General features: G+C 56.2%; 56 protein-coding genes and 1 pseudogene (2 of these 57 cut by a window edge). 36 read left to right on the top strand and 21 right to left on the bottom strand.

The window, feature by feature from the left end; genetic code table 11:
• The 5 genes from ACN0V1_RS02855 to ACN0V1_RS02835 all read right to left on the bottom strand — a co-directional run.
• Window positions 1–305, bottom strand: partial view of a Na+/H+ antiporter family protein gene (locus tag ACN0V1_RS02855; RefSeq protein ID WP_417543529.1) — the beginning only. Its footprint begins 1018 nt before the window's first position; only the first 305 of its 1323 coding nucleotides appear in the window; the start codon lies at window positions 303–305; its stop codon lies off the left edge, out of view.
• Between the two features lie 115 nt (window positions 306–420).
• Window positions 421–651 (bottom strand): DUF1653 domain-containing protein, encoded by a 231-nt coding sequence (locus ACN0V1_RS02850; protein WP_417543528.1) that lies wholly within the window; start codon window positions 649–651, stop codon window positions 421–423.
• 35 nt (window positions 652–686) lie between these two features.
• Window positions 687–833 (bottom strand): hypothetical protein, encoded by a 147-nt coding sequence (locus ACN0V1_RS02845; RefSeq protein WP_417543527.1) that lies wholly within the window; start codon window positions 831–833, stop codon window positions 687–689.
• Window positions 834–1032: 199 nt separating this feature from the next.
• Window positions 1033–1683 (bottom strand): hypothetical protein, encoded by a 651-nt coding sequence (locus tag ACN0V1_RS02840; RefSeq protein WP_417543526.1) that lies wholly within the window; start codon window positions 1681–1683, stop codon window positions 1033–1035.
• A 188-nt stretch (window positions 1684–1871) separates the two neighbouring features.
• A complete protein-coding gene (locus ACN0V1_RS02835; RefSeq protein ID WP_417543525.1) occupies window positions 1872–3200 on the bottom strand; it encodes an MATE family efflux transporter in 1329 nt (442 codons plus the stop codon).
• A gap of 206 nt (window positions 3201–3406) precedes the next feature.
• On the opposite strand from ACN0V1_RS02835, the gene coxB reads away from it, so the two are divergent.
• Genes coxB through ACN0V1_RS02815 form a run of 4 tightly spaced genes read left to right on the top strand, consistent with a single transcriptional unit; the run spans window position 3407 to window position 7679 of the window.
• Complete coding sequence (coxB, locus tag ACN0V1_RS02830) at window positions 3407–4531, top strand: cytochrome c oxidase subunit II (RefSeq protein ID WP_417543524.1); 1125 nt, start codon at window positions 3407–3409, stop codon at window positions 4529–4531.
• Window positions 4532–4588: 57 nt separating this feature from the next.
• Window positions 4589–6172 carry a cytochrome c oxidase subunit I gene (ctaD, locus tag ACN0V1_RS02825; RefSeq protein WP_417543523.1) on the top strand — a complete coding sequence of 528 codons (1584 nt, stop codon included), beginning with the start codon at window positions 4589–4591 and terminating at the stop codon, window positions 6170–6172.
• Between the two features lie 12 nt (window positions 6173–6184).
• Window positions 6185–6775 carry a cytochrome c oxidase assembly protein gene (locus ACN0V1_RS02820; protein WP_417543522.1) on the top strand — a complete coding sequence of 197 codons (591 nt, stop codon included), beginning with the start codon at window positions 6185–6187 and terminating at the stop codon, window positions 6773–6775.
• A gap of 16 nt (window positions 6776–6791) precedes the next feature.
• A complete protein-coding gene (locus tag ACN0V1_RS02815; RefSeq protein WP_417543521.1) occupies window positions 6792–7679 on the top strand; it encodes a cytochrome c oxidase subunit 3 in 888 nt (295 codons plus the stop codon).
• 18 nt (window positions 7680–7697) lie between these two features.
• Here the strand turns inward: ACN0V1_RS02815 and ACN0V1_RS02810 are convergent, their stop codons facing one another.
• A complete protein-coding gene (locus ACN0V1_RS02810) occupies window positions 7698–7901 on the bottom strand; it encodes a twin transmembrane helix small protein (protein WP_417543520.1) in 204 nt (67 codons plus the stop codon).
• A gap of 53 nt (window positions 7902–7954) precedes the next feature.
• On the opposite strand from ACN0V1_RS02810, the gene ACN0V1_RS02805 reads away from it, so the two are divergent.
• The 6 genes from ACN0V1_RS02805 (at window position 7955) to hrpB (ending at window position 14829) form a co-directional block, all read left to right on the top strand.
• The gene (locus ACN0V1_RS02805; RefSeq protein ID WP_417543519.1) at window positions 7955–8692 is read left to right on the top strand and encodes an SURF1 family protein; all 738 of its coding nucleotides are present in this window, start codon (window positions 7955–7957) and stop codon (window positions 8690–8692) included.
• Entirely contained in the window at window positions 8679–9323 is a 645-nt protein-coding gene (locus ACN0V1_RS02800; RefSeq protein WP_417543645.1) for a hypothetical protein, read from the top strand. The genes ACN0V1_RS02805 and ACN0V1_RS02800 overlap by 14 nt, the downstream gene beginning before the upstream one ends.
• 64 nt (window positions 9324–9387) lie before the next feature.
• A complete protein-coding gene (locus ACN0V1_RS02795) occupies window positions 9388–10482 on the top strand; it encodes a COX15/CtaA family protein (protein ID WP_417543644.1) in 1095 nt (364 codons plus the stop codon).
• Entirely contained in the window at window positions 10479–11399 is a 921-nt protein-coding gene (gene cyoE / locus ACN0V1_RS02790; RefSeq protein ID WP_417543518.1) for a heme o synthase, read from the top strand. The genes ACN0V1_RS02795 and cyoE overlap by 4 nt, the downstream gene beginning before the upstream one ends.
• A gap of 148 nt (window positions 11400–11547) precedes the next feature.
• Window positions 11548–12213 (top strand): SCO family protein, encoded by a 666-nt coding sequence (locus ACN0V1_RS02785; RefSeq protein WP_417543517.1) that lies wholly within the window; start codon window positions 11548–11550, stop codon window positions 12211–12213.
• A 96-nt stretch (window positions 12214–12309) separates the two neighbouring features.
• A complete protein-coding gene (hrpB, locus tag ACN0V1_RS02780; RefSeq protein ID WP_417543516.1) occupies window positions 12310–14829 on the top strand; it encodes an ATP-dependent helicase HrpB in 2520 nt (839 codons plus the stop codon).
• A 9-nt stretch (window positions 14830–14838) separates the two neighbouring features.
• Here hrpB and ACN0V1_RS02775 read toward each other — a convergent pair whose 3' ends face one another.
• Window positions 14839–15207 carry a DUF6746 family protein gene (locus tag ACN0V1_RS02775; protein WP_417543515.1) on the bottom strand — a complete coding sequence of 123 codons (369 nt, stop codon included), beginning with the start codon at window positions 15205–15207 and terminating at the stop codon, window positions 14839–14841.
• Between the two features lie 161 nt (window positions 15208–15368).
• Between ACN0V1_RS02775 and ACN0V1_RS02770 the strand changes: the two genes are divergently transcribed.
• The gene (locus ACN0V1_RS02770; RefSeq protein WP_417543514.1) at window positions 15369–16187 is read left to right on the top strand and encodes an ATP-grasp domain-containing protein; all 819 of its coding nucleotides are present in this window, start codon (window positions 15369–15371) and stop codon (window positions 16185–16187) included.
• A gap of 53 nt (window positions 16188–16240) precedes the next feature.
• Here the strand turns inward: ACN0V1_RS02770 and ACN0V1_RS02765 are convergent.
• Window positions 16241–16402 (bottom strand): annotated as a pseudogene (locus ACN0V1_RS02765) (fatty acid cis/trans isomerase); the annotation flags it as partial.
• 213 nt (window positions 16403–16615) lie between these two features.
• Here ACN0V1_RS02765 and ACN0V1_RS02760 point away from each other — a divergent pair.
• Complete coding sequence (locus ACN0V1_RS02760) at window positions 16616–17791, top strand: type III PLP-dependent enzyme (protein WP_417543513.1); 1176 nt, start codon at window positions 16616–16618, stop codon at window positions 17789–17791.
• Between the two features lie 142 nt (window positions 17792–17933).
• On the opposite strand, the gene ACN0V1_RS02755 is transcribed toward ACN0V1_RS02760, so the two are convergent.
• From ACN0V1_RS02755 to ACN0V1_RS02740, 4 genes are read right to left on the bottom strand one after another with little or no spacing between them, the layout of a single operon-like run.
• Complete coding sequence (locus ACN0V1_RS02755; RefSeq protein WP_417543512.1) at window positions 17934–19136, bottom strand: CynX/NimT family MFS transporter; 1203 nt, start codon at window positions 19134–19136, stop codon at window positions 17934–17936.
• 6 nt (window positions 19137–19142) lie between these two features.
• Window positions 19143–19538 (bottom strand): ectoine synthase, encoded by a 396-nt coding sequence (locus tag ACN0V1_RS02750; RefSeq protein ID WP_291944667.1) that lies wholly within the window; start codon window positions 19536–19538, stop codon window positions 19143–19145.
• 50 nt (window positions 19539–19588) lie between these two features.
• Window positions 19589–21019 carry a GTPase/DUF3482 domain-containing protein gene (locus ACN0V1_RS02745; protein ID WP_417543511.1) on the bottom strand — a complete coding sequence of 477 codons (1431 nt, stop codon included), beginning with the start codon at window positions 21017–21019 and terminating at the stop codon, window positions 19589–19591.
• Window positions 21016–22428: a DUF2868 domain-containing protein gene (locus ACN0V1_RS02740; RefSeq protein ID WP_417543510.1), complete on the bottom strand. Its 1413-nt coding sequence runs from the start codon at window positions 22426–22428 to the stop codon at window positions 21016–21018. Before ACN0V1_RS02740 ends, ACN0V1_RS02745 begins: the two co-directional genes overlap by 4 nt.
• An 87-nt stretch (window positions 22429–22515) precedes the next feature.
• On the opposite strand from ACN0V1_RS02740, the gene ACN0V1_RS02735 reads away from it, so the two are divergent.
• From ACN0V1_RS02735 to ACN0V1_RS02695, 9 genes are all read left to right on the top strand, one after another.
• Entirely contained in the window at window positions 22516–22878 is a 363-nt protein-coding gene (locus ACN0V1_RS02735) for a DUF6164 family protein (RefSeq protein ID WP_417543509.1), read from the top strand.
• A gap of 332 nt (window positions 22879–23210) precedes the next feature.
• Window positions 23211–25328 carry a 3-hydroxybutyrate oligomer hydrolase family protein gene (locus tag ACN0V1_RS02730; protein WP_417543508.1) on the top strand — a complete coding sequence of 706 codons (2118 nt, stop codon included), beginning with the start codon at window positions 23211–23213 and terminating at the stop codon, window positions 25326–25328.
• 138 nt (window positions 25329–25466) lie between these two features.
• Window positions 25467–26879, top strand: a complete 1413-nt coding sequence (locus tag ACN0V1_RS02725) for a sigma-54 interaction domain-containing protein (protein WP_417543643.1) — start codon at window positions 25467–25469, stop codon at window positions 26877–26879.
• A gap of 330 nt (window positions 26880–27209) precedes the next feature.
• On the top strand, window positions 27210–28262 hold the full coding sequence (locus tag ACN0V1_RS02720) for a TRAP transporter substrate-binding protein (RefSeq protein WP_417543507.1): 1053 nt from the start codon (window positions 27210–27212) through the stop codon (window positions 28260–28262).
• A 118-nt stretch (window positions 28263–28380) separates the two neighbouring features.
• Window positions 28381–29019 carry a TRAP transporter small permease subunit gene (locus ACN0V1_RS02715; protein WP_417543506.1) on the top strand — a complete coding sequence of 213 codons (639 nt, stop codon included), beginning with the start codon at window positions 28381–28383 and terminating at the stop codon, window positions 29017–29019.
• Entirely contained in the window at window positions 29019–30383 is a 1365-nt protein-coding gene (locus ACN0V1_RS02710; RefSeq protein ID WP_291944687.1) for a TRAP transporter large permease, read from the top strand. The genes ACN0V1_RS02715 and ACN0V1_RS02710 overlap by 1 nt, the downstream gene beginning before the upstream one ends.
• Before the next feature lie 12 nt (window positions 30384–30395).
• A complete protein-coding gene (locus ACN0V1_RS02705) occupies window positions 30396–31175 on the top strand; it encodes a 3-hydroxybutyrate dehydrogenase (RefSeq protein ID WP_417543505.1) in 780 nt (259 codons plus the stop codon).
• A gap of 16 nt (window positions 31176–31191) precedes the next feature.
• Window positions 31192–33183, top strand: a complete 1992-nt coding sequence (locus ACN0V1_RS02700) for an acetoacetate--CoA ligase (protein WP_417543504.1) — start codon at window positions 31192–31194, stop codon at window positions 33181–33183.
• A gap of 453 nt (window positions 33184–33636) precedes the next feature.
• Window positions 33637–35880, top strand: coding sequence for an NADP-dependent isocitrate dehydrogenase (locus tag ACN0V1_RS02695; RefSeq protein ID WP_417543503.1), 2244 nt, complete (start codon window positions 33637–33639; stop codon window positions 35878–35880).
• Between the two features lie 82 nt (window positions 35881–35962).
• On the opposite strand, the gene ybaK is transcribed toward ACN0V1_RS02695, so the two are convergent.
• The gene (gene ybaK, locus ACN0V1_RS02690) at window positions 35963–36433 is read right to left on the bottom strand and encodes a Cys-tRNA(Pro) deacylase (protein WP_417543502.1); all 471 of its coding nucleotides are present in this window, start codon (window positions 36431–36433) and stop codon (window positions 35963–35965) included.
• 112 nt (window positions 36434–36545) lie between these two features.
• Between ybaK and ACN0V1_RS02685 the strand changes: the two genes are divergently transcribed.
• Window positions 36546–37832, top strand: a complete 1287-nt coding sequence (locus ACN0V1_RS02685; RefSeq protein WP_417543501.1) for a serine hydrolase domain-containing protein — start codon at window positions 36546–36548, stop codon at window positions 37830–37832.
• Between the two features lie 12 nt (window positions 37833–37844).
• Here the strand turns inward: ACN0V1_RS02685 and ACN0V1_RS02680 are convergent, their stop codons facing one another.
• Window positions 37845–38189 (bottom strand): hypothetical protein, encoded by a 345-nt coding sequence (locus tag ACN0V1_RS02680; protein ID WP_291944701.1) that lies wholly within the window; start codon window positions 38187–38189, stop codon window positions 37845–37847.
• Window positions 38190–38384: 195 nt separating this feature from the next.
• On the opposite strand from ACN0V1_RS02680, the gene ACN0V1_RS02675 reads away from it, so the two are divergent.
• Window positions 38385–38642, top strand: coding sequence for a hypothetical protein (locus ACN0V1_RS02675; RefSeq protein ID WP_417543500.1), 258 nt, complete (start codon window positions 38385–38387; stop codon window positions 38640–38642).
• Here ACN0V1_RS02675 and ACN0V1_RS02670 read toward each other — a convergent pair.
• A complete protein-coding gene (locus ACN0V1_RS02670) occupies window positions 38636–38851 on the bottom strand; it encodes a hypothetical protein (protein ID WP_417543499.1) in 216 nt (71 codons plus the stop codon). The genes ACN0V1_RS02675 and ACN0V1_RS02670 overlap by 7 nt on opposite strands.
• A gap of 48 nt (window positions 38852–38899) precedes the next feature.
• On the opposite strand from ACN0V1_RS02670, the gene ACN0V1_RS02665 reads away from it, so the two are divergent.
• From ACN0V1_RS02665 to ACN0V1_RS02650, 4 genes are all read left to right on the top strand, one after another.
• Complete coding sequence (locus tag ACN0V1_RS02665; protein ID WP_417543642.1) at window positions 38900–42382, top strand: response regulator; 3483 nt, start codon at window positions 38900–38902, stop codon at window positions 42380–42382.
• Entirely contained in the window at window positions 42379–42930 is a 552-nt protein-coding gene (locus ACN0V1_RS02660) for a hypothetical protein (RefSeq protein WP_417543498.1), read from the top strand. The genes ACN0V1_RS02665 and ACN0V1_RS02660 overlap by 4 nt, the downstream gene beginning before the upstream one ends.
• Before the next feature lie 42 nt (window positions 42931–42972).
• A complete protein-coding gene (locus ACN0V1_RS02655; protein WP_417543497.1) occupies window positions 42973–43386 on the top strand; it encodes a response regulator in 414 nt (137 codons plus the stop codon).
• Window positions 43387–43527: 141 nt separating this feature from the next.
• Window positions 43528–43788: a hypothetical protein gene (locus tag ACN0V1_RS02650; RefSeq protein ID WP_417543496.1), complete on the top strand. Its 261-nt coding sequence runs from the start codon at window positions 43528–43530 to the stop codon at window positions 43786–43788.
• Here the strand turns inward: ACN0V1_RS02650 and ACN0V1_RS02645 are convergent.
• Complete coding sequence (locus ACN0V1_RS02645; protein ID WP_417543495.1) at window positions 43757–44269, bottom strand: hypothetical protein; 513 nt, start codon at window positions 44267–44269, stop codon at window positions 43757–43759. The two genes, ACN0V1_RS02650 and ACN0V1_RS02645, sit on opposite strands and share 32 nt — an antisense overlap.
• Window positions 44270–44416: 147 nt before the next feature.
• Between ACN0V1_RS02645 and queC the strand changes: the two genes are divergently transcribed.
• Window positions 44417–45082: a 7-cyano-7-deazaguanine synthase QueC gene (queC, locus tag ACN0V1_RS02640; protein ID WP_417543494.1), complete on the top strand. Its 666-nt coding sequence runs from the start codon at window positions 44417–44419 to the stop codon at window positions 45080–45082.
• Window positions 45082–45738 (top strand): 7-carboxy-7-deazaguanine synthase, encoded by a 657-nt coding sequence (queE, locus tag ACN0V1_RS02635; protein WP_417543493.1) that lies wholly within the window; start codon window positions 45082–45084, stop codon window positions 45736–45738. The genes queC and queE overlap by 1 nt, the downstream gene beginning before the upstream one ends.
• A gap of 52 nt (window positions 45739–45790) precedes the next feature.
• On the opposite strand, the gene ACN0V1_RS02630 is transcribed toward queE, so the two are convergent.
• The 3 genes from ACN0V1_RS02630 to ACN0V1_RS02620 form a co-directional block, all read right to left on the bottom strand.
• Window positions 45791–45937, bottom strand: a complete 147-nt coding sequence (locus tag ACN0V1_RS02630; RefSeq protein WP_417543492.1) for a hypothetical protein — start codon at window positions 45935–45937, stop codon at window positions 45791–45793.
• Between the two features lie 70 nt (window positions 45938–46007).
• Window positions 46008–47774, bottom strand: a complete 1767-nt coding sequence (locus tag ACN0V1_RS02625) for an ExeM/NucH family extracellular endonuclease (RefSeq protein WP_417543491.1) — start codon at window positions 47772–47774, stop codon at window positions 46008–46010.
• Window positions 47775–47784: 10 nt separating this feature from the next.
• The gene (locus ACN0V1_RS02620; RefSeq protein ID WP_417543490.1) at window positions 47785–48687 is read right to left on the bottom strand and encodes a WYL domain-containing protein; all 903 of its coding nucleotides are present in this window, start codon (window positions 48685–48687) and stop codon (window positions 47785–47787) included.
• A 220-nt stretch (window positions 48688–48907) separates the two neighbouring features.
• On the opposite strand from ACN0V1_RS02620, the gene ACN0V1_RS02615 reads away from it, so the two are divergent.
• The 7 genes from ACN0V1_RS02615 (at window position 48908) to ACN0V1_RS02585 (ending at window position 55676) form a co-directional block, all read left to right on the top strand.
• The gene (locus ACN0V1_RS02615) at window positions 48908–50194 is read left to right on the top strand and encodes an MFS transporter (RefSeq protein WP_417543489.1); all 1287 of its coding nucleotides are present in this window, start codon (window positions 48908–48910) and stop codon (window positions 50192–50194) included.
• Between the two features lie 171 nt (window positions 50195–50365).
• Window positions 50366–50791 (top strand): MarR family transcriptional regulator, encoded by a 426-nt coding sequence (locus ACN0V1_RS02610; protein ID WP_417543488.1) that lies wholly within the window; start codon window positions 50366–50368, stop codon window positions 50789–50791.
• A 279-nt stretch (window positions 50792–51070) separates the two neighbouring features.
• Complete coding sequence (locus tag ACN0V1_RS02605) at window positions 51071–51640, top strand: TMEM165/GDT1 family protein (RefSeq protein WP_417543487.1); 570 nt, start codon at window positions 51071–51073, stop codon at window positions 51638–51640.
• Between the two features lie 53 nt (window positions 51641–51693).
• Window positions 51694–52743 carry a L,D-transpeptidase family protein gene (locus tag ACN0V1_RS02600; RefSeq protein WP_417543486.1) on the top strand — a complete coding sequence of 350 codons (1050 nt, stop codon included), beginning with the start codon at window positions 51694–51696 and terminating at the stop codon, window positions 52741–52743.
• A gap of 120 nt (window positions 52744–52863) precedes the next feature.
• Complete coding sequence (locus ACN0V1_RS02595) at window positions 52864–53448, top strand: SDR family oxidoreductase (RefSeq protein WP_417543641.1); 585 nt, start codon at window positions 52864–52866, stop codon at window positions 53446–53448.
• A 27-nt stretch (window positions 53449–53475) separates the two neighbouring features.
• Window positions 53476–54894, top strand: a complete 1419-nt coding sequence (locus tag ACN0V1_RS02590; protein ID WP_417543485.1) for an NfeD family protein — start codon at window positions 53476–53478, stop codon at window positions 54892–54894.
• The gene (locus ACN0V1_RS02585) at window positions 54891–55676 is read left to right on the top strand and encodes a slipin family protein (RefSeq protein WP_417543484.1); all 786 of its coding nucleotides are present in this window, start codon (window positions 54891–54893) and stop codon (window positions 55674–55676) included. The genes ACN0V1_RS02590 and ACN0V1_RS02585 overlap by 4 nt, the downstream gene beginning before the upstream one ends.
• A gap of 54 nt (window positions 55677–55730) precedes the next feature.
• On the opposite strand, the gene ACN0V1_RS02580 is transcribed toward ACN0V1_RS02585, so the two are convergent.
• Together ACN0V1_RS02580 and ACN0V1_RS02575 are read right to left on the bottom strand one after the other, a co-directional pair.
• Window positions 55731–56012: an Lpp/OprI family alanine-zipper lipoprotein gene (locus ACN0V1_RS02580; RefSeq protein ID WP_417543483.1), complete on the bottom strand. Its 282-nt coding sequence runs from the start codon at window positions 56010–56012 to the stop codon at window positions 55731–55733.
• A 169-nt stretch (window positions 56013–56181) separates the two neighbouring features.
• Window positions 56182–56226, bottom strand: the 3' end of a protein-coding gene (locus ACN0V1_RS02575; RefSeq protein ID WP_417543482.1) for a L,D-transpeptidase family protein. Its footprint extends 516 nt past the window's final position; 45 of the gene's 561 nt are visible here — the last part of the coding sequence; its start codon lies off the right edge, out of view; it ends in the stop codon at window positions 56182–56184.

The raw sequence follows: 56226 nt of genomic DNA, 5'->3' as shown, positions 1-56226 counted from the left end.
TAGCGCACGCTTTTGGCCGCTGCGCTATTTTCCTGCTGGCCGACCATGGTGAGGGTTTTGTCTGCCAGTGCGTGGGCCAGGCCGGATTTGCCGATAGCAACGGCGAAGGCGCCCAGGGTCGCGTACGAAAGAGCGACGGTAGCGCCGCCGCCGAGGCCATTGTTAAAGGCGGCAATGGTGGCTTCAAGAGACAGTCCGGCGATCAGGCCGCCGGAGACGGCGCCTACGATAAGGGCAACAACAACGTGGATGCGGGCCAAACTCAGCACGAGCATGATCAGCACCGCGGCAACGACGGCATTCATGGGAAAACTCCGGGTATGCGTAGGGGGTTATCCGGCCTTCTTGCGAAGGCGGGCATCATGAAAACGCGGTAATGTGCAGTAATTGGCCGGCTGAGTCAAAGGGCTTGTGTAACGATCAGCCGTTATCAATACGCGCAAAGCGTGGAACCTGTTCTCCTGCAACGTTGACGGTTTCGCGGAACATGGAGAGCGGGCGCACCCAAAGGCTGTAGTCGCCGTACAGGCAGCGGTATACCACAAGCTTTTCTTCGGTTTCGCTGTGGCGGGCAATGTCGATCACTTCGTAATCTTTACCCTTGTAGTGCCGGTAGAGGCCAGGCAGGATTTCAATTTTTTTCTCAGCCATGCTGGTGTCGCGCCTCGTTTCGTTATTCCCGATTTTCAAAGGTGCCGGATATCCGGGTACAGTGGCAGCAGTTGTTTGATCAGCCGGTTCTGCGCTGCTGTTGGTACATGGTTTTTTTCCATACCCTTGAATTGTTCGTTGATGCGCTCGTCGTCCACTATGAGGTATAGCAGGTTTTTCACAATATTGGCGATTCCGCCGGGAGTGTTCGTGCTCGTGCGGAAAATGACTGAACTGCCGCTTAGCCTAGCAATAATGTTCGCCAGCGCCTGATCTATCTCGAAACCGGCACCAGGCAACACGCCAGCAGCAAAACTGTTTTTATCTTCATTATCGCTATGAATCTTTCAATTACGCAGAACCGCCCAAGGCAGGATCACATCAGGGTAGACCAGAGCCCAGTGAAAAGCGGATGTGATTCCGGGTCAGAAGGTGTTCCCAATACTCCCGCATCCAGTTCCACGCATCATTATTCACCTGTTCAACGAAGGGATCGAGATTCAGCTCGTAATAGTCCGGTGTACCTGCAATCTGCAGTACAGTCACGGTTATTGAATCGTCCAGTTCGTTTGCAAAGGGCTCGCCAATAAGTTGGTGAACCAGCAGGTTAGCACGGGTTGCTTCTATATCGACAAGCCCACCGGTCCTTATGGAGTGATTGTTCTCGTGCATTTCCTCCATCAGGCGGTGGCACAGGTAGGCGCGGATCAGCAGTCCATCCAGGCCAACATAGCGCACCAGCAGGGTTGAAGGCTCGGTGAAGTACCCGATTGCCGAGTTAACGAAGGGGTCGAACAGCTGAGCTGTGCCTGCCTCACGCGCGCAGGCATCCACGCACTCGATGAGTCTGGGTGCCATTTCAATGTATTCGATGGCGAACTGGAAAAGGCAGTTGGCAGGCTGGTATCCCTCAATCGTGACAGCAGAAGGCAATGCGGCCGCTTTCTCATGCAACTGCCGCAAAAACGTTCCCGAGCGAGCCTCCTTGCGCCGCGCGTGGTCAATGATCTCTAGGACTGCCTGTGGAGTCATTTGAGGACATGCCGGTGTTTGAACAAGTTGAGGTCGCAAGGCGCCTCCTGTACGGGCAATGAGCAACCGGGCAATTGAGCAGTGACTGGGTACTGCCACAAGGCGCCCGTCTTTTCTGACAAGTGTAGACGAGATTTAGCGAGCTGCGATTTCCCGACTGTCAGATATTGTCAACAATTGCCCATGGGTTAACGGGCGCTGAACCATCGGTCGTTGCGGGTGTGGGACCAGCACAGCCAGCCCATGCTTGCCGCGCGGGCGAGCATAAGGCAGACAAGAGAAAACCAGAGCCCGTGGTTGCCCCAGCCTGTGGTTAGCCACCACACGGGCGCAAAAACGCCCAGCGCAGAAAACAGCATGGTGTTCTGCATATCCCGGGTACGTGTCGCGCCAATGAATATCCCGTCGAACAGAAAGCCCCATACAGAGACGAAAGGCAGCATCCAAAGCCAGGGCAAATACTGCCAGGCTGTGGTGCGGACTTCCTCAATGCCAGTCAACAACGCGATCAGGCCACGGCCACCTGCAACGAACACAATGGTCAGCAACAACGAACCCCAGAGAGACCAGCGCAGCGCGCAGCGAAACACTGCAAAGAAGCGCCTTTTGCTGTTCTGGCCGACCGATTCGCCGATCAGGGCTTCCGCAGCATTGGCAAAGCCGTCCAGAGCATTGGAAATCAGAAGCAGAAAAGTGATCAGCACCGCATTGGCTGCCAGTATGGTGTCGCCTTGGCGAGCCCCCTGAGCGGTAAAAAATGCCAGAACCAGAAGCAGGGCGATGGTGCGAACCATGATGTAGCGGTTTACCTGAAGAATGGCCAGGTAGTCCGAGAGGTGTCCGAACAATTCCCGGGTGAGTCTTTGTCCATCGGGCATACGGCGCAGAACAATGGCAAAGCCGATAATCGCCGCACCGTACTCTGCAATCACCGTGGCGATGGCAACGCCCCGGCTGTTCCAGCCCAGCACTGTGACGAACAGCACATCCAGAACAATATTCAGCCCGTTGGCAACAATAAGCATAATCATAGGGCCGCGTGGGAATTGCGTTCCGATCAGCCAACCCACAAGTGTGTACTGGCAGAGCACCGCCGGGGCACTCCAGATTCTTATGGCGGCGTACTCGGCGGCAAGTTCGGTAACGCCTGCGCTCGGGTTCATAAGTGCCAGGCCTGTCCGGATCAAGGGCTGGTGGCAAAGGATAAGAAGCAGGCCGATACCTACCGCCAGCATCACCGAGCGCAACAGCAGGGCAACCTGGTTGAAACTGTCGCGCTTGCCCCAGGCCTGAGCAGCGAGCCCGGTTGTACCCATGCGCATAAAACCGAACGTCCAGTACAGGATGCTGAACAGGTTGGCGCCAACAGCCACCGCACCAAGGTACTCCGGGCTCTCGAGATGCCCCAGCACGGCGGTATCCACAAGCCCCAGCAAGGGAACGGTGAGGTTGGTTAGCATCAGTGGCCACGCCAGAGCCCATAAGCGCCGGTCTGTGGTCGACAACCTGAAGGCCATATTCTATTTGGCTCCTAAAAATATGTACTTAGCATCTTTGGGTTTATTCAATGTTTTCGTATTTTTTTGATCTGTGTCTATACTCTACCCCGAGGTATCCATAAGCAGGCTTTCACTCTGAGTGGCCCGGTGAATGCGAGAGCACCGGTAAGCGCCAGAGGGGTAATGCAAAATCCGACAATAATAACACTCTGTGGAGACACAGTATGCGCGTGCACGCTCAGCGGGCAGGTGCCCTGGTAGGTGGTCTGTCGTTCCCCGCTCTGTCCCTGGCGGACTGGACGGTGAATATGACACCCGGGGTGACCGGCACCAGTAACGATATATTTGACCTTCACATGACCATTTTCTGGATCTGCGTTGCCATTGGTGTCGTGGTTTTCGGAATCATGTTTTGGTCTATTTTCGCCCACCGTAAGTCTCAGGGCGCAAAACCTGCAAACTTTCATGAGAATACTCTGGTTGAGGTCCTTTGGACGCTCATACCGTTGGTTATTCTTGTGATAATGGCGATTCCCGCCACCGCAACGCTGATAGATATGTACGACAGCACCGAGTCGGACATAGACATCAAGGTAACCGGCTATCAGTGGAAGTGGCAGTACGAATACATCAACGAAGATTTCGGCTACTTCTCAAATCTTACGACACCCGCGGAACAGATCAGTAATCGTCAGACCAAGGGCGAAAACTATTTGCTGGAAGTGGACAACCCGATGGTGATTCCGGTGGGCAAGAAAATTCGCTTCCTGCTGACCGCAAACGACGTTATCCATTCCTGGTGGGTGCCAGATTTTGGCGTAAAGAAGGACGCCATTCCCGGTTTTATCAATGAAGCCTGGACCCGCGTTGACAAGCCAGGCACCTATCGAGGCCAGTGCACCGAGTTGTGTGGCAAGAACCATGGCTTTATGCCAGTGGTGGTAAAGGCCGTGCCGGAAGAGGAGTACAACACCTGGGTTGCCGAGCAAAAAGCGACGGCGGAGAAAGAGCGTGAGCTGACCCAGAAAGACTGGACCATGGAAGAGCTGATGGAGCGAGGCGAAAAAGCTTATGCCACCGCCTGTGCAGCCTGTCACCAGGCTGATGGCAGCGGCGCTCCACCGGCATTCCCTGCACTCAAAGGCAGCGCCATCGCCACGGGAGATATAACCGCACACATCGATATTGTGGTGAACGGTAAACCCGGTACAGCGATGCAGGCCTTTGGCGGCCAACTGAATGAAGCGGATCTTGCGGCCATCATTACCTACGAGCGTAACGCCTGGGGTAACAAGGTCGGTGACATGGTCACGCCAAAAGAAATCTTCGATTACAAGAACGAACAGTAATCAACGCCAGATAACAGATATCACCAGCCACAATAATTGGCGGTAACGGGGGTTTTAATGAGTGCGGTTGCAGATACCCACGCCCAGGATCATCATCACGGCCCAGCCAGCGGCATCAGCCGCTGGCTGCTGACGACTAACCATAAAGACATCGGGACCATGTACCTGATATTCAGTTTCACCATGTTCCTTCTGGGTGGAACCATGGCGATGGTTATTCGGGCAGAGCTTTTCCAGCCGGGACTACAGATTGTCCAGCCGGAATTTTTTAACCAGATGACTACCATGCACGGGCTGATCATGGTCTTCGGTGCGGTTATGCCCGCGTTCGTCGGGTTGGCAAACTGGATGATACCGCTGATGATCGGCGCGCCGGATATGGCCCTGCCACGGATGAACAACTGGAGCTTCTGGCTGTTGCCCTGCGCCTTCCTGATACTGGTTTCAACCCTGTTTATGGAGGGTGGAGCGCCCAACTTCGGCTGGACATTCTATGCACCGCTTTCCACAACCTATGGGCCACCGAGCACAACCTTCTTTATTTTTGCTATCCACATCATGGGTGTGTCCTCAATCATGGGCGCCATTAACGTGATCGCCACGGTGCTGAACATGCGCGCGCCGGGGATGACCTTGATGAAAATGCCCTTGTTTGTATGGACCTGGCTGATCACCGCGTTTCTGCTGATTGCGGTAATGCCGGTGCTGGCAGGCGTGGTAACCATGATGCTGATGGACATTAACTTCGGCACCAGCTTCTTCAACGCCGCTGGCGGTGGTGACCCGGTTCTGTTCCAGCACGTGTTCTGGTTCTTCGGGCACCCCGAGGTGTACATCATGATCCTGCCGGCGTTTGGCGCCATATCGCACATTATCCCGGCATTTTCCCGCAAGAAGCTGTTTGGCTACGCCTCAATGGTTTACGCGGTGGGTGCCATTGCGCTGCTTTCGTTCCTGGTATGGGCGCACCACATGTTCACCGTGGGCGTGCCAGTGGCCGGGCAGTTGTTCTTCATGTACGCCACCTTGCTGATTGCTGTACCCACGGGTGTGAAGGTGTTCAATTGGGTGGCCACCATGTTCCGGGGCTCGCTCACGTTTGAGGCCCCGATGTTGTTTGCTATCGCCTTTGTGATCCTGTTTACCATCGGCGGCTTTTCTGGCCTGATGCTGGCGATTGCCCCGGCGGACTTCCAATACCACGATACCTACTTTGTGGTTGCCCACTTCCATTACGTACTGGTACCCGGTGCCATATTCGGTATCTTCGCCTCCGCATACTTCTGGCTGCCCAAGTGGACCGGCCACATGTATGACGAAACCCTTGCCAAAACCCATTTCTGGCTGTCATTTATCGGGATGAACCTGGCGTTCTTCCCCATGCACTTCCTGGGCCTTGCCGGGATGCCACGCAGAATTCCGGATTACGCGTTGCAGTTTGCCGACTTCAATATGGTTTCGAGCATCGGAGCCTTCATGTTCGGTTCTACCCAGCTGTTGTTCCTTCTGATTGTCGTGAAGTGTGTGAGAGGCGGTGAAAAAGCGTCTGCCAAGGCTTGGGAAGGCGCAGAGGGGCTTGAGTGGACGGTGCCTTCGCCGGCGCCTTACCACACGTTTGCCACTCCGCCGGAAGTCAAATAGGAGGTTGGCAACATGGCTGAGCAACCGGCAAATAAAGCGACCCCGCCGCGCAGCAATGCGCGGGTTATAGGCTGGTGTCTCGCCAGCGTGGTCGGCATGTTTGCCTTCGGTTTTGCAATGGTGCCTTTGTATGACGTTTTCTGTGACATTACGGGCATCAATGGCAAGACCAGTGGTCGGTACGAATCCACAGAGCGCACGACTGCAGACATGACTCGCACTATCAAAGTGCAGTTTCTGGCGCAGAACGGGCCGGAGATGCCCTGGATTTTCCGCCCGGTGGCTCGCAGTGTCGAGGTTCATCCCGGTGAGGCGATTGCCGTAAAGTTTTACGCCGAGAACCCGACAGACCGCGACATGGTGGGGCAGGCGGTTCCTAGCCTGTCGCCATCGGAAGGAACTCTGTATTTCCATAAAACAGAGTGTTTCTGCTTCAATCAGCAGCCACTGGCAGCCGGCGAGAGTACAGAAATGCCTCTGGTTTTTATTGTGGACCGGGATTTGCCCAGCCACATCACCAAACTGACGCTGTCCTATACGCTGTATGACCAGGGTGAATCGCAGGCTGCTGCGTTGAAAACAACAACAATCGATAACGGATAAGCCATCGGAGATTGCTATGGCGGACTTTCAGACCTATTACGTTCCCGAACAAAGTAAGTGGCCCATTATTGCGACGGTGGGTATGGGGGTAATGCTCTTCGGAGCGGCCTCGATTATGGTCAGCAGCAAGCAGGGCCAAAGCACGAGCGGCGACTGGATGATATTCGCCGTCGGCATGCTGATCATGATTTACATGCTGTTTGGATGGTTTGGCAGCGTTATCAAAGAGAGCCGCAGTGGTCTCTACAGCGCGCAGATGGACCGTACTTTCCGTTGGGGTATGAGCTGGTTTATTTTCTCGGAAGTCATGTTTTTTGCGGCGTTTTTCGGCGCCCTCTTTTACGCCCGGGTGTTTGCTGTGCCCTGGCTTGGGGGTGAAGGCGACAGGGGCAGTTCCAACATGCTGTGGGAGGGCTTTCAGGCAACCTGGCCATTGATCAATAACCCGGATCCGGAGGCTTTCCCCGCACCTAAATCGGTGATCGGTGCCTGGGGTTTGCCACTGATAAACACCATTCTTCTGGTCAGTTCGTCATTTACAGTGACGGTCGCTCACCACGCGCTCAAAGCAGACAATCGAAAGAAGCTGAAAATCTGGCTGGGGGCTACGATAGTGTTGGCGCTGGCCTTCCTGTTTCTGCAGGCAGAAGAGTATGTTCATGCCTATCAGGAGCTTAATCTGACGCTCCAGTCCGGTATCTACGGCAGCACCTTCTTCATGCTCACGGGTTTTCATGGCTTTCACGTGATGCTGGGCACGCTGATGCTGATCATTATGCTGATACGCATTCAAAAGGGACATTTCACCTCGGACAACCACTTCGGGTTTGAAGCAACTTCCTGGTATTGGCACTTTGTGGACGTGGTCTGGCTGGGCTTGTTTGTGTTCGTGTATGTCATCTGATGCAACAGTGGCTTGCGGTCAGGGAGTCGGATGCAATGTCAGGCTCCCTTGCCACAGCGAAATCAGAATAACGGCCAGAAGAAGCACGCTCAGGGTTACCCGAATCGCGAGGGAGTTCACTACCCGGTTGGTTTTACCGCCATCTCTGATGAGAAAGTACAACCCGCTGAACAGGCTGACGATGACGGCGAGCATGAGAAAAATGATAAGGGCTTTGAGCATAAAAATTTCTCTGGTTTTTGTTCCTGTTGCTGGCAGACTCACTATAGCAGACCATGACTGAGGCAAAGAAAAGCTCTCGGCAATGGCATATAAACTGGCGGTTAATGGTTTTTACCGGCGCCTTTTTACCGCTACTGGTGAGCCTTGGTATCTGGCAGTTGAATCGGGCGGAAGAAAAACAGGTCATGCTTGAACAGTGGCAGCAAGAGGCACAAGATTTCAACTGGCCGGACCTGGTGGCCAGTGGACTGGAGAATGGCAGACCGGTTACGGTGACCGGGCTCTTCGGTAAGCGTAGCTGGCTGCTGGATAACCGGACCCGTGATGGCATCGCAGGTTACGAAGTGCTGACAGCCTTCTACCCGCTTCAGGGTCCGCCGGTTCTGATTAACAGAGGTTGGGTCGCGGCGCCGAGAACTCGAACTCAACTGCCGGATGTAGCTCCTCCTGACGGTATTTTCAGTGTGACGGGCCGCATAAATCCGTACCCGGAACCGCCGGTTCTATCCGGCAGAACCGTGCAACAGGAAGGCTGGCCCCGTCGGGTGCAAACGCTTCCATGGTCGGTTGCGAGAGCTGAGGTTGCAGAGTTTCCTGGTGCTATTATCCGGCTTCGGGATCGCGATCAGCCCGGAGCTTACCGTGCCGACTGGGAGCCGGATCTTATGGGGCCGCAAACCCATTATGGATATGCGACACAATGGTTTGCGCTGGCCTTGGTGCTGACTATATTGAGTGTATTAGCGAGTTATCGAAAGACAGGATCCAATAATGACAATGATAATGGCTAGCCGTATACCAGAGCAGGATGAGACCGACGGACCTACGCCTGAACAGGTCCGCAGAGGCCGGCGTACGGCGTTTTTGCTGTTTGCTCTTGGCTTTGGGCCAATGATTTTGGCCACGGTAATGTTCTATACCGGCTGGCTGAACCCGGCCGGGCACACCAATCAGGGCGTTTTGATTAGCCCGACAACGCCCGTGGCGGATCTCAGCCTTGAAACACTCTCGGGTGAGCCTCTGGCCAAGCGGTTCAGCGCGGACCAGACAGATCCTCAGTGGCTGCTGCTGGTCGCGGCCGGCGAGTGCGACAGTCGTTGCGAAGAGCTGCTCTACTTGGCCCGACAAGCAAACATAGCGCTGGGAAAAAACGCCAATCGAGTATCAAGAGCCGCTGTGCTGGGCAGTATTACTGGCGATCTGGCGGCACGTTGGCCGACGGAGTATCGCTTAATGGAGCGCTTGGTGCCGGCGGCAGGAACAACGCCAGCCTGGCCTGCCGGAATAAATCCGGAAAAAGAGCCACGCATCATGCTGATCGATCCATTTGGCAACGTGATGATGCACTATGGCCCGGAAAATTCTGGCAAGGATATGCTCAAAGATTTGAAGCATCTGCTCAAACTGTCGCAGGTTGGCTGAGGGCCGGCCCGGAGGAGTCATTTTGAGCTACTCGTACACCGCCCGCCCGCCAAAAGCCCGAGCCATGGTGAATTGGGCAACCTTTTCGGTGCTTCTCGCCGTTGTGGTGATCATGCTGGGCGCATGGACCCGCTTGGTTGATGCCGGGCTTGGTTGCCCCGACTGGCCGGGCTGTTACGGCTTCATAAAGGTGCCCCAGAGCGATTCGCACATCGCTATTGCCAATGCCCGGTTCCCGGATACGCCGGTGGATGTGGCCAAAGGCTGGCCGGAGATGATTCACCGCTACGCTGCCGGAACGCTCGGGCTGGTGGTATTCGGCTTGGCGGCGAGCGCAATTCGCCAGCGCCGGAGTGGCGTGCCCTTCAAACTGCCCTTGTTTATTGCGGCTTTCATTCTGCTGCAAGGGGCCTTCGGTATGTGGACGGTCACCCTGAAGCTCTGGCCCCAGGTTGTTGCCCTCCACCTCCTGGGGGGCTTCACCACGCTGAGTCTGCTTACGCTGCTGGTGCTTCGGCTTCGGAAGTTCTCAGCCGATCAGGCCGTGTCTCCAACAGCAGCACGCGTAACGCCAAACACGCCTGAACAACCTGCGGCCAGTCTGGCGGGTTTCCGCCCCTGGCTCTTCGGTGGCTTGCTACTGATCATTATGCAGATAGCCTTGGGCGCCTGGACGGCTGCAAACTATGCGGCAGTCGCCTGCACTGACCTGCCAACCTGTCAGGGCCAGTGGTGGCCAGATGGAATGGATTTCCAACACGGTTTCGATATTACCCAGCATGTTGGCCCCAACTACCTGGGTGGGCAGCTCACAGCGGATGGCCGGGTGGCGATACACGTAACCCACAGAGTTGGTGCGCTGGTGGTTCTGGGGTACTTTGCAGTTCTGCTGATATTGATCAGGCGTCGGGACCATAATCGTGAGCTGCGCGGCCCGGCAGGGCTGGTTACCGCTGCGCTGGCAGCCCAGATCACCCTTGGGCTTGCCAACGTTATGTTCCACATTCCCCTTCCGATTGCAGTTGCGCATAACGCCATGGGCGCTGGATTGCTGCTGTCGGTGATTTACCTGATCTGGCGGCACTATCAGTTGCCGCTACAGGCACAGGTTGAAACAGCAACACGTACAACAATAATGCATCAGGAGATTACGGCATGAATGAGCAAGTGAACGTACTGCCGGCCGATCGCGTTTCCAGTCGATCAACCCGTACCATTTCATGGAGGGATTATCTGGAATTGACCAAGCCACGGGTCGTAGCGCTGATGATCCTGACATCAGTCATTGGCATGCTGTTGGCGACCCCGGGCGTTCCCGGCTTGAGCGTGTTGATCTATGGCAACCTTGGCATCGCGTTCCTTGCTGGCGCTGCGGCCGTGGTCAACCACGTAGTTGACCAGAAAATCGATACGATGATGGCTCGCACCCGCAAGCGCCCGGTGGCCACAGGCAAAATCTCCCCGGTAGAAGCGATCGTGTTCGCAGCCTTGCTGGCCAGTGTTGGCATGGTGGTATTGATGTGGCAGGTGAACCACCTCACCGCATGGCTCACCCTGGCTTCTCTGGTAGGTTATGCCGGCGTGTACACGCTGTTCCTGAAGCGGGCAACGCCCCAGAACATCACGATTGGTGGTCTTGCTGGCGCCATGCCACCCCTGTTGGGCTGGACGGCGGTAACTGGCCAGGTAGAAGGCCATGCACTGTTGCTGGTTCTGATCATCTTCGCCTGGACTCCGCCGCACTTCTGGGCCCTGGCTATTCACCGCAAAGAAGAGTACGCAAAAGCCGGCATCCCCATGCTGCCCGTCACCCACGGCAACAAATACACCGAACTGCACATTCTGCTTTATACGTTGATGTTGCTGGCAGTCAGCCTGCTACCTTTTGTCACAGGCATGTCCGGCTGGATTTACCTGGCAGGTGCTCTGGCCCTCGGCCTACGCTTCCTCCACTATGCCATACGCCTGCTAAAAGGCGATGATCGCCGGGTCGCACTTAACACCTTCAAATACTCCATCACTTACCTGATGGCCCTGTTTGTGGTACTCCTTGTAGATCACTTCGTATTTTTCTGAAGCCGCACAGACTCTGCGGGGAGGAGGGGGGATGTCTTTTCTGCCGGGAAAAAATGTCTGAGCGCAGCGAGTTGTTTTTCCCAGAGGAAAAGGCGTCCCCCCTCCTCCGGACACTGTTTCAGAGCAAAGTCCGCTAATTGGAGTAATGATGAATCGTTCAGTTCAGGTGACGTTATTCGCACTGTTTTTGCTCGTGGTGCTGATTTTTGGCCTCGTGGTTGGACGTCAGGTTTTTCTGGTGGACGGCGGGGAGCCCACCCCGGCTCCGGATCTTGCCGAGATGAACACTTACGTTTATGACCAGCCGCGGCCCCTCGCAGAATTCACACTTACCAATGAAAACGGAGAAACCGTAACCCGGGAAAGCCTCCGGGGTCGGTGGACGTTTGCGTTCGTGGGTTACACAAACTGCCCCGATATCTGCCCGGCGGCCATGGCTAACCTGCGTCGTACTGGTAAGTTATTGTCGAATGAGCTGCCGCAGCCGGACTACCTTCTGGTCAGCGCGGATCCGGAGCACGATACGCCTGAGCAGCTGAAAGCCTATACCGGTTTCTTTGGCGAGAACTTCCATGGACTGACCGGGGATCTGGAAACGCTGCGTGTGCTGGCCACGAGTCTGAGTGCGGTGTTCGTGCACCGGCAGGTGGATGGGGAGTTACTGGTAGACCACAGCGGACATTTTGCACTGGTAAACCCGGATGGCGAGCTGGCGGCACTTATTCAACCGCCCCATAAACCCGAGCAACTCGCGGAGGCTTTTGAGCGCATTTACCTGTGGGCCAAAGCCAACCGTGAAAATGCCCGTTCCTGAGTCGGTTCAAGATGTGGCGCAGCCATGGTCAAGCTGACATGGCTGCGGAACTCGCTTAGACTGCCCGGCTGAAAATACTCTCGCCGGACCTACTGCATGTACCAACAGGGCACCACGACTCCGAAAGAGCTTCCCATAGATCACATCCTGCCAGAGCTGAAACAGACGCTGGAGCAGGCCACAACAGCCCTGCTGCAGGCGCCTCCAGGCGCCGGTAAAACAACCCGCGTGCCCCCGGCGCTGCTAAATGCGCCCTGGCTGCAAGGTCGTAAAATCCTGATGCTGGAGCCAAGGCGGCTGGCGGCGCGCTCGGCAGCCAGGTTTATGGCGTCGCAACTGGGCGAGAAGCCCGGGCAGATTGTGGGCTACCGGACGCGGCTGGATACCAAAGTATCTTCTGCGACACGCATAGAGGTCGTCACTGAAGGCATTCTCACCCGTCTGATCCAGAGCGATCCCATGCTGGAAGACTACGCCGCTGTGCTGTTTGATGAATTTCACGAGCGCTCCTTGCAAGCCGATCTCGGATTGGCTCTGGTGCGAGAGACACAGGAAGCATTGCGGGAAGATCTGCGGGTACTGGTGATGTCCGCCACACTGGACACGGCGCCCATTGCCCGCCTGCTCGGAGATGTACCCGTGTTAAGCAGCGAGGGCCGGGCGTTTCCGGTAGACACATTTTATCGTCCGGCGCGCACCTCGCAGCGCAATCCACGACTGGTGGATCAGGTGGTGGCTGTGGTTACGGAAGCCTTGGCGCAACAGCCGGGCTCGGTGCTGGTTTTTCTGCCAGGGGCTGGAGAGATTCACCGGGTGGCTCAGGCCTTGGCCGGACAGGTGGCCTCGAACGTGGTGATCGCACCCCTGTTTGGCAACCTCAAAGCGGCTGAGCAGGATCAAGCCATTGCACCGGCAGCTGCAGGCACCCGTAAAGTGGTGCTGGCAACCGCCATTGCGGAAACCAGCCTGACCATTGAAGGCGTGCGGGTTGTGGTTGATAGCGGCCAGCAGCGCCGGGCGGTGTTTGATCCCAACAGCGGTATGACGCGGCTGATCACCAGCCGGGTTTCCAAAGCTTCGGCGGAGCAACGCAAAGGCCGCGCGGGCCGGGTGGAACCGGGCGTGTGCTACCGGTTATGGAGTGAGTCCGAACAATTCGGGCTGGCGGAGTTTACGCCGCCGGAGATTCTCGAGGCGGATCTGGCGCCACTGGTGCTTGAGTTGGCCCAATGGGGCGCCCGTACGCCGGATAAGCTGGTGTGGATCGACTCGCCGCCCCCTGCGCATTGGCAGCAGGCCATGGAGTTGCTGCAGTGGCTGGATATGCTGGACGATGAAGGCGCGATTACCGAACACGGCAAATCGGCGCGGGCACTGGGCATCCACCCCCGGCTGGCGCACATGGTGGTCCTCGGGCGGTCGCTTGGGTTGGGCAGGCTGGCGGCTGAACTGGCGGCGTTGTTGGAAGATCGGGATTTGCTGGGCCAGGGCGCCGGTGCCGATATGCATGAGCGCATTCGTGCCCTTCGTGGTGAGCGCGGTTCCCAGCACATAGACCCGCACCGGCTCCAGGCATTGCGCCAGCAGGCAAAACGCTTGTCTGAGCGTGGCGCTACTAACAAAAGCGAGCAGGAAATGGTGCCAACGGCCATGGAAGTCGGTCGTCTGTTAGCGCTCGCTTATCCTGATCGTATTGGCAAACGGCGGCCCGGTGACACGCCGCGCTATCAGCTCAGCAATGGCAAAGGTGCGTTGTTGCGGGAAGACGACGGGCTGGCGCGGCATGAATGGCTGGTGGCTGCAGACCTGGATGGCAAAGCCAGAGACGCACGGATTTATCTGGCGGCGCCGGTGGATCTGCCTACTCTGGAAACCGATCTGGTGGCCCACGTTCGTGAGCAGGATGAGGCCGAATGGGATGATAAACGCGGGACCGTAGTGGCCCGGAAAACCCGTCGGCTGGGGGCCCTGCTTCTTGCCGAGAAACCTCTGACAAAACCCTCACCCGAGCTGATTCAGCAGGGTCTGCTCGCGGCCGTGCGGCGCAAAGGGCTCGAAAACCTGCCATGGACACCTGCAGCCCGGCAGTGGCAGGCCAGAGTCGCGCTGCTTGCCATACACTTTCCCGGCCAGTGGCCCGATGTCAGTGAGCAGGCTCTTGCAGAATCTCTGGAACACTGGCTGGCGCCTTTCCTCAGTGGTATCAGCCGTTGGTCAGAGTTGGGCAAAATGAACTTGCAGAACGCCTTGAGCAGCCTGTTGGAATATCCGCAACAGCAGCAGTTGGCAGAGCTTGCGCCAACCAGTCTGACGATTCCGACCGGCAGCTCCGTTACCCTGGATTACACCGCTGACAACGGCCCGATACTGGCAGCCAAGTTACAGGCGCTGTTTGGATGGACACAAACGCCTGTGGTGGCCGGCGGCAAGGTGCCAGTCCTGATACACCTGCTGTCTCCGGCTCGAAGACCACTTGCGGTCACAGCGGATCTGGCCAGTTTCTGGATTAACGTCTATCCACAGGTCCGTAAAGATACCCGTGGCCGCTATCCCAAGCATCCCTGGCCAGAAGATCCACTCACCGCCGTTGCCCAGCAGGGCATCAAAAGAAAATAATCCGGATGATTATTTTACAATTTTCCGGCTGTTGCTCAGATACCTCTCGCCAGCAGAGCGCACAGTGTCAGGGTCAGCATGCTCTGAAGCCTTGTGGACTTTCTCAAGAGTGTCCTCAAGTGCATCGATTTCGTCATCCAGTTTCTGCAAGGCATTTTCCAGAGTGTAGGTGAGCTGGTGCACTTCGTTCATGGCTTCCGGAGTCAGATCGCCGGCCAGCACTTTTTCCAGCTTGTTGTTGTACTCGGAGAAATTGACAACCGCTTGCTCGAGAGTGTTTGCAGGGTGGCCTTTAAAGTGATCACTGTCGCTGGCAAAGGCGGGCACCGCGATCAACAGGGAGGCGGCTACCGCAGTGAAGTGACGAAGACTTGTCATGATATGGCTCCGGGGTAAGGTCATGAATAAGGTAATGCGAATTATTATCAATGCGCTTCATGTAAGCCATGACCGTAATCAAGTAAGCTCATAAAAAAGCTTGCGCACAGATCGAAACTGTCTAAAATTTGCCCACTTTCTATCTGCGCGACGCCGTCCACATGCAATTCGTATCGTTTAATGTTTTTCGCACGCTCGGCTTCCCTGACACAACCGTACTCAAGCCGGAGCATTTCCTGCGCCATAAAGAACTGCTGAGCAATGCAGACTGGGTGCTGTTCCCCGAATACTGGCAGCTCAACGCACTGGTGCATGGCCTGAAATGCCGCGTTTTCCCAAGCGTTGCCAGCTACCGCATTGGCCATGACAAAGTTGAAATGACCCGGGCTTTTGAGGCGGTCGCGCCTGAACATACTCCCTGGACAATCATTGAGGCTAACGGCCCCCAGGAGCGCGAACACATATGGAGCGTTATGGTGCTGCCCTTTGTGGCGAAGTTGCCGAAGGCCAGTATGGGCGAAGGCGTGTGGCTGATTGAAACCCTCGCTGACTGGCGTAAATACTGCGACCGCACAGAGGTTCTGTATGTTCAGGAGTACCTGCCGCTGGACCGCGACGCGCGCGTTGTCGTGGTGGGCGATAAGGTAGTAACAGCCTACTGGCGCACTCAGGCTGATCAGGGGTTCTACAACAACGTGTCCAAGGGCGGCCGGATTGACAATAGCCCGGTGCCGGCGGTGATGACAGACCTGGCTCTCCGGCTTGCCCGGGCGCTGGAGGTGGATCACGCCGGTTTTGATATTGCTCTGGTGGAAGGTTATCCCTACGTGCTGGAGTTTAACCGTTTATTCGGTAACCAGGGCCTGGGCCAGGGCAGTGACCTGAAGGACGCCATTCTGGAATACCTGCTGCAGCAAAGTGAGCCCCGGGACCCCGGCGGGTCCAACACCCCCGAGCCATTCCACCCTGTGGCGGTCTGAACCCGGGGCTTGATCGGTTACAGGTTCTTGTACCGGTTGATATCGAAAATACCCGCCTGCAGGGGCTGATGCTCCTGCTGCCAGGCAGTGATGTCGTGGAGAATCTCCCAGAAATGTCGGTGAGCGCGATCACAGATCACGTCGGCGGTAATCTGACCACGACATATCGGCCCGCGAATGAAGGTGTGGGTAAAGTACTCTGCGTTATCCAGCATGTGCGCCCAGACATTTTTCCCGACAGAAAAGACACCCCACTCCCCGTCCTTTCTGCCATTGGCGGTGGCTGGCAACTGTTTAAATTATGGGTAGATATGCTGATATCTGTGGGGTTGGAAAAGCCTGATTATCGCGATTATTGTCGGGTGCCAATCTGTTTGGGTGCCTGTTACCACGCATAGTTTTATTACTCCCGGAGAGACACGCCATCCATGACTGAGTCAGCCAACGCTAACATCGCTGATTACTACACCGCTGAGACCTTTAACCGGATCAAAGCGTTTGCCGATGACAAAGAAACACCGTTTGTGGTTATCGATACTGCGACCATCAATCGTCAGTACGACGAGTTGGTGGATGGTTTTCCTTACGCCAAGGTGTATTACGCGGTGAAGGCAAACCCGGCTCCGCAGGTTTTGACCCTGCTGCGGGACAAGGGTGCGAACTTTGATATTGCGTCGGTGTATGAGCTGGAAAAGGTGATGGGGCTGAACGTCACGGCGGACAGGATCAGTTACGGCAACACCATCAAGAAGGCACGGGATATTCGTACGTTCTATGAGAAGGGTGTACGTCTGTTTGCCACGGATTCCGAGGCGGATTTGCGTAACATTGCCAAGGCGGCACCTGGCTCGAAGATCTACGTGCGCATTCTGACCGATGGCACGCAAACAGCAGATTGGCCGCTGTCCCGCAAGTTTGGTTGCGAGAACGATATGGCCATGGATCTGCTGATCCTGGCTCGGGATCTGGGGTTGGTGCCTTACGGTGTGTCTTTCCACGTGGGCTCCCAGCAGCGTGAAATCGGCGCTTGGGACTCAGCCTTGAACAAAGTGAAGGTCATCTTCGAGCGTTTGAAAGAAGAAGACGGCATCGAGTTGAAGATGATTAACATGGGCGGTGGCTTTCCAGCCAATTACATAAACCGCACCAACGAGTTGGGTGTGTATGCGTCGGAGATCACACGTTTCCTGAAGGAAGACTTTGGTGATGATCTGCCCGAGATTATTATCGAGCCCGGCCGCTCGTTGATTTCCAACGCCGGTGTTCTGGTCAGCGAGGTTGTTCTGATCGCCCGTAAATCCCGTACTGCATTGCACCGTTGGGTGTTTACCGATGTGGGTAAGTTCAATGGGTTGATCGAAACGCTGGACGAGTCGATCAAGTTTCCGATCTGGACAGACAAAAAAGGCGAAGGTGAGGACTGTGTGATTGCCGGGCCTACCTGTGATAGTGCAGACATTATGTATGAGCACCACAAGTACCCGCTACCACTGAACCTGGCCATCGGGGACCGCATGTACTGGTTGTCCACAGGCGCCTACACCACGACATACAGTGCAGTAGAATTTAACGGGTTTCCTCCGTTGAAGGATTATTACATTTAAAGCTTGAAGGCCTGCTTCATTGGGGGGGGCCGCGAAGCGGGGTGTCTTTTCTGCCGGGAAAAACAACTCGCTTTGCTCAGACATTTTTTCCCGGCAGAAAAGACACCCCGCTCCCCGGCCTTTGGCCATTGGTGGGAGCGCTTTATTGACGCTGGAGGTTGAGTTTTATTGCCAATGGAGAAACCAGTATTCCGTAGGCGATCATTACAGCTATGGCGTGTCTTATGTCGCCGGTCCAGTCTGAAAGCAAGCCGCCCAGCATGGGTACGGTGAACGCTATCGTATAACCCACCAGGAAGTTGCCGGCGGATAGCCTTCCGGTTTCGCTGGCGGGTACCAGCAAGGGTGGCAAGGCCACCATCATGATCAGTAATACGCCAGCGGTGAAGCTCATGAACGTTGCGCTGGCGATTGCCCACCATCCGGTAAACACTAACATCCCTACGGTTCCCAACAGACTGAATATCAGCATGATGATCAGCGGGGGTTTTTTGCCTACCCAGTAGCGGGCCATTTTCAACATCAGCAGTGATGCGATTACCTGGGCAAAGTTGTACCAGAAAAGGGCTTCGGTGAGGTTGTCGAACTCGCCTCTTTGCTCCAGTAAGGCGCCCAGATAGGCGTTTACGCCGAAAAACAGGGAGCCTGAGACGCCAAGTAACAAGCCCAGTTTAAGGGTGAGCGGGTTTTTCCAGTCTGGTAGCCAGGCGACTTTGCGGGTGGGCTGGGCCAGGTCGCGTTTGGGCAGAAACAGGGCTGCGGCGACCAGCAGTGCGGGCAGTGACCAGACCAGCATGGTTGCGCGCCAGCTGTTATCCAGTAGCGGCATGATGATTGGCAGGGTGATGCCGGCGCCTATGAATTCGCCCATCAGCATGCCGTTCATGTAGATCGCCGATCCGAAGGCCAGATGATTTGGTTCCAGCCAACGGGGCAGCAGCGCAGGTAATGCGGGTTGCATCATGGCAATGCCGATGCCCATAACGGCACTGGTGAGCATCAATGTAAGTGTGTCTGGTGCCAGGCCACGGCCTGCGGAGCCGATGACCATAATGAACATGGCTAGCGCCAGTGTATTGCGCGGGCCTATACGGGAAATGGACAGGGAGCCGGGCATGGCGCCTATGGCAAGCATCAGGATGGGCAGTGTGGTCAGAGCGCCGGTAAGAGTCTGGGAGAGTGCCAGTTCGTCACCGATAAAAGGTGCCAGCGGTGGCGCAACCAGTATCGGAATGCGCAAGTAAACGCCGGCCAGCCAAAGTAACAGCGCCACCGGCAGCAGGCTTGCTGACGATGGCGAGGTGGTTGGTGGTGTGGATGGCACGGGGTGTTCAGTTGCCGACAAGAAAGATCAGTCTTCGCTGGTATCCGGCAGATAGGCGCCGTCTGCGTCGTGTACTTCCTGGCCAGTGACGGGCGGGTTGAACGAGCAGATCAAGCGCATGTCTTCAGTGCCACCACGGAGGGTATGCTGATCATGTTTGTCGAGAGCGTAAAGCGTGCCATCCGAGATTTCGTGGGTTTCACCCGTGGCTTTGTCGGTAATGGTGCCGTTGCCGGCTACGCAGTAAACCGCTTCCAGGTGATGCTTGTACCACAGGTTCAGTTCGGCGCCTGCAGGGATAATTGTTTCGTGGAAAGAGAAGCCCATACCATCTTTTTTCAACAACATGCGACGGCTGGTCCAGCCCGGGCCATGCACTTCACGTTCGGTACCGATGATGTCCTTAACTCGTACAATCTTCATGAGCATTCCTCGTCATTTGATGGAATAGCCATACAGTATAAACATTCATTTCAGGTCCGATTCAACCGCCAGTCGTCATAAACTGCCATGCATTGCTCTATGGCGACGTGAAACCTGTGCTGCTGGCTTTCATCCAGAGGCTGCTGTTTACGGCATTTGTCCAAAGTTCTCTGGATGGTTTGACGGCTCTTTTTATCGAGGCGTTCGAGCCAGTGATGATCTGCGGGTTGCAGGTCGAGCAGCTCTCTGCCGGCGTGGTTGCGATGGCTGATGTGCCACCAGTGATCTACAGCTCGCCCCAGCACCACATAGCCAAACTGGCTGTCCTGCACTGGCCCGAAAGTAGCCGTTTTCAGGCCGTCCTGGAGCAGACCGATGTTCAGAACCGGCAGGGTAAACTTGCCGCCGTAAAAATAGCTCCCGGCCGCACCGATCAGGCCACCGACCAGCGCCCCGGTGCCCAGCGATGAGCCCAGTGTCAGAGCGTCCAGCCCCGCACCACTTACGGCGCCTGCACCGAAACCGGCTGTGGCCAGATAACGCTTGCTGACAGCCCAATGCTTGCGGCTGTCTTCCGAGAACAGATCATGATCGCTGTGCCATTCCAGTTCGGCTTCCTGTCGCCGGATGCTTTGATGCTGGTACAGATGCTCGATTTCCACCCGTAGAGATTGTTCCCGCTGGCGCTGGTGCTGATACCAGCGTTGCCGGAGTTGGTCCGCAAGGGTGCTGTCACTGGTACCGACTGCCTGATCCAGAGTCAGGGTGCGTTTTTCCTGGAACGACATCATGTCCTTCAAGGCTTTGGCAATGATGCCTGCCGCCTGGAGGCGACGTCGCTGGCGCTGGGCTAACAAATGATGTGTTGCCTGGTCCAGCGACTTCTCCCAGCCTGGCTCAAGCTGGCCAAAGGCCCGTAAAAGGCTGAGATGTTGCTCAAACGGGGCACGAACGGCGTCGAACTTGCGAACAACCTGAAAAAACTGGCCCAGTGCTGCTTGCCAGGTATCACTGTAATCGTCGGGCCCGATGCTGTTGATCAGTGCGAGGCTGGGTTGCCCTGTCCAGCGTAAAATGGTCATTTCGGCTTCGTGCTGGGCGCTGTAGGGGGAGGATCCATCCACCACGTAGATAATTCCGGCGCCTTCGATCAACGGCGTCAGCAGCTCACACTCGTCGGTAAAGCGGCCGTCGTCCTGATGCTGCAGAACAAACGCCCGCACGGTTTCGCTGTGATCCGATGCCGATACACTGTGGGCTTCCAGCCATTCGAGAACCCGCCGGGGGCGCTGGAAACCGGGTGTATCCACTAGCGTATAGAGAGTTTTTCCGTCTACGCTCAGTGGATACGATTGCCGGGTGCGCGTTGTGCCTGGTTCCAGTGCAATGGCGATAGCATCGTTCTGCGACAGAGTCGCCACGACGCTGGACTTGCCCTTGTTCGGGTGACCCACGACGGCAAAGATGGGTGCGGTATTCATTGGGTAACTCCCCCGCCCATGTCCGGAACGGCCCCGTGAATCGGTATAAGGCTGACCGTCACAAACTCCGGTCCTGCGCGCCTGGCAAACCTCAGCCATTGCTGAACCTGGTGGGCATCTGGCTCCCGCTCAATGCGAGTAGCCAGTGGCACCAGGGCGATCTGCGTTCCTTTGGGCCAGAGTTCTCTGGTGCTGGCCAATAAGTCCTCCAGTTCGCCGGTGGGCGGCTCCCAACTGCGGGTAACCAGCTGAACGGACTGGTTGGACCCTTGGGCCAGCTGGGCGGCTATCTGCTCCAGTGTCTGCCGGTCCTCCGCGAGAGTCATCTTGCCTCCTGCTTTGGCAATCAGGCTCTTGCCAGTGCTGAGCGCATCCGGCAGCTCCGGGTCGCCAGCACCGGCCCAGCACAATACGATGCGGGCATCCGGCAAGGGCTGTAGCTTCAAATCCGTTTCGGTGTCGGGCAGGTCTGAGGCGTCGTTATGGTCATTGCCGGTATCAAGCGCCGGTGTTTCCATACGGTACATTAACGCGCGCATCGCAGGATGACTGGCCAGCAGATGCCTGGATTTGCGGCGGATCAGCACGCCTGCCAGTATGAAAAGAACGAACCGGGGCAGCAGAGCCCAGGTTGTCCAGAGCATGGCAATGAAGGGCCACCACTGGCCCCAGCGCGCCGGGTTCAGGCTGCTTTCTCCCGTGGTGGCGCGAAAGAACCGGGTGGCCTCCACGAGCGCAGAGTCAGGAACGGCGGCCGGCCACAGCCAAGCCCAGGGTGTGGCAACCGCAGATATCATGCGGTGATAACTGCTTGCGTCGGTCTCGAGTGTCGTACTCCAGCCAAAGGCAAGATCCTGAAGCACTACCATAACCAGCAAAGTCGCCAGGCCAGCCAGAGCAAAACACAGCCCGCCCAGCTGCGCGGCCCGCGCCATGAGCATTGGCTGAAGCCTGACCGAAACGGCAGATTCGGGGTTGTTGCGAAAGCGCCGAAGCAGTCCACGCCACGGCTGCCAGCCGACCAGGGACTGAACCGTAGTCAACAGCGCGAGCAAAAACTGGAAGGCTACAAAGGCCAGAATGACGGTGACGTTGATGCGCTGCCCGCCGTCATAGAACAACAAGCCGAGCATGGTCAGTAAGCCGAACACAGCTCCTGCTGCCATAAAACCGCTGTTGATCCGGCGCCACAAACGCAGCGTCTGTTGTGCGAAGGATGGGCCTGCGCCGGGGCCGCTGAGATGGTTCATGTGTGCAAGCCAGCGTTTCGGGCCAGGCGTCACGCCTTGTTGTTCGCAGGTCAGTGCAAACTTGCGATCCCGCCGGTGCAGAAATGCCGGGGCCTGGCCATTGTCTCTCTGGGCGCAGGCATCAAAATCCAGCAACAGGCGGAGGGGGTGGTCTGTCATGAACGGTTCCGGTTGTGAATTCGGTCTGTCTATCTTTGGTGGTAGGATATCGGTAATACCCTGTCCGATACCAGACAACGAGCTTTCATGCCCCACCACCTGATGAATTTGCGCCACGTGCCGGATGACGAAGCCGAGGAAATACGGGCGCTGTTTGAGGCTCACGATGTGCGCTTTTACGAGACGCCGCCAAGCCGCTGGGGTATCAGTATGGGTGGTTTCTGGGTTCACGATACCGACGAAGCTGACCGAGCCCGAGCCCTGTTGCAGGATTACCAACGCCAGCGGTTGCAAAGCCAGCGTGCGACCTATGAGGCGCGGCGCCTGAGTGGCGAAACAGGTGGAGTCTGGCATATGTTCCGGCATAAGCCAGTTCGCACGCTGGTGGCCTGCTTTGCCATTTTGGTAATGATTGGTCTGAGTCTGCTGCCGTTTATCCACATAGGTTAGGTTCCCGGGCCATTCCACAAGGCGAATTTATGCTTTGCGGACAGGGCTGGATTTGTGTCGCTTTAATCGGCTGTCCGACAATCAAGACGACGTCCGGTTTTCAGGACATGTCGGCTGTAGTAACCCCTATAACAGGGTGTTCCAATGTGAATCCGAGTCCCGGCGGGAGTAAAGCTGTCCGGGAATCAGGACGAATATTTCTTCTCGCCAAAACAAATCCTGGGAATAATCAATAAAAACAAACGCGTAAAATTATGGCACAGGACGCGCATGGGTGTCGTTTCGGGTCGTGGTCCCGACCCGTTCTTAACAACAACAAATAAGGAACGACCATGAAACGTATAATGATGGGCACCCTGATCGGTGTCACCGTGTTCGCATCGAGTGTCTGGGCGAAAGGCAATTCCCCCTTCAACGCGCTGCCCGAGTTCATCCAGGGCGATATTGCGCAGACCACCTACGATGGCATCACCGACGATCTCCTGACCGCTGGTCTCGGCGCCTCCGGATTCGTCGGTTCGGCGCCAGTTTTTAACGAACCGCTTGCGCCAACGCCCGCCGAACTTCGGCGACTGGCGATCTACAACAATTACCGGGCCTTGGTCGACACGGCTCCCGGTGGCGGATACGGTACCTTCTTTGGCCCCAGTGTGGGCGCCACCGGTGAAGGTCGGATTGCCGGCGAGGAATATCTTGCCTTCATGACGGTGCCGGGCAGCAACGTGCCGGTAACCGTCATGGCTCAGGTACCTGAGAGCTTCGATCCGCGCAACGCCTGTATGGTGACCGCACCCTCTTCGGGTTCCCGGGGTATCTATGGCGCGATCGGCACCGCCGGTGAGTGGGGGCTGAAGAAGGGCTGCGCCGTAGTCTATACCGATAAAGGCACCGGCACGGGCTCCCACAATCTGGAAACCAATACGGCCCAGCGCATGGATGGCACTCTGACCGGTGCGGACGAAGCGGTCCAGTTCCGTGCAGATCTGTCTGACACGGCCCGGTCGGATTTCAGTGCGGTCTGGCCGGACCGTTTTGCTTTCAAACACGCCCACTCCAAAGCCAATCCTGAGGCGGATTGGGGGCGTTACGTGCTGCAATCCATTGAGTTCGGTTTTTACGTGCTCAACGAAAAATTTGGCCGTGAGCTGGGCAACGGGAAAACCCTCATCACGATCAAGCCAAAGAAAACTCTGGTTATTGCCTCCAGTGTTTCCAATGGTGGCGGTTCATCCGTTCGCGCTGCAGAGCAGGACACGCAAGGTCTGATCGACGGGGTGGCGGTATCCGAGCCCAATGTGAATCCGGTTGTGGATACAGGCTTCACCATTGTTCAGGGTACCGGCACCGCAATTACCGAGCACAGTCGCAGCCTTTTCGAGTACACCACTGCGCTGGCGGTGTACCAGGGTTGTGCCAACCAGGCACCGGCTATCCGTGATATCGCACCACTGAACGTGCTTAACGCGACGGCGGTGCGTGAAAATATCTGTAACTCATTGGCTAGCAAAGGGTTGCTCAGCGGTGCCGCCAGCGCAACCATCGACGACTACGCTATCGAGGCACAGCGTATCCTGAACGAGGAATTCGGCATCCAGCCCGAGCAGAACCTGCTTGCGCCGGTGCATTTTGCCTCCAAGGTTGCCCAGAGTATTTCCATGACCTACGCCAACGCCTATGCCCGTGCCGGAGTTGAAGACCGGGTGTGCGGGCTAAGCTTTGCCGCCACGGATAAAGACAACGCCTACGCGGTAAGACCGCTGACACCGACCGAGGAAGCAGCAGCCTTTGCGACCAGTAACGGTATCCCACCCACTGCGGGAGTCGATATTGTTTACGATGACGCTGCAGGCCAGCCCACGGCACTTCCCACAAGTGTATCTCCAAGCAGCAGTCAGATGGATTATGGCCTGGACGCCTTGTTGTGCTTGCACGGCCTGGCCCTGGGTCGTGATGCCGTTACAGGAGATGCTTTGACAGGTACCGATGCTGCGCTTGCTGCTGCGATCTCCGAGGGCATCGAAGACATCAGGGCAACCGGAAACCTCCGTGGCAAGCCTGCGGTGTTTGTGACCGGTCGGGCGGATGCCATTCTGCCCATCAACCACACATCCCGGCCCTACTACGGACTTAATCAGCGAGTTGAGGGAGCTGGCAGCGAACTTCGTTACTACGAAGTACTCAATGCTCACCACCTCGATATCCTGAACCAGTTTCCGGGTATTGGTGACCGCTATGTGCCGCTACACCATTACTATTTTCAGGCTCTGGATCTGGTGTGGGAGCGCTTGACCAACGGCACCGAGCTGCCGCCTAGTCAGGTGGTCCGGACCACGCCACGGGCAGATTTTGCAACACCGCTGGCTGAGAGCAACCTTCCTGTAATTGCAGCACAACCGGCAAATGGAGATCTTATTCGCCTGGTTGGTAACGAGTTACACATCCCGGAATAACCGTCTTTTTGACCGTCGCGCGCGTCCTCTCATTTGCTCAGGCTGCTGAGAGGGCCATATACTTCCGACAGAACACCCGGCTTGCCGGGTGTCAGGGCTTTCAACATGAATGATATTGAACCCGGCGGTACGCAGTACATGACACAGTTGTTTGGTGAGAAAAACAAAAACGGGCTGACTCGGGAACTTATCGAAGCGCTTTTCCCTATGTTCGAGGAAGCCAGCGCAGGGGCAATTGCCGTAGATCGTGATGCCCGCATTACCTGGATGAACAGCAGCTATTCGCAACTGCTGGGCCTGAAAGACACAGCCAGTGCCATTGGTCGCCCGGTGCGCCAAGTGATCCCTGGAACCCGCATGCCCGAAGTTGTGGAAACCGGCAACCCCCTGCTGCTCGACATCATGGAGCATCACCAACAACAACTGGTGGTTACCCGGTTACCCTTTTATAACGAAGCCGGACAGATTGAAGGCGCTGTAGCGTTTGTTCTCTACGATGACCTGCAACCGCTCACGCCCCTGGTCAGCAAGTACCGGCGGCTGCATCAGGATCTCGCCGCGGCCCGCAAGGCGCTGGCTAAAAAAGCGAGGAGCACTCGATACAGTCTCGGAGATTTTGTTGGCGCCAGCCCTGGAGCCCTGGAAGTGAAGCGCCGTGCTCGTCTGGCTGCCGGCCGTGAGATGGCCGTGCTTTTGCTGGGTGAAACCGGCACCGGCAAGGAGGTACTGGCCCAGGCAATCCACTCCGTCTCCAGCCGCGCAGAGAAGCCGTTTGTGGGTGTGAACGTGGCGGCCATTCCCGATAATCTTCTGGAGGCTGAGTTCTTCGGTGTCGCGCCAGGCGCTTATACCGGCGCAGACCGCAAGCACCGGGAGGGCAAGTTCCAGCTCGCGAACGGTGGCACGCTGTTTCTGGACGAAGTCGGCGATATGCCCTTGCCGTTGCAGGCCAAACTGTTGCGGGCCCTGCAGGAAGGTGAAGTCGAACCGCTGGGCTCCAACAAGGTAGTATCTGTGGATGTCCGCGTTATTGCGGCAACCAGCCGCAATCTTGAAGCCATGATCGCCGATGGCAGCTTCCGCTCGGATCTGTATTACCGGCTCAACGTGTTGGAGATCCCCATACCACCCCTGAGAGAGCGTCTTGCCGACATCGGGTTGCTGTGCGAAACCCTGCTCTGGGAAATCAGCGAGGGGCTGGGCATGCGGGCGGAAATTACCGATGCCGGCGTGGCGGCCTTGGCCAGTTACGACTGGCCCGGCAACATCCGCGAACTGCGTAATGTGCTGGAGAGAGCCCTGACCATGAGTGAAGAAGGTGGCGTTCTGGATGCCGATGCCATGTTCAAGGTGCTGCCTCGGGCCGGGGTGCGTCCGGCCTCTCAGATTGCGCCGCGACCCATCAGGCGATTGGCTGAAACCCTGGCAGAGGCGGAAGCTCAGGCCGTGGAAGAGGCCCTGGTTGCAAGCAGGGGAAACCGCACCAAAGCCGCCCGGCTATTGGGCATTTCCCGCTCGGTACTGTACGAGAAACTGGCCAAGATGTCCTGATTTCCGGACAGGTGTCTTGATATCAGCACAAGTACGTACGACTATAGGATTATGTTGTCCGATTTTTCGGACATTTCGGAAGCTCATAAATGTCTGATTCTCTTCCTATCTATCTGATATAAAAGATAAAAAAAGTTCTGGCACAGTCCATGCTCATTCTCGAATGCAGGACGTCAGAACAACGCAGAAAACAAGACTGGCGCTTTCGTTGGACCCGAAAAATACAAATGTCTGTCTCGTTTCCTGCGATGTCTGACTACACTCAGACCTGGCTTGTCAGGAAAATCATCCTGCCGGCCAACTACAACAACAATGTCAGGAGACACGCCAATGAAACTCTTCAAGGCCCTCACCGGTATCGCTGGTGCGATTGCCCTTACAACGGGATCGGTATACGCAGACGATCTGCGTTGGAAAATGCCAGTCGCCTTCTCCACCAATCTCCCTGGCCTGGGTTCGCCTGCCGCCTGGGTTGCCGATAATCTCAACACTGCTTCCGACGGCAGTATCCAGGTTCGCGTCTATGAGCCCGGCAAGCTGGTTCCAGCTTTCGATATCCTGCAGTCTGTTTCCGACGGCAAGGTTTCCGCAGGTTACACCTGGATCGGTTACGACCAGGGTAAGGTGCCTGCGATTCCGCTGTTTGCGGCTGTTCCCTTTGGCATGAAGCCCTGGGCCTACACCGGCTGGTACTACTACGGTGGTGGCCATGAAATGTTGCAGGAAGTCTACGCCAACAAGGGCTTCAAAGTGCACGCGCAGCTGTGCGGCATTATCGGGCCTGAAACAGCTGGCTGGTATAAAGACAAAATCAACACCCTGGAAGATTACAAAGGTCTGAAAATCCGTTTCGCCGGCCTCGGCGGCAAGGTTCTGGAAAAGCTGGGTGCCTCGGTCACCATGATGCCCGGCGGTGAGCTCTTTCAGGCGTTGGAAAAAGGCACAATCGATGCGACCGAATTTTCCATGCCTGCCATTGACCAGATTCTCGGATTCGACCAGGTGGTCAAGTACAACCTCTTCCCCGGCTGGCATCAGCAGTTTACTGCCCAGTACATGCTGATCAACAAGGATGAGTGGAACAATGCGACCGATGCCCAGAAAGCACTGGTTGAAGCCTCCTGCACCGCCGCGACAACTCTGGCCCTGGCCGAAGGCGAGTACAAGAACGGCAAGGTTCTGGCCGGCTTCCAGGCTAAGGGTGTCAGCGCTGACCAGATCCCCCGCGAGGTCCTGCAGGACTTGAAGAAGGTTACCCAGGAAGTGCTGAAAGAAGAAGCTGCCAACGATGCTGACTTCAAACGCGTTTATGACAGCCAGAACGAGTTTATGGAGACCTACAAGGTGTGGGATTCACGCGCCTATGTTCCATCGGATCTTTAAGATCCGGGGCTGACCCTGAGCATCGGCTCAAATTCCGATGCTCTCCGACCAAGTCTGGATGGCCCTTCGGGGCCGTCCTTGTTTCGCAGCATAGGCTTTCTGAGCGGGGAATTATTCCATGACGGTGTCTGATCAAGACTCACCGCAAAACTCGCGGGCACCGGTGCCCGACGCAGGTGAATTTCTTCACCACCACACAGAGCTACCGACAACCCGGGTCAGTCAGCAGATGGACCGCGTGATTGCGGCGACCGGCAAGGCTGCGTCCTGGCTCTGGGTGGTGCTAACAGGCGTGATCATCTGGGCGGTGGTTGGCCGCTATGCCTTTGACCATGGTTCTGTAACATTGGAAGAGGTCCAGTGGCACCTGGCCGGCATGGGCTGGCTGCTGGGACTGGCCTATACCCTCGTGGTCGATGATCACGTGAGAGTGGATGTACTCCACGAACGCATGTCCCTGAGACGTCAGGGTTGGGTTGAACTGCTCGGCCTGTTGTTCCTGTTGTTACCGTTTCTCGGGTTGGCGATATACGAAATGATTCCCTATGCCTTCAGTTCCTGGCAACAGGGTGAAACCAGTCAGGCGCCTGCCGGGCTTCCATACCGCTGGGTACTCAAAGGTGTCGTGGCATTGTCGTTTGTTCTTCTGGCTCTGGCTGCGCTATCCCGTTTGTTGAAAGTCACTGCACTGCTTTTCGGTTTTCCGAAGCCAATCCCTGTCAAGACCGGGAATGACAAGAAAGAGGATGCGTCCTGATGGAGCTTGAAACCCTGTTTGTAATCGGTATGTTCCTGACGTTCGGGGCGTTACTGATGACCGGCTTTCCGGTTGCCTGGGTGCTGGGCGGCACCGCAGTCATCTGGACATTAGTCGGTGTAGTGGCCGTTGAAAATTTTGGTGCCAATCTCTGGTTTGACTATGCCTCCTCTATGGGGCTCATGCCCGAGCGGGTATGGAAAGTCGTAAACAGCGAGACCCTTGTGGCTCTGCCCATGTTCATCTTCATGGGCATCATGCTTGACCAGTCTGGTGTCGCCGAGCGACTGATGAACAGCATGGTAAAACTGTTTGGCGCGGTTCGCGGCGGATATGCGGTAACGGTGATTATTATTGGCGTACTGTTGGCAGCCACCACCGGTATCATTGGTGCTTCGGTCGTGTTGTTGGGCATGCTCTCTTTGCCAGTGATGATGGAGAACAAGTACGACAAGGGGTTTGCCGTGGGCACTGCCTGTGCCACCGGTACCCTCGGGATCCTGATTCCTCCTTCCATCATGCTGGTGTTGATGGCTGACCGGTTGGCGGTTCCGGAAGCCTCGGTGGGTGATCTGTTCATGGGAGCATTCTTGCCTGGCTTGCTGCTGGGTGCGATGTACGTTGCCTATGCCATCATCCGCCCCATGCTGCAGCCGCATATTGCGCCTGTGCCTGAGGGTACTGAGAAAGTATCCTGGAGTATTGTCTGGGAAGTAGCCAAGGCCGTTCTGCCCACGGCTGCGCTGATTCTCGGTGTGCTTGGTTCTATCTTTGCCGGTATAGCCACGCCCACGGAAGCTTCCGGTGTCGGCGCCCTGGGTGCTCTTTTGCTGGCTGTGATGGCAAGACGACTGAACATGGAAGTGCTCCGCTCATCAATACAACAAACCACCCGCACGTCTGCGTTTATATTTGCAATTTTCCTTGGTGCGACGGCCTTCTCTGTTGTGCTGCGGGGGCTTGGTGGCGACGAGGTGATCAAAGACGCGCTGCTGGGGCTGCCATTCGGGCCCTACGGTGTGGTGTTGAGCATTCTTTTCGCGGTGTTCCTGCTTGGTTTCTTCCTCGATTGGGTTGAGATCACTCTGATTATTCTTCCGTTGGTCGCCCCGGTTGTCCAACATCTGGAATTCAACCTGGTGTGGTTCACCATACTCTTTGCCATGTGCTTGCAGACGTCGTTCCTGACGCCACCGGTAGGCTTTGCGCTGTTCTACATCAAGGGCGTGGCGCCACCGGAAATCACGGTAATCGATATCTACAAGGGCGTCATGCCCTTTATCATTATTCAGCTGATAGCGTTGGCGATCGTATTCCTGGTGCCCGAGATCGCAACCTGGCTGCCCAGCGTGGCTTACGACTAAGGAGATAAAACCATGCGTCTAGAAAAACGGATTGCGTTGATTACCGGGGCGGGGCGTGGCATCGGCCGCGCAATCGCCGAGCACTATGGCCGTGAAGGTGCTCGCGTTGCGGTCGCGGATCTTACGCTGGAAAGCGCACAAGAGGCCGTAGACGCCATAGAAAAAGCCGGTGGCACAGCGATGGCTCTGGCCATGGACGTGACGGATGAAGCTGCAGTCGATGCAGGTGTTGCCGCCATTGTGCAAGCCTGGGGCGGCCTCGACATCGCTGTCGCCAATGCCGGTATCCAGCACATAGACCCGGTGCACAAACTGGCGTATGCGGACTGGCGCCGGGTGATCAGCGTGCATCTGGATGGCGCCTTTCTGGTAACCCGGGCCGCGCTCAAGCAGATGTACGCCAGCGGCGGGGGCACTATGCTGTACATGGGGTCTGTGCATTCGCTGGAGGCTTCGCCTCTGAAGTCGCCTTACGTGGCAGCAAAACACGGTATGTTGGGGTTGTGCCGTGCAGTTGCCAAAGAAGGTGCCGAACATGGTGTGCGCAGTAATATTATCTGCCCGGGCTTTGTGAGAACGCCGCTGGTAGATAAACAGATTCCGGAACAGGCAAAAGAGCTTGGACTTTCTGAAGAGGAAGTCATCAGCAAGGTCATGCTGAAGAACACAGTGGACGGCGAGTTCACTACGCTGGAAGATGTTTCCGAAACGGCCGTACATCTTGCGGCCTTTCCTTCGGCCGCCCTCACTGGCCAATCTATTGTCGTCAGCCACGGCTGGCACATGCAGTAAGCAACAGGAGCGACGGATGAGCCTTACAGAACAATCACCCGTAGTCTGGTCTCCCACTGAGGCGACGCTGGACAACGCCCATATGGGCCGGTTTAAAACGTGGCTTGAAGGCCAGGGTTATGGCCCCTTTGCGGATTATCACGCACTGCACCGGTGGTCCGTTGATGACCTGGAAACCTTCTGGGCCAAAGTCTGGGACTACTGTGGCCTGATATGCGAGACACCGGCCAGTAAAGTGCTGGGCAAGCGGGACATGCCCGGCGCCGAGTGGTTCCCGGGTATGAAGCTGAACTTTGCCGCCAACCTGCTGCGCCTGGCAGAAGGCGAGCATGCCAACCAGGAAGCGATTGTCGCCTACTGTGAAACCCGCCCGGTTTTGCGCCGCACCTACGGCGAACTGAAATCCGATGTCGGTGCGCTGGAAGCCTTCCTGCGCAGCAAGGGCATCAAAAAAGGCGATCGGGTAGCCGGTGTTGTAACCAACGGCTACGAAGCCCTCGCCGGCATGCTGGCGGCAACCAGCCTTGGTGCTATCTGGAGTTCCGCCTCGCCGGACTTTGGTATTGGCGCCATCCTAGACCGGTTTGGCCAGATCGAGCCCTCCGCCCTGATCGTGGTAAACGGTTATGGCTACGGCGGTAAGACCTTCGCCCGCCAGAACGATTTTGCGGAACTGATTGACGGCCTGCCAACGCTCAAATGCGTTGTCAGCGTTGAGCAACTTCCGGGAGAAACAGCGGTTCCGGGTGAGCTGGTAACTACCTGGGACGCGGCACTTGCTTTTGGTGCAGGCCAAGCACCCTCATTTGCGCCGGTCGACCCTGACCACCCGGTCTATATCCTGTATTCCTCCGGCACTACCGGCAAGCCCAAATGCATCGTGCACGGCACCGCCGGCCTGCTCGTCAATCACGCCAAAGAACTTATGCTGCACGGTGACGTAGGCCCGGAAGATCGCTTCCTCTACTTCACCACCTGCGGCTGGATGATGTGGAACTGGCAGGCCTCCGCCCTGCTGACCGGCGCTGCCGTCATTACCGTAGACGGCTCACCGGGCTACCCCAGCCTGAACTTCCTGTGGGAAACCGTAGCCGAAGAGCGCGTTACCCACTTCGGTACCAGCGCAAGATTCATTGCAGGCTGTCGCAAGGCTGAAATGGCACCGGCTGAAACCCTGGACCTCAGCAACCTGAGAATCATTTTCTCAACCGGCTCGCCTCTGCTTCCGGAGGACTACGACTGGGTATACAGTCACGGCGCGCCCAACGTACTGCTGGGCTCCATTGCCGGTGGCACAGACATCTGCGGCTGCTTTGTCGGTTCCACTCCACTGCTACCGGTACGCCGGGGCGAAATCCAGTGCAGCTTGCTGGGCGTCGACGCTGTAGCGTACGGAGACGACGGCAGTCCCGTCGAACAGGGCCGCGGTGAACTTGTCTGCCGCCAGCCTTTGCCCTCCATGCCCGTCGCCTTCTGGGACGACGCCGACGGCGAACGCTACCGTGCCGCCTACTTCGACACCTTCCCGGGCGTCTGGGCACATGGTGATTTCATTGAGTTCTCCGAGCACGGCGGCGCCATCATCTACGGCCGCTCTGACGCCACACTCAACCCCGGCGGCGTGCGCATCGGCACCGCAGAAATCTACCGCCAGGTAGAAACGGAAGCGGCCATCAAAGACAGTTTGGTAGTCGGGCGCCAGATCGACGGCGACGTAGAAGTTGTACTGTTTGTAGTAGCTGCCGAAGGCCAGGAGCTCACCGACGACCTGCTGAACCAGCTAAAAGTCCGGATCCGCAAGGGCGCCAGCCCACGCCATGTTCCCAAACACATAGTTCAGGTGCCGGACATCCCCTACACCCGCAGCGGTAAAAAAGTGGAACTGGCCGTCGCTCGCCTGATCAACGGCACCAGCAAAGCAGACAACCGGGATGCCCTGGGCAACCCGGAAGCGCTGGACCAGATTCGGGACAGGCTTGCCGAGGAGAATCTGTTGCCAAAAGGCTGATCGGAAACTTGAGCGTCAAAACAGCGTGCGGATCGGAATTTTGGTGCCGCACGACATAAAGGTGCCTTCTGCGGGCGGCCACTGTAAACCTTGCCGAGCGTTGGGGGTCAGTCCTTCCCAAAACTGTGCGGAGCCCAAGCGTCACATGGATGTGCCGCAAGGAGCGTGTTTTGGGAAGGACTGACCCCCAACGCGATACTCCCAAGCCAACCAAGCTGTATGCCAAATGTTAGAAAGTTTCGTAAATTCCCGCCACATAGCCACACTGTCACCGAAGATCAGGGGTTTTTAGTCCGTTCTTATACTAAGATCGTAACCCGAGATTACAAAAAAATGGTATCTTAGTAGGCCTATTAAAAGTTCCAAAATCAGTCATTGCAAAGATCAGGCGCCCAAAAAGCGCAAGATCACGCCATGACCGTCCTGAACCCACCTATAAGCCTGAGGACGAAAATGACATCATCCAAAGCAAAGATCGTTTACACACTGACCGATGAGGCGCCTGCCCTCGCTACACGGTCACTTCTTCCGATTCTGGAAACCTACGCCAAGCCGGCTGGCATTGAATTCGAAACCAGTGATATATCCCTGGCGGCCAGGATTCTCGCGACCTTCCCGGAGTACCTGGAAGAGAATCAGCGGGTTCCGGATGCCCTTGCAGAGCTGGGCGAGTACACCAAAGACCCCGACGCCAACATCATCAAGCTGCCGAACATTTCTGCCTCCATACCGCAGCTGCGCGCGGCCATTAAAGAACTGAATGATCAGGGTTACAAGGTTCCTGAATACAATGAGAACCCTGAAACCGACGAAGAAAAAGACATCACAGCCCGCTATGCCAAAGTACTGGGCAGCGCCGTGAACCCGGTTCTGCGTGAAGGCAACTCCGACCGTCGGGCACCAGCCGCCGTCAAAGCCTTCGCACGTAAATATCCCCACACTATGGGTGATTGGAGCCCGGCTTCACGTACCCATGTAGCGCACATGCGTGGTGGCGATTTTTACTCCAACGAACAGTCCCTGACCCTCGACAAGGCGACCAACGCCCGCATCGTTTTCGAGAACAAAAGCGGCAAGCAGACCGTGCTCAAATCCGATTTGCCTCTGCTGGAAGGCGAAGTGCTCGACGGCATGTTCATGAGCAAGAAAGCGCTCTGCAAATTCTTCGAAGATGTCATCGAAGATTGCGAAAAGACCGGTGTAATGTTTTCCCTGCACGTCAAAGCCACCATGATGAAAATCTCCCACCCGATCGTGTTCGGTCACGCGGTGAAGATTTACTACAAAGAGCTGTTTGATCAGTACGGCGACCTGTTCGAAGAAATCGGTGTAAACCCGAACAACGGCCTGTCTTCCGTACTTGAGAAGATCAAGTTGCTGCCGGAATCCAAGCAGGAAGAAATCCAGGAAGCTCTGCACAAAACCTACGAGCACCGCCCGGAAATCGCTATGGTTGATACCGTCAAAGGTATCACCAACCTGCACATGCCGAGCGACGTTATTGTTGACGCCTCCATGCCTGCAATGATCCGCAACTCCGGTAAAATGTGGGCCCGAGATGGCAAGCTCAAGGACACCAAGGCCGTTATGCCGGAGTCCACCTACGCCACCATCTATCAGGAAGCGATTAACTTCTGTAAGACTCACGGTGCATTCGATCCCACCACTATGGGCACAGTGCCAAACGTGGGTCTGATGGCGCAGAAAGCCGAAGAGTATGGCTCCCACGACAAGACCTTCGAAATCCAGGAAGACGGTATTGTGCGTGTGGTTGCCGAAGATGGCACCGTTCTGACCGAGCACAACGTGGAACAGGGCGATATCTGGCGCGCGTGCCAGACCAAAGACCTGCCGATCCGCGACTGGGTCAAGCTGGCGGTTAATCGCGCCCGCGCTACCGGTACGCCTGCTGTGTTCTGGCTGGACGACGAGCGTGCTCACGATGCCGAGCTGATCAAGAAGGTTCATACGTACCTTAAAGATCATGATACCGAGGGTCTCCATATCCGTATCGAGTCGCCCGTTCGCGCCATTCGCTGGACCATGGAGCGCCTGATTCGTGGTCTGGATACCATCTCTGTAACCGGCAACGTGCTGCGTGACTACCTTACCGACCTGTTCCCGATTCTGGAGCTGGGTACCAGTGCCAAGATGCTGTCAATTGTTCCGCTGCTGAACGGCGGTGGGCTCTACGAAACCGGCGCTGGCGGTTCTGCACCCAAGCACGTGCAGCAATTGCTGCAGGAAGACCACCTGCGCTGGGATTCGCTGGGCGAGTTCCTTGCTATTGCGGTGTCGCTGGATGAACTGGGTGAGAAACACGACAATCATCGTGCACGCCTGCTGGGCCAGACTCTCGACAAAGCCACCGAGCGTCTGCTGGAAAACAACCAGTCGCCTTCCCGCGTGACCGGTGAGCTGGATAACCGTGGCAGTCACTTCCACCTTGCGCGCTACTGGGCAGAGGAGTTGGCAAGCCAGGATAGCGACAAGGAACTCAAAGAGTTCTTCACTAAAATGTCGGCGCAGCTGGAAGAAAACAAGGACAAGATCCTGGAGGAAATGAGCGTTGTCCAGGGTCATCCGGCGGATATCGGCGGCTATTATCACCCACCTGCGGAGAAGGTGAAGGCGGTCATGCAGCCAAGTGAAACTCTCAACCGGATTATGGAAGATGCCCGCGCATCGGTGAAATAATCCCGGACGGCACCCGGGCACCTCGCCTGGGGCTGCCTGAGACAGAAGCCCGGAAAGCCTGTAACACGGCTCTCCGGGTTTTTTATGCCTGCTGCAGCGGCACCAGTTGCCCGCCGGTCAGCCGGGCCAGATCTTCGGGTGAAAGCTCAATCTCCAGCCCGCGGCGGCCAGCGCTGACGTAGATAGTGTCAAAGGCCTCTGCAGAGGCGTCAATCAAGGTTTTCAGGCGGTTCTTCTGGCCCAGCGGACTAACGCCTCCCAGCACGTAACCGGTGCGGCGCTGGACTTCCTGCGGGTCCGCCATGCTTGCTTTCTTTCCGCCGGCAGCCTTGGCGATCAGCTTCATGCTCAGCATGCCGGTGACCGGCACCACGCCAACGGCAAGGGTTTTGCCATCAACGGTTACAACCAGAGTTTTGAATACTCGTGCCGGATCTACCCCCATTTTTTCGGCGGCTTCATTGCCGTAACCCGCACTGGCTGGGTTGTGTTCGTATTCGTGGATGTTGTGGGGAATACCGGCTTTACAGGCCGCATCGATACCGGGGGTCATAGGTTGCTCCTGAAACCATTGGTTTTTCTTTTGCTCAACGGTCTATGATAACTTCAGAACGAACCAACCCGAAGACGGAATAAAAACAGTCACCAACACCAAGGCGTACCCGATGAACCCGATAGCCCGTCGTGCACTGCACAGTTGCAAGGTTCCCAAGGACTTGTCTACCGTTACTCACCGTGATGTCGCCGGTGAAAAGCCGGAAGCGGTTGGCGTTGATCCCCGAACGGTAGACACTATCTGGAAAAGCGTCGAAGCCCTTTACCGTACGGGTGTCCATCCTGGCATCCAGATATCGGTGCGGCACAGGGGTGAGCAGATTCTGCACCGGGCGATTGGCCATTCCAGCGGCAACGGCCCTCATGACCCCGTCGGCACACCCAAAGTGGCGATGACCACGGAAACGCCTATTTGTTATTTCTCCGCGTCCAAGGCGGTCACTGCTTTATTGATGCACATGTTGGTGGAACAGGGGCTGGTCAATCTGATGGATCCAGTGTCCTACTACTGTCCGGAGTTCGCGACGAACGGAAAGCGCACCATTACGGTGCATCAAATTCTCTCGCACCGAGGCGGAATTCCGGCAATCCCAAAAGACACGCCGATTGATGTGCTATGGGATCAGGACGAGATTTGGCGTCTGCTGTGTGAAGCCAGAGCCGTCGAGGTAGACGGCTCCAAGGTTGCGTATCATGCGGTAACTGGAGGCTACGTACTCCAGCGCGTGCTGGAGAAGGTGACGGGCGATACCATCGAAAACTATCTCGACAGGCATCTTCGCAAGCCAATGGGTATGAAGTGGTTTACTTACGGGATTCAACCTGAAAACCTTCATGAGCTGGCCACCAATTACGCTACCGGGCCTACCCCGCGCTTCCCTGTGTCCTGGATCGTCAACCGTGCGCTTGGCGGTGATATCTCTACCGTGGAACACGTGACCAACGATCCGCGCTTCCAGGAAGCTGTGATTCCGGCGGGCAATCTGTGCGGCACGGCCGAGGAAATGGGGCGATTCTTCCAGATGATGCTTAATGGAGGTACCTGGAATGGCAAGCGTATCTGCAGCGAAATCACCGTTCGCCGGGCCATTCAGCAGTTCGGTTCGTTACAGATTGACCGCACCATGATGATTCCCATGCGTTTCAGTGCCGGCATGATGCTGGGCGGCAATCCGGTTGGCTTGTGGGGGCAAAAAAGTCGCTACGCGTTCGGGCATGTGGGGCTGATCAACAAGCTCTGCTGGGCAGATGCCGCCCGGGATATCTCCGTAAACCTGCTCAATACCGGGTTTCCTATTGTGGGGCATCACCTGCCTGCGCTGTGCAAGTTTGTTTATACCATTGCCAGTCAGTTCCCATTTCGCCCGGAAAGCGAGCGCCCTGTGGTCGCCGCCTGAAGCGACGACCATTCACAGGGTTCTTAGCTGGGCCTCCAGAATGCCAAGCACGGATGACAGAATGTCGCGGAAGTCCGTTAGCGTCTGAGTGCGCTGGATGACGTCCTCGCGGCTCTCGTCCAGCTTTTCAAGCTTGGGCACAACCCGGCGAATGCCTTCAGTGATCACCTCATAAGGATAGTGGTGATCCTGAATACTGAGCTTGTTTATCTCGGACACTTCCTGGCTGAAAATACTGATGATGTCGTACAGCATGTCCTTGTGCTGGATGCTGGCGGCTTCCCAGTATGCGTCGTCCAGCAGTTCAAGAAGGGAGAGGTATTCCCTCAGGGTATCGGCAACGGATGTCTGGCTCATAAACAATCCCGGTAGCTGGAAAAGAAACAGTCAGAAGAACTATAGCAGCGGATTCGTCGGGATTCTCTGTGTGCCTGCTCTGTTGCTGGATAATGGCGTAAAGTTGAAAGCATATTCATTTGTTGCACTTTGTCGGACAACTGTGCAAACTGCACTCTGATAAAGGAACTGTCGCCACTCAATGGATGAGAGACAATGGACAAGTACACAACTCAGCATCACGACTATCTTTCACCGACCAGAAACGTCCGGCTCGATCATCACGACAGCGTGCTAAGCCATGTGCACCAACAAGTCAGTATGGAAGTAGAGCGGCTGGAACGCCGAATCGAAGTTCTGCGCCTGACCAAGGCGCCCCACGTTGCCGTTATGATTTCAGCCTATGAGCGGATGATTGAGCACAAAAAAAGCTTTTTGCAGACCTGCGATCTTGATGAGCATCGCGGTTACTGACGCACGTAGGCTCCGGTTGCAGTCCAGCTCACAGCCGCATCGCTTTCTGTATCTTCGATGTCGAAAGTCGAAAAGACCAGGTCTACATTGGTTGCCGGATTGAACGCCGACTCCCCGGTATCCTCCAGCCCGCAACCGCCCCGATCCGACTGCAGACAATAAACCATAAGACAGGCATCGACCCTCGCGGAGACCACATTTTGCAGCAACGGTGTAACCCGGCTTCAGGCAAAGCAGTGCAGTGGCTGCTTGTCGCCATGTTTTTGGTATCGGCTCTGGCGCCCGGTCTGGCGAGCGCTCAGGAGCAGTGCCGAAATGGCCAGATCGTTCTGGAACGCAATACGGAAAGCGTCCGTGATTTTGGCGGTTGCATCTCTTATATGGAGGATGCCGGCCAGCTTTATCTTTTACCGGACATTCTGAACATGGAACCTGAGCGGTTCACCCGCCACGAAAGCGGCGTACTGAATTTCGGCTATACCGAATCTGCTTACTGGACCCGCTTTGATTTGCGTGCAGATACCGGAGAGGTGGGTACAGAGTGGATTCTGGAGCTGGCCTTGCCGCTGGTAGACGAGGTGGTGCTGTATCTGGTGCGCGATGGAGAGCTGATTGACCAGCGCAAAGCAGGCTATCAGGACAACTGGGCAGAGCGTGATCTGGCTGTGCCAAACCCCACCTTCCGGTTGACCCTGGAGCCCGGCAGCGTTACCTCTGTATACCTGCGCATTATCAATACCAACACCTTCCGCTTACCTGTCAGCCTCTGGAACCCCAATAGCTACATTGAAAAAGTGTCGGTGGACGAAATCGTCCGGGGTGCGCTGTTGGGGAGCCTGCTGGCCATTCTGGCCTACAACCTGTTTGTAGCCGTTTCAGTTCGCGAGCGCAGCAACATTTACTACGTGCTCTATCTGGTCTCAGCGGCGGTGTTTATTGCGACCGAACAGGTTCATGGTATCCAGCTGCTGGATAGCCGGCCTGCTCTGCTCGACAAAGAGTACCTGCATTTCCAGATCATCATGACCTGGTTCTGGGGCCTGCTGATGGCCCGCGCCCTGCTCGAAACCCGTACTCGTTCAATGGATCTGGACCGGGTTATCATGATGTGCATTTATTCCGTTGTCCTTACTTTTCTGTTGTCGCTGTTCCTTCCGTACCACGTTGCGATGGAATGGATTGTTATTGGTTCGATGCTGCTCTGTCTTATTCTGATCGTGGTGAGCTACCTGTCCTGGCGTTATTACAACCCGGCGGCTCGCTCCTACTTTTTCGCATGGACCCTGGCACTCATTGGTTTTGGCATCTATGCGCTGACGGTTATGGGTTATCTGCCGCTTAATACGTTCACCAGTTACGCGCCCCAGATCGGGCTCACCGCTCAGATTATCCTGTTTTCCTTTGCTCTGGCCGACCGGATCAAGCAGGTTCAGGGCCAGGCACTGAACTGGAGCCGGCGGGCACTAAACAGCCTGCAGCGTTACCAGTCATTGTTTGATAACGCCATTGAGGGCGTTTTCCAGATGTCGCCCGCGCGGCAGTTTGTAACGGCCAACCCTGCCATGGCGCGGTTAATGGGGTTCGGCAATAGTCGGGAGCTGTTGGCAAATAACCCGGATGTACTGGAGGCGTGTATTGCAGATAACCAGTTGCGGGAACTGGTGGTTGAACAGCTGGAGGCACGAGGCACGATAAAAGGGGTGGAGGCTCGCTATCTGACGAACGCCGGAGAGGAGCGCTGGGCCATTATTTCACTCCACACAGCCTACGATACTAATGGCGAGCCTACGCACCTGGAAGGAACCTGCGTCGATTCCACAGAAAGCCATCGCCGCCAGCGCATTGAGCGCGAACGGGAACAGGAACGGCTGGAGAAAGAGCTTGCGCGCAATTCCGCAGAGGCCAAGAGCCAGTTCCTGGCCAACATGAGTCATGAGATCCGAACGCCGTTGGCGGCCATTATTGGCTACGGTGAGACGCTTATGGACCCGGATCTTGATGAGCAGGAAAAGCGCAGCAGCGCGGAGACCGTTGTCCGGAGCGGGCGACACCTGCTTGAACTGGTGAATGATATTCTTGACCATTCCAAAATCGATGCCAACAAGCTCGATGTGGACGTAGTTCCGGTGAACCTGGCAGAGCTGTTAGATGAGATTCGTGCTTTTTTTGCCCCTCGGGCCAAGGAAAAAGGTCTCGACTTCAATATACTCTGTGAATTCCCGCTGCCCGAGCAGATCCAGACTGACCCGACGCGCCTGCGCCAGATCATTATCAATTTGTGTGGAAATGCGCTTAAATTTACGGAAAAAGGGTCAATCTCCCTGTCGATACGTTGTGACCGTGAGCAGGAAATGCTGGTCGCCCGGGTTGTCGACACGGGAATAGGCCTGAAACCGGAGCAGATTGGTCGGCTGTTTGATCCCTTTGCTCAAGGCAGTGCTGCAATTTCCCGACAGTATGGCGGCACTGGCCTCGGCCTGAGTATCTCGCGGCGGCTGACGGAAATGCTGGGTGGCAGTATCCGTGTGAGTAGCACTTACGGAGAGGGCAGCGAGTTTGAGTTATCGATTCGTACCGGTGCCCTGGATCAGGTTCACTTCCTGCGGGATGCGTCGGAGATGAGTCAGCGCCGGCGAACCATTCCAATGGTTGTGGCGCCACGCCTTTCCGGGCGCATACTCTGTGCGGAGGACAACGACGTAAACCGGCGCCTGGTCTCGTTGCTGGTGAGTCGTACCGGAGCTGAGCTTGTGCACGTGGGTAACGGCGCCGAAGCGCTTGAGATGGCTGTCCGGGAGCCTTTTGACCTGGTTCTGATGGACATTCAGATGCCCGTAATGAATGGGCGCGATGCCACCGCAGCGCTGCGGGAGGCCGGGGTGAATACGCCCGTTATCGCACTGACCGCCAATGTGATGTCTGAAGACATTGCCGACTACCGATTTGCAGGCTGCAACGAACACCTCGCTAAACCCATCGACAAGCAGTGCTTTTATGAGGTTCTGGCCCGGTACCTGAAGGTTAATGTCGGCAACGCCGTAGAGCTGGGCCAGCAATACCGTGGCCGGGTGCTGGTGGCTGAGGACAATGAAGAAAACCGGCAGCTTGTAGAACGGATGCTGAACCGCCTTGGCCCGGATGTTGTAGCGGTTGCCTCGGGCGCTGAGGCTGTACGTAAAGCGCTTTCAGAATCGGTGCAACTGGTACTCATGGATCGGCACATGCCGGAAATGGACGGCGTGGCAGCTACGCAGCTGCTCAGGCAGGCGGGTTTCCGGCGCCCGATCATTGCCTTTACAGCGGGCGACCAGCAGGAAACCGATGCGCTGCGTGATGCAGGTTGCGATGGAGTGCTGGAAAAACCGATAGATGAGCATCGTTTGCAGGCACTGTTGGGTCGTTTTCTGAAGCCTGGGTTGGCTCGGGACGGCCGTGTGGAGAGCGACGAGGAAATCGGCCGCCTGGCAGCCAGATTTCTGTCAGGGCTGAGTGAACGCCGGGAGCGGATGAACCAGGCATTGGCAAACGGTGATCAGGCCGTGCTTGAAACGGAAACGCATCAGATCAAAGGTTCTGCGGGCGCCATGGGGTATCCGGCAATGACCCGTCAGGCGGGCATTCTGGAGGCGCTTGTAAAGGTCACCTGCCCGCAGTGGAGCCAGGTTCGCAGTGAACTGGCGATACTGGATCAGATGATAGTGAATGAACAAACACAGAGTAAAACAGGATCGGGCCTATGAGTGAGCGGCAGTTACACCGAGAACACCAGTCCATGAGCATGATGTACGGCACCTACGCCGATATTCTGTTCGTGCTTTTTCCTTTCCTTGTTATTGGTATGCAGCGCCTTTGGGATGGTCGCCTTTATGAGACTCTGATGAATGCAGATCTGAGCATAGCCGCCGCCATTCTTGCCGGCCTTGCCATCGGGAAGTTTGTGCTCGGTCTGGTCACTAACCGGGACCTTGGCCGCTATAAGGAGCGTATTGTATTCTTTATCGCGCTGACACTGTTTGTGGTGCTCGGGCCCGCCATTATTCTGATGCTAAGCATCACCGTGGGCACCGAAGTACCGGGATTTGTGGCATTTGTGCAGCCTGTGCTGCTGATTATTGCGATTTCGCTTTATTCAACCGCTGTCAGTATCAGCAATATACTGACTCGGGATGACGGCCAGGAACCTTACACGGCCAATGCTGATGAGCATCTGACGGACATCGCCCACGTTCCGGGAGCCAGGCATGCGCCACTGGATCTTCCTCGCCACACAGGCACCGACTCTTGGTAATCGCCGTTCTGCAATGCGCCCGGCGAAAATAGGAGACAAAAGATGGGTAATTTGACCGTACTGGTTGTTGAAGATGAGCCAGTGATGCGCGAACGCCTGGTTGAGATGCTTTATAAAGCTGGAGCAACTGATGTAACAGAGTGCGAAAATGTGGCGTCGGCCCAAAAGGCATTTGATGGCGGCAAGTTCCATATCGTGCTGTTGGATCTCGGCTTACCGGATGGCGATGGCCATGAATTGATGAAGGCATTCAAAGCGGCCCGGGACGGACAGCATATTGTGCTGGTCACTGCGGATGACTCTATCGACAGCATTCAACGGGCAATCAGCGCTGGTGCCAACGGCTATGTCGTGAAGCCTTACTCCCAGGAGAAAATTTACGATGTAATCGGCAATTATGAAGTGGTGCATGATGGCGGCCTGGCAAAGATACAGGGTCTGAACCGGCCCCATTAACTGGCTTCGACGCTCGGGGTTTCGTGGGGGAGCAGACCCGGTAGTGGAAAGTCCGTAGCCACTAACTCGTACAGATATTCAGTGCCGCATGGGCGATAATTCGCATACTAACTAACACCCATGCTTGAAGATACCCAGAGGTTGAAACCTAAGAAGATGTCCGAAGAATCCGGATCTGCCCGCAATAAGTTCCGTTTCCATTTCGCAGTAGAAATCATTCTGGTAGCCGCGCTGGCTATATACATGGTGCTGGCACAGGGACAGGTCGTTGGTGATGATCTTGCCTTCACCGTTGTAGGGGCCGGGCTAATGGCGCTGGTCACTTACTGGACCTTATCTACCCTGAGGGACGGTCTGGAAATGGTCGTTCTCAGAGCGCGCGGCCTGAAGCTGAAGCACTGACGTATTCCCAGGTTTTCTGCAGAATCAGAGCATCGTTTGCCGCGCGGTGAACGGGTAGGCCCAGCTCTGCAATAACCTGCTGGCGTGCATCTGGCCACAGCTTTACCTGCCGTGAATCGAGCAGCATGGACACAGACTCCAGTTGGAATCCGGGCTTCATACCGGCAGCTCGGAACAGCCGATACAGCCAGAAACTGTCGAATGTCCAGGCGTCGCAGAACACGTAACCGGACAACAGCCGGTTAAGGTGATGAGCCACCTCCGTTACGGCATTGCCCTCCGCAGACAACCTTGCTCTTGAAATGCCATGAATCTGCTCCGCGCTTGCTGACCAGTCCTGCCAGAGTACGTGGGGCGCAATCAGCCAGCTATGGAGCGCGCTGTCAGGCATGCAAACGCCCACCTCGATCGGGTAGCTTGCAATCAGATCAAGGCTTGATGCCTCGAAATCGATAAATGCCGGGCGCGGTTCTGTGATCATTGGCAGTCTGACAGTCAGGTTGTTTTGGGGCCAGTTTACCCGCCCGCCTTCACAGACGCGAACCCAACCCGCCTTTGCACTGTTACAATACGCGGATTATATTGCCCGGTTTTTACACAATCGTTTATCGCTTTGCCAGGAGCCTGCATGACTGACACCGTGGTTGTAATCTATTCCGGAGGTATGGACTCCTTTACCTTGCTGCATCGTGCGCGCGCCCTGGGGTTGAAGATTCATGCGTTGTCCTTCAATTATGGCCAGCGTCACGTCCGTGAGCTTGATGTTGCCCGCTCTGTTTGCACAGACCTCGGCATTCCCCACAAGGTGATCGACATACGCGCCATGAGCGAGGTTATGTCCGGTTCAGCGCTGACCTCCGACGACGCCATACCCGAAGGGCATTACGAAGAAGAAAACATGAAAGCCACGGTGGTACCCAATCGCAACATGATCCTCCTCTCCCTGGCAACCGGCTATGCCGTAACCGTGAATGCAGGTGCTGTGTGGTACGGAGCTCACGGAGGCGATCATGCAATTTACCCAGACTGCCGGCCGGAGTTTGTCAAAAAAATGGATGCCGTATGCCGCATAGCCAACTACGAACCCGTGGGTATCGAGGCGCCGTTCATGCATATGAGCAAAGGTGAAATTCTGGCCGAAGGCCTGAAGCTCGGGCTCGACTACGCCCACACCTGGACTTGCTATAACGGGCGGGGAAAGGCCTGCGGGCTCTGTGGCTCCTGTGTGGAACGACTCGAAGCCTTCGCGGAAAACGGTCTTGCAGATCCGTTGGATTACGAGGTGGGGCGCTGATGTACCGGGTCAAGGAAGCGTTTTATACCTTGCAGGGTGAGGGTGCCCAGTCGGGGCGCTCTGCAGTGTTCTGCCGTTTCAGTAAATGCAATTTGTGGACAGGCCGGGAAAAAGACCGCGCAACGGCGGTGTGTAATTTCTGTGATACGGATTTTGTGGGCACGGATGGCCAGAATGGCGGCGCCTTTGAAACCGCAGAGGCCCTGGCGGCTCACATCCACAGTCTCTGGCCGGATGCGCCAGGGGCACCCTATGTGGTTTGTACTGGTGGTGAGCCGTTATTGCAGCTGGACGACGAGCTGATCAATGCGTTTCATCAACAGGGCTTCGAGGTGGGTGTAGAAACCAACGGCACCCTGCCAGCGCCAGCCGGTATTGACTGGCTGTGCGTAAGCCCGAAGGCGGATGCCCCGGTGGTGATTGAGGCCTGCGATGAGCTGAAGCTCGTATATCCGCAGCCCAAGGCCATGCCGGAGAGGTTCACCCATATAAAGGCACGGCACTTTTTCCTTTCGCCCATGGCATCACCGTCAGCCGTGGATGGCGGCACAGACCCGGTCAAGCAGAGCAATACTCGCAAAGCCACGGATTACTGCCTGGCAAACCCTCGGTGGCGCCTGACCCTGCAAATGCACAAAATCATCGGAATCGACTGATGACGCAGTAACCGGTGTCTGTGCGCGCGGAAACACCGCGGGCGATTCCCGTTCAATTGCCCTGGTAGTGGCTTGGGTTGACGCCATGTTCACCGCTTTTTACGCTCAGGTCCAGCCCGACCCGAAGCAGCAGATCGCGTTCGTCCAGACCAATACTGTTCAACAGTTCAGCCAGTATATGCAGGTAGATGGCCGGCATATCCAGGTCCTGAGTAATCGAGGCCAATCAGCTTGATTAAGGCAGGGTTAGTCAGGATCCGCGGGGAGGTTCAGAGCCGGATATCGGTGATCACCGGGTTGTGATCAGATGAGCGCCACGGCGACGCAGCGGTGCCCGGAAAATTGTTTTTGTATGTCAGAGCCGATGGCTCGTCGGCATTGATGTTCCAGGTTCTGGCACTGATGATCCGTGATTTGAGGGGCGGCGAGGCGAGAGCGTAATCCAGCGAACCTTTTTCACCTTTGTATCGATAGGTGTATTGGTCACACTGCTGAGCGGTGCAGGGGTGAAAATGATGGACCATGCTGGTGAAGCCCGCCTGTTGCAGGGCCTGTAAGGGCGCCTCCCGGAAATAGCTATTGAGATCACCGGTGATCAGCGTACCCGCAAGGTCCGGGATCTGCGGCAGTTGTTCAAGCCAATCTGCAAGGGCATGAGCCGCTTCTGTGCGGCGCGCGGCATAGCACCCCTGACCGTCATTCCTGTCGCGATTGGGGCCTGTTGCACCTTGGCAGGACTTTGATTTCAGATGTGGCACCACGACCTGAATTGCAAGACGCCGGCCTTCGGGTCGGAAGGTCTGACTCAGCGGGGGGCGGCCCTGTTTGCTGAACGGGCCGGTGTTCAGGCGTTCCGGCGTTGCCTCGGCTGCGATGCGATCACGCCGATACAGTAAGCCCGTGCGGATCTTGTCCTGGCCATCAGCGCCCGGGGTGGCAACAAAGGCCCATTGTGGCCCGAGAGCCTGTGCCAGTTGTGCAATTGCGCTGACGCTACTGTAGCCGTCATTCTCAAGCTCAGTAATGGCCAGAATATCCGGATCCGGCCGGCGGAGCGCTTCTATGAGCCGTCGTTGCTGCACCTCCAGAGCCAACGCAGTTGGAGCGCCTCGCGCCGTTGGAAAGCCTCCACCCTCGCCATCTCCGTTAAAATAGTTCTCCAGATTCATGGTCATAACCCGGATATGCTTCTCCTCCGGACGGGCGGGTGCGGGTGGTCTCACGTTTACCGACTCAAAAACCGGTGGTTTTTTCGGTTGTATCCGCCAGGCTCCGAACCGGTAATCGAGAATCCCCGTGAGTTCCTGGACCATATCGCCACTGCGAACCGTGCTCTTGTTACTCAGACCACCGGGTGGCCAGGGTATCGGGCGGGGATCGCGAGCGCTGCGGCCATCGTCCAGCAGAAGTCTCTGCTGTCGGTTTCGGTCGGCGATCTGTGTGGCCTGTGGGCCTGGTTCCAGGTATTCCGTGGACACCACTTGATCGCCAGCTGCCAGTGTGAGTTCGCCGTAACGTGCCAGGTTCCAGGAATCGATAACCGTCAAGGGCTGAGCCACCTGGACCCGCATGTTTTCAAGAGATTCCAGTGCGTCCGGCCAAAGCAGCGTCAGAGTTTGAGCTTTCGGGAGGGATGCCGAGCCGCAGGAGGTGATCGTTTGAACATCGGCCAGTTCGGTCAGACCATGGAATTCCTTGACGGTGCCACTAACGCGCAAGCGTTGCCCCGGCGCCCCCGTCTTTTTGCGGGTATAAATAAACAGAGCTTCGGAGGTCTGGGGGTTACCGTCGGTTTCGCCGTCAGCCTGCTGCAGATAAAAGCCGTTAAAACCAGCGCCCATGCGGGCGTCGAACGTGAGAATGCCCTCTACAGTAACGCGATCACCGGCGAGCGGAGAGGTGTCACCCTGACCCTGAATTTCAGAGACCGGTATCGCCGGCTCGCCACAAGCGGTTGCTGCAAAGCCGTATGAGGCAGGTAGCGAAAAAACAAGGAACAGGGCACAAAAGTGCTTTGTGCTCGGGGCCGTCACCATGCTGATTCGTTTATCTGAGACCCGCAACGGCTTTCAGGGCGCGTTCGCGTTTGCTGCCGAAGCCGAGCTGATCCGGATTGGTCAGTTCAAGTTGTTGAATCAGCGGGTCTGGATGATGGTTGTCCAGTGTGATTCCAAGCCGCGACAAAACGTAAGGTGCAAGAGCGGCCCGGGTATCAACATCCAGAACGCCATTTTCCATGCCGTAGTCCAGCGCGATAATCTTTTGTTGGGCCTCCGTCAGGCGATGATCGGGAGTGATCGACATGGTGACGTTGCGGTTCCAGTCATCATCTTGCTGGCTGGAGTGCTTGGCTTTCTGTCGCAGAGCGATGGGTGCAGCGTGAAAGCGGCTGAGGGCGAAGTCCCGGAATTCGCGATTGGAGTCACACCAGGCGCGCAGGTGCCAGTTGTTTCCGGTGCAAACCAGCGTGTGCGGCTCAAAAATGCCCTCTACAGCTTCAGGGCGGCTCAAGGATGCGTAACTTGCTTTGAGTTGGCGACCATGGCGGGTGGCGGCGACAACGGCGCGCATGGTTTCGGGTGCGATAACCCGGATCGGGGCGTAGACAACGGTACTGTCTGGCAGTCCGATATCAAGGTCTTCGAAAGTGCCGCTGAGGCTTTGCTGGCGTGCGAGCAGGTCCTGGTATTCGCTGACGTTTCCACGCGTAACCACAGGCCTGAAACGGGCCGCAGGCACGTAGCCTTTGAGGTGGCGATCATAAACAAGATTGCCCGGTGCCAACTCGCGCAGGTAAGTGTTTATATCCTTGGATGCCTGCTGCCGGCCGATACCAAAGCTGTGACAAATGTGGTTGGTGGTCAGGCGACCTTCCCACAGTGCAATGGTTTCGATGAGTCGGTAGCGAAGCAGCAAATCCCATCGGATGGGCCAGTCCGTTTTCTTCATAACCAGACGCTCACGGGTTTATTGAATATCTGTAGTTTATGTTACCTCCTATGCCACGGTTGTTCTGTTACGTCACATTAATGTGAAACATTGTGAAACCGCGCCATAGACGGGTTTGACACTCCCGCGCTGCGTGCTACAGACTTGCGGCAAGTGCGTAGTAGTCACTTCGCTGAGGTGCTGTTGTAATACGGTCCCAGTAAAGCCCGGAGCTTTCTCAATGACCCGAACGGTCGCCTCCCTTTCTGCTCTTCTCATGAGTATCGTTCTGCTGGTCAGCGGAAATGCGTTTCTGATGACACTGCTGGGTATTCGCCTGAGCATCGAGTCGGTCTCACCAGACGTTATCGGCTGGGTGCTGGTGTGCTATTCCATTGGCTTTGTTCTGGGTACTCTTTACGTGCACCGAATTATTGGCCGGGTTGGCCATATTCGAGCGTTTGCTGTATTTGCGACGATTGCTGCCGTGACGGCACTCCTCTATCCCATGGCAGTTTCCGCGGAGCTCTGGGCATTTTTGCGGGTGCTTTCGGGATTCAGCATTGCCGGCGTGCTGGTTGTTATAGAAAGCTGGTTCTCCAGCCGTGCCACCAACAACAACCGGGGCGCCCTGTTTGCGGTCTACCAGATCGTTTTTTACCTTTCTGCCGCTGGTGGCCAGCTTATTGTCAACGTGGGCGATCCAGCCAACTTCATGCCATTTTCCCTCGCCGCGATTCTGCTGGCGCTGGCGCTGATCCCTTTGTCCCTTACCCGGATGGAAGCGCCGATCATCGAACAGGTTCAGCGCATCTCGTTTTTTACGCTCGCCCGCGAGTCATTTACCGGCGTTTCCGGCGCCGTGATCTGTGGCATTCTGATTGGCGGTTTTTATGCACTGGGGCCGGTGTACGCAACCCTGATGGGGTTGGATGTCGCCAAAACTTCAACCTTTATGGCCAGCGCCATTATTGCGGCCATGCTTCTTGCCTGGCCACTGGGGCGGCTGTGCGACCGCTTTGATCGCCGCCGGGTCATGTTCTGGGCGGTGTTTGCGGCGGCAATGGCAGCCGTTGCCGTCAGTTTTACGGGCGCTGGGAACCTCTGGCTGCTCATGCTTCTGGTGGGAATATTTACCGGCCTTTCGGCAATGATTTACCCGATTTCTGTTGCTATAACCAACGATCGCATGGAAAGCACTCGTATCGTAGCGGCCAGTGCTACTTTGCTACTCAGCTACGGTGTTGGCAGTGTCATCGGCCCCATTGCGATGGCGGAGCTGATTAATCTGATGGGCCCGAAAGGCCTGTTTGTGGGCAATGCCGGGGTCTTGTTTGTTCTTGCGGTGATCACGTCGCTGCGCATTAATTATACCGATGATGTCGCTGTAAAGGACCAGGAGCATTATGTGCCCGCAATGCCCGAAACCTCTTCTGTACTGACAGAAATGGATCCACGGAATACGGAATTCCATGAATCCCCTGAGGTTGAAGAAATGCATGAGGAATCTCTGCGTCACACCGGCTGACGCAGGGGAACCGGCCAGGCTTTCGGTTTTTCCCGATTTCGTTTTGTTTTAAATTCTGTTCTTATCTTAATGGTTAGCTTACTATTAGTAGCTTTCCCATAATGTGAGTCTTTTGGTCGGTGCTGTGTGGCTCACGAAGCGCGATTCCGGCCCCGGAACGGAGTGTTAACCATGAAAGATCAGTTCCCCTTTGCTGTCGCCCGGGTAACCCGTCGCTGGCGCAAGCTGTTAGACGAGCGCCTGAAAGACCTGGGTGTTACCCAAGCACGCTGGACCACCATGGTCTACCTCAAGGAAGGTGGCGAAGGCCTCACCCAGCGGGAGCTTGCGGGCCTGATGGCTATCGAGAATCCTACGCTTGTCCGTTTGCTGGACAGCCTGGAGCAGCAAAAGCTGATTGAGCGTCGGGCATGCCCGAATGATCGCCGGGCTCGCCGCCTGCATCTCACAGACCCCGGTCGGGAGTTCATGGAAGTTCTGTCTGCCCGGGCCAATGCACTGCGGGACGAAATGCTTGACGGTATCAGTGAGAATGAAATCGAGAGTGCGCTGAAAGTGTTCCACAAAATTCTGGATAACGCTGAAAAACAGAAGTAAGTTCTTTGGGACCGCTCAGCGTTTGCATGCGAAGTGCATTCGCTCAAGTGGTTGTTAAGTCTGCAGTGATTGCTTAATATGCAATTCTTCTCTTCAGGGGAGTAGCTTCCGCGCTTGGTATTCAGGGGCGGACGGTGGTCAACATACTTGGGGCACATTCCCCATGGCCATCGTGTTTCATTGGTTTACCGGTGAAATTGGCAAGACCTGAGGCAGACTTACCTCCAAGGGCGGAAGGTAAGGCTGTCTCATGTCTGACTATCCGCCCCGGACTGATCCATGGATGCATTTCTTACCTCCACCATAGCCGTAGCCATTGCGGAAATTGGTGACAAGACCCAGTTGCTCTCGCTCTTTCTGGTTGCCCGCTATTCCCGGCGCTCTGCCATTATCATGGGCATTCTGGTTGCAACGATTTTGAATCACGCCTTGTCCGCCTGGCTGGGTGCCTGGGTCGCGGCATGGATTCCCGAGGCCTGGTTACCCTGGATTCTCGCGGTGAGCTTTGTGTTGATTGCGCTGTGGCTCCTGATTCCGGACAAGGACGACACCGACGACTCCCGGTTTCTGGGCATGGGGGCTTTCATGGCGACAACCGTGATGTTTTTCCTGGCAGAGATCGGTGATAAAACCCAGATAGCCACCGTTGTACTCGCAGCCCGTTTTACTGAAACAATCTGGGTTATCATCGGTACAACAGCGGGGATGTTGCTGGCCAATATACCGGTTATCATGGCGGGTCACTGGTTAATGGATCGCATGCCACTGGCGACAGCTCGAGTCTGCGCAAGCATTCTGTTTGCCGTCATGGCCGTTGTGACCCTTTCATCGGTCATCTGGAACTCTTGAGAGTGGCCGCTGTCACTGCATGCGTAGATGCAGGTTTTTCTGGAATGGGATTTATGGGATTGAAAAAGTATTCAGCACTGATGTTGTTGGCGGGCGCGATGGCTTTCCAGCCCCTGTGGGCCGCCGAGCAGGCCAGAGCAGTTGAAAAGCCTGTTGCCGCAAAGGTTCCCGATCGCAGCCCCCGTGTGCCAACGTTCAAAGTGACCGGAGATCTGGCCGGCCAACTGGGCGTGTTTACTACCCGTTATGAAGATACCTTTGCCGAAGTGGGCAGCCAACTTGCAATGGGCTACCTTGAGCTGGTGAAAGCGAATCCGGGTGTTGATCCCTGGCTGCCCGGCGAAGGCACCACGATCACATTGCCGCGCCAGTACATCATTCCCGAGGCCCGCCGGGAAGGTATTGTGATAAACCTGGCTGAGTACCGGCTGTACTATTTTACCGAAGATGGCGTGCAGGTTTATCCGGTTGGCGTTGGTACGTCTGAAAACCCGTCCCCCCTGACGGATGCAAAAGTCACCATGCCTCTGGAATCACCGGCGTGGTACCCCCCCGCCAGTATTCGCGCGGAGTATGAAGCTTCCGGAGACTTCCTGCCCCGAATGATACCGCCGGGCCCGGACAACCCTCTAGGCAGCCATGCTCTTTTGCTGAGTGAAAAGGGCTACCTGATTCACGGCACCAACAAGCTGTTTGGCGTGGGCATGCCGGTCAGCCACGGTTGTTTTCGAATGTATAATGAAGACATATCCCGCTTTGTGTATCAGGTGAGCAAAGGTACTTCGGTTCAGATCGTTAATGAACCGGTTAAAATGGGAATGTCCGGTGGCGAGGTGTGGCTTGAAGTTCATCGCCCCCATGAAGAATACAGCCAGGAAGATCGGGATCGTCTATGGCGCGAAGTGACCCTGGAAGTAGAAGCCTTCCGCAAGAAGTATCCGGGTGTTGAGGTACAGCGCAGGGCAATCGAGCTGGCTGTCGATCAGGCGGACGGTATTCCTGCCATGGTTGGTGAACAGGTTGCACGCCTTGCATCCGGCGAAACGGCAAAAGACAAACAACCCCCCACACCGGAAGAGCCCAAGCAGAAGCTGTATTTCTGACGGTGCCCACGCCGACGTTCAGGATGTTGATAAATCGGGAGAGTCCATGAGTCGCACCATACTGATCACCGGTGCCAGTTCAGGCCTTGGTGAAGTCATGGTCCGCAAGTTACTGTCAGTATCCGTGCGCTTGATGTAAACAACCACGATCAGATTTTTGAGGTCTTTCGGGCGTTTCAGCAGGAATTTGGTAGCCTCGACCGTATTGTCGTTAACGCCGGTATTGGCAAGGGTCAGCCCCTGGGTACCGGTAAGTTCAACGCTAACCGCCAAACCGCAGAAACCAACTTTGTTGCCGCCCTGGCACAGATGGAAGCAGCGATGGAAATATTCCGTGAGCAAAACCGGGGGCACCTTGTCACTGTGTCTTCAGTAACGGCTGTACGCGGTATGCCGGGCAATGTGAACACCTATGCGGCAACCAAGGTGGGTCTTGCGGCACTTTCAGAGGGTTTGCGTGTCGAACTGAAAAAGGCGAAATCATCCATCAAGGTGACAACGCTTTATCCGGGGTATATTCGGACGGCAATAAATGAGAAGGTAAAAAACGCGCCTTTTATTGTGGATGCGCAGACCGGTTGCAAGGCTATGGTAAAGGCCATTGAGTCCGGAAAGAGTGAGTGTTTTGTGCCCGGTTGGCCCTGGACACCCATCGGCTTTGTATTGCGGCGACTGCCCGTTACGGTGCTCGCCAGGCTGTTCTGATCAATCTTCCGGGTTCGGGGAGGCGATATGCAGTCCTACCATCCCATGAGATCAGGTCGCCAGAAATGGCTCGGAATATGGACCGTGGTTTTTCTGGTCGGTACATCGCTCGCTCTGGCTTTGCTGGCTCACCAGGTATTTGCTCAACAAAAGAGTCCCCGAGGCGCCCTCGTTCTGACGGTTGAGGGTGCCATCGGCCCTGCTACCATGGATTACGTGGTGCGCGGAATTCGCCGCGCCGAGACCGAAAGTTTCGAGTTGATGGTTCTCGAGATGGATACGCCCGGCGGGCTTATGGACTCCATGCGCGGAATCATCAAAGCCATCCTTGGGTCCGATGTTCCAGTAGTGACCTATGTGACCCCTCAGGGTGCCCGTGCGGCCAGTGCGGGCACTTATATCCTGTACGCTAGCCACATCGCGGCTATGGCACCTGCAACCAACCTTGGCTCCGCAACGCCGGTTCAGATGGGTGGGTTGCCCGGAAGCGAGGACCCGCCAGCAGATACCAAGCCTGAAAAAGACACTAGTGAGGACCGCAAGCGCCGGGGTGGAACGCCCATGGAGCGAAAAGTTCTTGAGGATGCGGTCAGTTACATCCGAGGCCTGGCGGAGCGTCACGGCAGGAATGCGGATTGGGCGGAAGAGGCGGTTCGTGAAGCGGTAAACCTTGGCGCCCGAGAGGCATTGGATAAAAACGTTGTTGATATTGTTGCGGCGGACTTGCCCGAGCTGATGCGCCAGATTGACGGGCGCACGGTGCGCCTGGCGTCTGGTGACCTAACACTTCAGACTGCCGGCCTTGAGATTATCCGCATGCGACCGGATTGGCGCACACGCCTGCTTTCAGTCATTACCAACCCCAATGTTGCCTATTTCCTGATGATTATCGGGTTCTACGGCATTATCTTTGAACTGGCGAACCCGGGTGCCGTGGTGCCGGGTGTGGTTGGCGCCATCTGCCTGGTCCTGGCTATGTTCGCATTCCAGGTGTTGTCCGTTAACTACGCCGGTCTGGCGCTGATACTTTTGGGGCTGGGTTTTATTGTCGGAGAATCCCTGGTGCCCAGTTTCGGCATTCTCGGTGTTGGGGGCATAGTTGCGTTCGTTACCGGATCAGTCATTCTTATGGATGGGAGTCATCGCGCGATTTCGCTACCAGCGATTGGTGGAACTGCAACCATCGCGGCGGGCTTTATTCTGTGGACAGTCACCCGGTTTATCGGGCTGCGCAAAAAACGCCTGGTAATCGGTAGCGAGCAGATAACCCGGCAAACAGCCGTTGCGCTGGACGACTTTCAGGAGGCGCATGGAGGCTACCGGGGTCATGTTCGCCTGAGTGGAGAGCGCTGGAAGGCGGTTAGCCGTCATCCCGTAAACCGGAGTGATGTGTTGCAGGTCACCGGAATTGATGGCCTGACTGTTAGCGTTGAGGAGGCTGTATGATTGGTAATCTGATTCCCTGGCTGGCACCCATTGTGGTGTTGTTGTTGATTCTGGGCTCTGCCATCAAAATTTTGCCGGAATACCAGCGTGGCGTGGTGTTTTTTCTGGGCCGGTTCCAAGGCGTGAAGGGCCCGGGGCTGATTATTGTGATTCCCGGCATTCAACAGATTGTGCGGGTAGATTTGCGAGTAATCACCTTGGATGTGCCGAGCCAGGATGTGATTTCCCGGGACAACGTAACGGTGCGGGTGAATGCGGTGCTTTATTTTCGGGTTGTAGATCCGGAGCGCGCGATTATCCGTGTTGAAGATTTCAATGCCGCGACCAGCCAGCTATCCCAGACCACGTTGCGATCGGTATTGGGCAAGCACGACCTGGACGAAATGCTGTCAGAGCGGGACAAGCTGAATGCGGACATTCAAGAGATTATTGATACTCAAACTGAAGAATGGGGAATCAAGGTTGCTAACGTTGAAATCAAGCATGTAGACCTTGATGAATCCATGATTCGGGCCATTGCACGTCAAGCTGAAGCCGAGCGTGAGCGGCGGGCAAAAGTGATCCATGCGGAAGGCGAATTGCAGGCGTCGAAGAAGTTGGTTGAAGCAGCAAAGGTAATGTCTGCCGATTCGGGAGCCATGCAGTTGCGCTACATGCAAACCCTCTCAGACATGAGCAACACCAATTGTTCCACCATTGTGTTCCCGCTACCGATGGACATGATCAAAATGTTTATCGAGAAGGCGCCAGATAATAATCAACCAAAGCAGCCGAAACCATAACGCGGAAACCAAAAAAAGGCCGGAATCCCCGGCCTTTTTCGCAGTGCTTAAGCCTTACTTCTGGCTTGAACGCTCGAGCATACGCTTCGCGCGCTCGTTTGCTTCGTCAGCAGACTTCTGAGCTGCCTTCGCAGCGGCCAGAGCCCGGTCAGCAGTCTGCTGGGCAGAACGTGCAGAGCTGGCAGCGCTGTTAGCGGTGTTCATAGCTTTGTCTGCAGTTTGCTCAGCAGAGTTAGCAGTTGCATTGGCTTCGTCAAGAGCGCCCTGGTCGGTAGTTGCACAACCTGCAGTCAGAGCAGTAGCCAGTGCGATTCCGGCGATCGTCAGTTTACGCATTATAAAACCCCTTATTGGTCGAGTTATTTCCTGTTAGCTTCGGCCCGATAGGCTTTGACTACCGGAGACGTATAACAGTGTAAAACACTCTGGGCAGAAATGTTAACTAAGTATGTTGAATTGTTTCAGGGTATGACAACAACTTAATACTTGCGCCATGGGAGGGCGATCAGGGAAGGATGCGTATTGGCGTACCGTCGTTGACCAATTGCCA

The organism is Marinobacter sp., from assembly GCF_048266785.1.
Lineage (GTDB): Bacteria > Pseudomonadota > Gammaproteobacteria > Pseudomonadales > Oleiphilaceae > Marinobacter.
The sequence above is the reverse complement of the archived record's forward strand: the minus strand, read 5'-3'. Positions and strand labels throughout refer to the sequence as shown.

Excerpts from the sequence above, each read along its gene's own strand:
- ACN0V1_RS02850 (WP_417543528.1), bottom strand. The coding sequence starts at position 651 with ATGGCTGAGAAAAAAATTGAAATCCTGCCTGGCCTCTACCGGCACTAC.
- ACN0V1_RS02840 (WP_417543526.1), bottom strand. The coding sequence starts at position 1,683 with ATGACTCCACAGGCAGTCCTAGAGATCATTGACCACGCGCGGCGCAAG.
- ACN0V1_RS02835 (WP_417543525.1), bottom strand. The coding sequence starts at position 3,200 with ATGGCCTTCAGGTTGTCGACCACAGACCGGCGCTTATGGGCTCTGGCG.
- coxB (WP_417543524.1), top strand. The coding sequence starts at position 3,407 with ATGCGCGTGCACGCTCAGCGGGCAGGTGCCCTGGTAGGTGGTCTGTCG.
- ctaD (WP_417543523.1), top strand. The coding sequence starts at position 4,589 with ATGAGTGCGGTTGCAGATACCCACGCCCAGGATCATCATCACGGCCCA.
- ACN0V1_RS02820 (WP_417543522.1), top strand. The coding sequence starts at position 6,185 with ATGGCTGAGCAACCGGCAAATAAAGCGACCCCGCCGCGCAGCAATGCG.
- ACN0V1_RS02815 (WP_417543521.1), top strand. The coding sequence starts at position 6,792 with ATGGCGGACTTTCAGACCTATTACGTTCCCGAACAAAGTAAGTGGCCC.
- ACN0V1_RS02810 (WP_417543520.1), bottom strand. The coding sequence starts at position 7,901 with ATGCTCAAAGCCCTTATCATTTTTCTCATGCTCGCCGTCATCGTCAGC.
- ACN0V1_RS02805 (WP_417543519.1), top strand. The coding sequence starts at position 7,955 with ATGACTGAGGCAAAGAAAAGCTCTCGGCAATGGCATATAAACTGGCGG.
- ACN0V1_RS02800 (WP_417543645.1), top strand. The coding sequence starts at position 8,679 with ATGATAATGGCTAGCCGTATACCAGAGCAGGATGAGACCGACGGACCT.
- ACN0V1_RS02795 (WP_417543644.1), top strand. The coding sequence starts at position 9,388 with ATGGTGAATTGGGCAACCTTTTCGGTGCTTCTCGCCGTTGTGGTGATC.
- cyoE (WP_417543518.1), top strand. The coding sequence starts at position 10,479 with ATGAATGAGCAAGTGAACGTACTGCCGGCCGATCGCGTTTCCAGTCGA.
- ACN0V1_RS02785 (WP_417543517.1), top strand. The coding sequence starts at position 11,548 with ATGAATCGTTCAGTTCAGGTGACGTTATTCGCACTGTTTTTGCTCGTG.
- hrpB (WP_417543516.1), top strand. The coding sequence starts at position 12,310 with ATGTACCAACAGGGCACCACGACTCCGAAAGAGCTTCCCATAGATCAC.
- ACN0V1_RS02775 (WP_417543515.1), bottom strand. The coding sequence starts at position 15,207 with ATGACAAGTCTTCGTCACTTCACTGCGGTAGCCGCCTCCCTGTTGATC.
- ACN0V1_RS02770 (WP_417543514.1), top strand. The coding sequence starts at position 15,369 with ATGCAATTCGTATCGTTTAATGTTTTTCGCACGCTCGGCTTCCCTGAC.
- ACN0V1_RS02760 (WP_417543513.1), top strand. The coding sequence starts at position 16,616 with ATGACTGAGTCAGCCAACGCTAACATCGCTGATTACTACACCGCTGAG.
- ACN0V1_RS02750 (WP_291944667.1), bottom strand. The coding sequence starts at position 19,538 with ATGAAGATTGTACGAGTTAAGGACATCATCGGTACCGAACGTGAAGTG.
- ACN0V1_RS02745 (WP_417543511.1), bottom strand. The coding sequence starts at position 21,019 with ATGAATACCGCACCCATCTTTGCCGTCGTGGGTCACCCGAACAAGGGC.
- ACN0V1_RS02740 (WP_417543510.1), bottom strand. The coding sequence starts at position 22,428 with ATGACAGACCACCCCCTCCGCCTGTTGCTGGATTTTGATGCCTGCGCC.
- ACN0V1_RS02735 (WP_417543509.1), top strand. The coding sequence starts at position 22,516 with ATGCCCCACCACCTGATGAATTTGCGCCACGTGCCGGATGACGAAGCC.
- ACN0V1_RS02730 (WP_417543508.1), top strand. The coding sequence starts at position 23,211 with ATGAAACGTATAATGATGGGCACCCTGATCGGTGTCACCGTGTTCGCA.
- ACN0V1_RS02725 (WP_417543643.1), top strand. The coding sequence starts at position 25,467 with ATGACACAGTTGTTTGGTGAGAAAAACAAAAACGGGCTGACTCGGGAA.
- ACN0V1_RS02720 (WP_417543507.1), top strand. The coding sequence starts at position 27,210 with ATGAAACTCTTCAAGGCCCTCACCGGTATCGCTGGTGCGATTGCCCTT.
- ACN0V1_RS02715 (WP_417543506.1), top strand. The coding sequence starts at position 28,381 with ATGACGGTGTCTGATCAAGACTCACCGCAAAACTCGCGGGCACCGGTG.
- ACN0V1_RS02710 (WP_291944687.1), top strand. The coding sequence starts at position 29,019 with ATGGAGCTTGAAACCCTGTTTGTAATCGGTATGTTCCTGACGTTCGGG.
- ACN0V1_RS02705 (WP_417543505.1), top strand. The coding sequence starts at position 30,396 with ATGCGTCTAGAAAAACGGATTGCGTTGATTACCGGGGCGGGGCGTGGC.
- ACN0V1_RS02700 (WP_417543504.1), top strand. The coding sequence starts at position 31,192 with ATGAGCCTTACAGAACAATCACCCGTAGTCTGGTCTCCCACTGAGGCG.
- ACN0V1_RS02695 (WP_417543503.1), top strand. The coding sequence starts at position 33,637 with ATGACATCATCCAAAGCAAAGATCGTTTACACACTGACCGATGAGGCG.
- ybaK (WP_417543502.1), bottom strand. The coding sequence starts at position 36,433 with ATGACCCCCGGTATCGATGCGGCCTGTAAAGCCGGTATTCCCCACAAC.
- ACN0V1_RS02685 (WP_417543501.1), top strand. The coding sequence starts at position 36,546 with ATGAACCCGATAGCCCGTCGTGCACTGCACAGTTGCAAGGTTCCCAAG.
- ACN0V1_RS02680 (WP_291944701.1), bottom strand. The coding sequence starts at position 38,189 with ATGAGCCAGACATCCGTTGCCGATACCCTGAGGGAATACCTCTCCCTT.
- ACN0V1_RS02675 (WP_417543500.1), top strand. The coding sequence starts at position 38,385 with ATGGACAAGTACACAACTCAGCATCACGACTATCTTTCACCGACCAGA.
- ACN0V1_RS02665 (WP_417543642.1), top strand. The coding sequence starts at position 38,900 with ATGTTTTTGGTATCGGCTCTGGCGCCCGGTCTGGCGAGCGCTCAGGAG.
- ACN0V1_RS02660 (WP_417543498.1), top strand. The coding sequence starts at position 42,379 with ATGAGTGAGCGGCAGTTACACCGAGAACACCAGTCCATGAGCATGATG.
- ACN0V1_RS02655 (WP_417543497.1), top strand. The coding sequence starts at position 42,973 with ATGGGTAATTTGACCGTACTGGTTGTTGAAGATGAGCCAGTGATGCGC.
- ACN0V1_RS02645 (WP_417543495.1), bottom strand. The coding sequence starts at position 44,269 with ATGATCACAGAACCGCGCCCGGCATTTATCGATTTCGAGGCATCAAGC.
- queC (WP_417543494.1), top strand. The coding sequence starts at position 44,417 with ATGACTGACACCGTGGTTGTAATCTATTCCGGAGGTATGGACTCCTTT.
- queE (WP_417543493.1), top strand. The coding sequence starts at position 45,082 with ATGTACCGGGTCAAGGAAGCGTTTTATACCTTGCAGGGTGAGGGTGCC.
- ACN0V1_RS02630 (WP_417543492.1), bottom strand. The coding sequence starts at position 45,937 with ATGCCGGCCATCTACCTGCATATACTGGCTGAACTGTTGAACAGTATT.
- ACN0V1_RS02625 (WP_417543491.1), bottom strand. The coding sequence starts at position 47,774 with ATGGTGACGGCCCCGAGCACAAAGCACTTTTGTGCCCTGTTCCTTGTT.
- ACN0V1_RS02620 (WP_417543490.1), bottom strand. The coding sequence starts at position 48,687 with ATGAAGAAAACGGACTGGCCCATCCGATGGGATTTGCTGCTTCGCTAC.
- ACN0V1_RS02615 (WP_417543489.1), top strand. The coding sequence starts at position 48,908 with ATGACCCGAACGGTCGCCTCCCTTTCTGCTCTTCTCATGAGTATCGTT.
- ACN0V1_RS02610 (WP_417543488.1), top strand. The coding sequence starts at position 50,366 with ATGAAAGATCAGTTCCCCTTTGCTGTCGCCCGGGTAACCCGTCGCTGG.
- ACN0V1_RS02605 (WP_417543487.1), top strand. The coding sequence starts at position 51,071 with ATGGATGCATTTCTTACCTCCACCATAGCCGTAGCCATTGCGGAAATT.
- ACN0V1_RS02600 (WP_417543486.1), top strand. The coding sequence starts at position 51,694 with ATGGGATTGAAAAAGTATTCAGCACTGATGTTGTTGGCGGGCGCGATG.
- ACN0V1_RS02590 (WP_417543485.1), top strand. The coding sequence starts at position 53,476 with ATGCAGTCCTACCATCCCATGAGATCAGGTCGCCAGAAATGGCTCGGA.
- ACN0V1_RS02585 (WP_417543484.1), top strand. The coding sequence starts at position 54,891 with ATGATTGGTAATCTGATTCCCTGGCTGGCACCCATTGTGGTGTTGTTG.
- ACN0V1_RS02580 (WP_417543483.1), bottom strand. The coding sequence starts at position 56,012 with ATGCGTAAACTGACGATCGCCGGAATCGCACTGGCTACTGCTCTGACT.